Below are 57,671 nucleotides of genomic sequence, written 5' to 3'. Positions count from 1 at the left end.
GATAATAGCCTAGAAACGCCACCAAAATGGAAAAAAGACAAAGGCATCAAAGGTGATTTATGGGCAGTACACGGCGGTGGATTTTACGAAGTTGCTAAATACCAAGTCGGCCCAGAAAAAATGCCCGATAATCTGCACTGGTTTAAATGGGAAGCATATGCCACTTGGATAACTGGATCAGCATTGATGATTTGGATGTATTACCTCAATGCACAAGCGTATCTGATTGACCCAAGAGTGATGCAACTTTCCACTCCTGTGGCGATTAGCTTAGGTATAGGCACAATAGTCGCAGGTGTAATCTGTTACGAAGCGCTATTACGTTCGCCATTAGCTAAAAATCGAACCTTGTTTATAGCCTCTATTGGTATCGCTGGCGCAATCTTCTTTTTTGCATTTTCGCATTTCTTTAGTGGTCGCGGTGCATTTATCCATATGGGCGCATTAATTGGCTCTATTATGGTGAACAACGTTTGGCATAAAATCATTCCAGGCCAACGTAAAATGGTCGCGCAAGTAGCAGCGGGTGAACCGGTAGATCCTGCTCCAGGTTTGGAAGGTAAAAGACGCTCTATTCACAACAACTACTTTACCTTGCCAGTTATCTTTTTGATGATCAGCAATCACTACCCAATGATTTATCAACATGAACTCAGTTGGTTATTGGCGCTAATGATTTGTGTAATCAGTGCATGGATACGACATTATTTTAATCTAAAGCATACTGGCCAAAATAAACCGAGCGTCTTATTTTCTGGTTTAGCCGCAATGTTGTTATTAGCGATTGTCGTAAGCATACCTTCAAATAAACCCAAGCAAACGGTTATTAGTTCAGCCGTAGATTCTCAGCTAGCGAACGTAGAAACAATGACAGCAGAGCAAACCACCGCCAAAGCGATCATTCAACAACGTTGTTCTACTTGCCACAGCAGCAACGCGACCGATGATGTTTTCGTTATCGCCCCATCTGGTGTCATATTTGATGAATGGCAAGATATTCAACGTTGGGCTCCACGTATTATTGCTCGTTCAGTAGAAACCGCTGATATGCCCTTTTTAAACAAAACCGGAATGACGGATCTAGAAAGGCAGCAACTTAAACAAATTCTAAGCCAACAATAGAACAAATTTTAAAAAAGGCTCACATTGATAATAATCGATGTGAGCCTTTCTTTTATGTTTTGTTACACCGTTAATTAATGTCTGAGTGTTTCAACGAGTGTTCTTTCTTCGGCATTGGCGCGAAATAACCAACTAAAACCATCACCACACCAACAAATATAACCGCCACCACCATCACAACAGTATCTCGGTTAGCTAAATCTAAAACAAATAATTTAATTATCGTCAGGGCAAAAACCAGCGCCCCACTGCACCATAATATAAGCATATTGAATCGTGAGCCGATGGCAGTAGCCATTGTCGCTGACAAGCTCCAAAGAATGGCTAAACCTGCCTGAAAGAGAGCCGAATTCCACAAAGAATACAGCTCATAATCAGCCATTGTGTAATAACTCACCCCTCGAGCCAAGGCGGTATGGGTAAACAAAACACCTGAAAATGCTAACCAAATAATCTGTTGCGTCCTGTAGTTTGCTCGCCACTTAAACATTTTGTTTAGAACAATTTGTGCATTGTCATTTTTTAAACTTATTGCAACCAACATAATCGCGGCAATAGAGGTTAATTCAATTGCATTGAAAATAGGTAGCCAAATAACATTCATTATCTGCACATCAAACAACGGTAGGCTATACACGATGAAACAAGCTATCACCAACACCATCGGAGCCACTAGAGTTTGTCGATAAAAAGACAAGTAACGCATTAACGGCCATTTGTCTTTGCAGACAGGCAAATAACACACCGCGATAAACAACGCACATAACCACGGTAGTATTAGGAGTAACTCATCATCAGTTAAAGAGAAAATTCGATATAAATAACCGAGAGTACACAGTGCTAACGCCCAAAAACAAATAGCATGATTACTATATATAACAGTATCTATAAGTGATTTTTTCTTGCTCAAACTGACTAAAACTCGGATTAAATCGAATCTCAAAAACAGATAAAACAGAGCAAAGAAACCTACAATCAAACTTCCGCGTTCCAGCCACTCTATGTCTATTTGATAACTTATCGTCCAGAATGGCAAACTGATTGCCCAAATGGGAGAAAGTAAAAGTAACTGAGTAATCGGAGCCCACTGACTCAATCGATACAAAATCAAACTGAGCAACAGGATCGCCAATAAATAGCTATAAAGGACGACATCAACGCTTGAATGCCAAAAAGCGCGTTCAGCGGCAGTGATAACCACGATACCAAGTAAAAGATGTAAACTTGCCATCACTAGATGGACGATTCGGTTGGAATAGATTGGGAAATGCGTTTTGTATAGCATGCCAATTGCAAGCAAAATAGCCAACAGTGATATGCGCAAGTCGTCTAACTGCGAGTCTAATAAATAAAGGTAAATAATAAGCGGAACCAATAGCATAGCCCAAGTTAGAATTGGCCGAGAAAAGCGCCAATTAACCAACAACAATAAGGCAACAAACAGCATCTGAACTAACATCAACGCCATCGCTTCGCCGGTATTTAACAAAGTCCAACAACTTAAGTTGATAAAACCAAGAACGAACATCGAAACGCTTTTGATTTCTTTTTTGACAATGGAAACATTGATGTTTTTCGATTCAAAGCTAACATGATAATCGAAACGCCATTCGGCTGCATAAAACGCCAAAGCCGTACACACAAACAGCACTGGTGTCATCCACGACCAGAATGACATCGGTTCAAGAAGCACATTCGCATGCAAAAACACGTTATCAAACAATTGAAATAACTGATAAAAACTCGCCAATAACATACCTACGCCAACCAGCGCAAACCGATTCCGCTGCTGTTTATTGCTTACCCACAGCACCGTGACCGATTTTAGTGCATAAATAGCGGCACTAAATGTCGCGCTAAAGAACACAGGAATGGCGATAGCAACAAATAGCAACGCAAAAGTGGTATAAACACTGGTTAACGGATTGTTTTTTTGATCTTTAAAACTCACCCATGCCGCAATTGCATAGCATAAAGATAAGAATAGAGAACAGTACGCCGTATAATCAGCAACGGTCTCTGTGGCGGTATAAAATAATGCATAAGAGCTTAATGGTAGAGAGAAAACCAAACTACTAGAGATAATCTGTTTTTTGTTTAGGAAGTCTTGGCAAGCATGAGAATGAGTTAACAGAAAATACAATAAAAAATAACTGCCTAAAAATGGCAATGTCTCGAACATAATTGCCGTTTGATAAGAGAAGATTAACCAAAACTCAACCAACACAAAAGTAGCAACCGCGCCACATTTCTCTAAAAAATACCATTGTTTCTTATAGGCTAAATATACTAAACCGATATTTAATAGTAAGTAATAACCGAGAAGAATTAGGTGACTTCCCGCACCATCGGTTGATAACAGAACCGGCACGGCAAATCCTGCCAATACCGCAACAATAGCCAATAACTGGCTATTTTGCAGCAAAGCTAGCAATGTAGTGAAAATAACTAACATACTGACAATAAAGAACGTTACTTCAATCGATATAAAGGAAAAATAGCGTCCCGCTGCGATTGCGACTAAATAGAGTACGGCCATTCCCGAACCTTGCAATCCCATACCAATATAATTTGGTTTATTCCTCAACCGCCAACCAAGCGCCACACACGCAATACCAACGAAGGAAATAGCCGACAATTTAGCCCACAAAGGAACACTAAATGCATCATAAGTGAGCTTAATCAAAAACGACAAACCAACAAAAACAATCGCTAAACCAACAAACGCGATAGGACTAATTTTGTCAATAAAAGCCGATACTGAGTCTGGCAATGCATTCCTTATCTTACTAAGGCTAGCCAATAATTTTGTCGATAAATCAGATGTTTTCTTGTCAAAATCAACATTACTGGCCAACTCCACTCGTTGATATTCAACGTGTCGTTCATTGTCATCTTGTTCGGTATATTCGGCTGTATCTGGTGTGAACGCTGATGCTTCAGAACCCGATTTCAAAGGTGATTCTGTAGGTTCAAAATCGTTGACTTCACAATTCGATATCTCAGTCTGAAGTTCAGTTTGGTGCTCATCAGTACTATTCACCTGCTTTTCTAGTATCAAGGCGGCGAGTTTTGCATTGAGCGCCTCAACCATAATTTGTGACTTTTTGGCTTTTGCTAAGGCAATAATAGATAGCACAAGAGGAAGGAATACAGCTCCTATTGTGACGACCATAATGATGGCAAACTCTATATCCATAGTAAGTAGATTCTTTGAGATAATTTAAGCGAAATTTATCACACTAAAAGTAGAAAAAAATTTATTTTTAACTGAACTCAATTTGATAGGATAAACGTCACAAATAACAAGCAAAACATTAGCATATTCATATTGATACGATTACTGCTGTGCTATAACGACAAACGTTCTACTCTCCAGTTAAGTAACCTTATCAATAATTGACAACCTCATAGAATATTAACACCAGATAATAACTTGATGTGATAAAGTACCCTCCTCCATCATTATTTGAACCGACTATGCAAAATCAATCTCAATCAATTATCCCTGCTGGCGTGCGCTTTATGCTGCTTTCCGCGCTTGGTTTTTCGCTAATGTCGGCTTGTGTGAAATACGTAAGCAACCACGGCATCCCATTATTTGAAATAGTAGCGGCAAGAGCTTTAGTTTCTTGGGTGATTAGCTATTTGGATGTGAAACGGAAAAGAATTTCATTATGGGGTCACAATAAAGTACTTTTGCTATCTAGAGGTATCATTGGCACTTCCGCGTTAATGTGTGTCTATTATGCGATAACCACACTCCCATTAGCGGAAGCCACGATTTTACAATATTTAAATCCATTATTTACGGCCTTATTAGGCGTATTATTTTTAAAAGAACGCATCCAAGCTTCAACTATATTATGCATTTCTTTGTGTTTATTCGGTTTATTTCTAATAGTCAAACCAAATATAAACGGCAGCGATCCTACAACGGATTTACCTCTATTTAGTATCTCAATTGCGCTTATGGGAGCTTTATTTAGTTCTATCGCCTACGTAATTGTTAGAAAACTCAGCCAGACCGAAGACAGTTCGGTGATTATATTTTACTTCCCATTGGTTGCTTTACCTATCTCAATGCTGCTGATCGGTGATGATTTTATTGTGCCCAATCTACACATTACCTTGATGTTAGTTTTATTAGGGGTTTTTACTCAAGTGGGACAATTAGGTTTAACTAAAGCGATGCAAACCCAAGCCGCAGGAAAGGCTTCTGCTTATTCATACGTGCAAATATTATTTTCTGCCTTATTAGGAATGATCTTTTTTGCTGAAATACCTTCGATGTGGACGTATATAGGCGGAGCATTTATTGTCGCAGGGGCATTGATCAATGTATTTGGGTCGTACTTAAAGAACCCATTTAAACTTTAGTTATCTAGGGTATTAGTTATCTAGGGTATTAGTTATCTAGGGTATTAGTTATCTAGGGTATTAGTTATCTAGGATATTAATCAGTGAGAATACTAGCCAGTTAAGCCACTAGTCGATTCAAATATCCGTCAATTAAATATTAACTTCTCTCTCATAGTCGTTGGCGTGTACAGAATAGACAGACAGCTCGGCAGGCAACCCGACCTTATTGGTATAAATTCGCGAAAAACTCGTTAAATCGGCAACTTTGACAGAAGCAAAGCGCCCCCATTTACTGGCATCGGCTAATAACCAACTCTGACGTGAATTAGCCAAGATGGCCTTAGTAATGTCCGCTTCTTGTGGTTCATGTTCCATGGCGAAAAAATCCGGTGTGATCGAACCACAGCCAACAATACCAATATCGGCCTCAAAATCACCAAAGAATTTCAAGACACTATGTCCCACCACATCTTGATGTTCACAGCGCATTAAACCCCCACACAAATAGACTTCTACATTAGGGTTTTTCTCAAAAATTCGAGCAACTTGTAAATTATTGGTGATCACGCGCAATGCTTTAACATTGATCAAAAACTCAGCAACATAGGTTACCGAAGTACCGATACCCATAATAATCGTAGAGCCTTCCGGTATTTGTTGCGCGACTTGTCGAGCAATGGCTGCTTTTATATCCGACTCAACCTCTCGTCGAAATTGATAAGTAGTGTTAGTCAAATTGGCCGGTAAACTTAATCCACCATGAACCCTTCGAGCCAATCCTTGCTCGCACAACACATTAACATCCCGACGGATAGTTTGCGTCGTTACTGAAAACATCACCGACAACTCATCTATTTGAACGTCATTGTGCTGTTTTAAATAACTAAGAATTTCCGCTTGTCTATCGGTCAGCTCCATATTCATTTACTCCTACGAAAACAGCAGCGGATTATCAGTGATAATATTCGTCACCTTCATTTGGGTAAAATCATCAACTTTATTTGGCTCATTTAGTGTCCAAATATTAAGGGTATAACCTTTATCAGTAATAGATTTGGCCATTTCACTGGTTAACACTTCTTGATTGACATGAATACTAAACAAGCCAAGATGTTCTAATTCTGGCAAATAATCGCTAGACTTTTGCTCGGTAATATAACCTCTGCGTATTTCAGGCATATGAAGCATGCAAGCTTCTACCGCTTTTATGCAAAAACTCGAAAGCAATAATTTTTCAATAGGAAAACCGGATGAATGAATGACAGAAGCGACATTTTTAACTAGAGGAAAAGCTTGTTCATCATGATGCACTTTTATCTCAAGATTAATCGATAAATCTTCGTTCAAACAAGTTTGCAACGCCTCTTCCAGTGAAGGAATAGATTCTGCAACAAACTCTTCTCCAAACCAACTGCCTGCATCTAACGTTTTAATTTCATCGTATGTATGGGCTGCTAATTTACCGGTCCCATTAGTACAACGCTGTAAGGTTTCATCATGAAATACAACCGGAACACCATCTGCGGTTAACTGAGTATCTATTTCTACCCAATGAATACCTACTTCGGACGCTTTCTTCATTCCAGCGAGTGTATTTTCTGGAGCCAGTGCCGCGGCACCACGATGACCAACAATCATTTACCTTCTCCGAATGTTCATATGAATTTGTTAACGACGAATCGCACTGTTACAAATTCATTGGCTAAATTCAACTTCAAAACACAGAATAAGTAACATATCGCAACATTTTGATAACAAGATCACAATGTTCATATGAATATCAATAAGACGATATGAATTTTCATATGAATATTATATGTTACGAACCCTAACAAAGACAAAACAAACGTGAACAAGAGTAACACCTTACTTAACTACTGAGGGTAACAACGATGAAAAAGCTACTACTGGGAACAGTATTAACAGCAGCCACACTATTTGGATATGGATTAGCTGGAAGTGAAACTGCCATGGCTGCTTCGCAGAAGCCAGTGAACATTAATATGAGCTTAGTGTTTACGCAAAATGAATTGCTGACACAAGAACTCATTAAAGTAACTGACAAAATTCGCACCCGTACTGATGGCGGAGTCAACATTAAAGTTTTCCCTGGTGGCCAGTTACCAGTCTATAAAGATAACCTAGAGCAAGTGGTTAATGGCGCGGATTGGATAGCAGTAGAAGATTTAAGTTACCTCGGTGATTTCGTACCTGATTTTGCTGCATTAGCAGGTCCTGGTCTATACAACTCTTATGATGAGTATCTGGCCATGATGAAAACTGATTTTGTTGCTGACCTAACGGCTCAAGTTGAGAAAAAAGGCATCAAAATTCTAACTGCTGACTATATGTTTGGCTTCCGCCATATGATCACTAATAAAGAGATCAAAAATTCAGCTGACATGAAAGGCATGCGTATTCGCGTACCGGGTAGCCAACTATTTATTAGCACACTAAGCGCAATGGGTGCATCACCAGCCTCTCTACCTTTCCCTGAAACTTATGCTGGTGTTCAACAAGGCGTGGTTGATGGTTTAGAAGGTTCAATCTTAACCATGTACTCGACCAAAATTTATGAAGTAGCCAAAAACATGTCTTTCACTAAGCACTTCTTGGGCACTGTTGGTTTATACATCTCACCTAAAGTATGGGACAAATTAACTGACGAACAACAAGCTATCGTAATGGAAGAGTTAGAAGCAGGTGCCGTTTCAAATACTAATGAGCTGGTTAAATTGGACGCTGAATATATGCAGAAACTGAAAGACTTAGGCGTTACTTTCAATGAAGTTGACAATGCAGAGTTCGGTAGACTAACTGCTGAAGTCTATAACCAATTCCCAACTTGGAGCAAAGATGTACATGCGACAATTAATGGTGAATTAGAGAAAATCCGCGCAAATAAATAATTAATTAAACGAAGCTGGCGTCTTATTTACTCCCCAAATAAGACGCCATTTATTATTCGTTTGCTTAACGATCTGGAGTAAAAATGCGTTTTATAACTAATTTTGAAGAGATTTTCGCTTCAATAGCCATTTCAATCACCGTATTGATGGTAATCATTAACGTTTTCCTGCGCTATGGCTTAGGTTTTGTCATACCGTGGAGTGAAGAGTTATCGGTTATCTGTTTTATCTGGGCTGTGTATTTCGGAATTAGCTCATGTTACAAGCACAGGCTGCACATGGGGGTTGACGTTATCTTGGCAATTCTACCTGACAGCGCCAAGAAAGCCTTTCGTCTAATGATTTCAACGTTTTTATTAATACTCAATGTGATCCTTGCTTACCTTAGTTATGACTACACCATGTTATCAACCAAAGTAACACCAGTAATGGGGATGTCTTACTTTACGATTAATAGCGTACTTGTGGTCTGCTTTTCTTTGATGGCAATTCATACGCTCAAGTTTATTAAAGATGATTTGACCAATTACTCATCATCACATACGCACTAGGTGGTCTAAGTGGATATTTATTTACCAATCATTTTACTTTTTGTCCTGTTCTTGCTGAATATACCTATCGCGTTCTCGTTAATTGCGTCTTCTTTGGTGTACTTTCTTTTTATCAACACATCTATTCCTGTTAGTTTGGTCATGCAACGATTCATTTCGTCTGCATCATCATTTCCATTATTAGCCATTCCATTTTTTATTATGGTCGGTTCGGTAATGAATTATGCCGGTATCAGCCGAAGTCTATTAGCTTTTGCTGATTCACTGATTGGCCATAAAGTGGGTGGCTTAGCGCACGTAAACGTACTACTGAGTACCTTGATGGGTGGGATCTCAGGCTCAGCGAATGCTGATGCAGCAATGCAATCTAAAATCTTGGCCCCTGAAATGACCAAGCGTGGCTACGATCTCCCTTTTACTGCTGCCGTTACTGCTGCGTCTTCAAGTATTGCACCGGTTATTCCACCAGGTATTAACCTGATTATTTTCGCTTTACTGGCCAATGTTTCAGTCCATTCCATGTTTATCGCAGGTTACGTCCCTGCTCTAATGATGGCTGGTTCACTGATTTTTACTATCGCCATTATTTCAAAGAAAAGAAACTACAAGCCTTCTCGTTCGCAACCTGCGTCGGCTAAGGAACGTTTCAGTTTCTTTTCCAAAGCTGTCCCTGCATTATTGATTCCATTTGGCATTATTCTTGGTATGCGATTTGGTTTATTCACCCCAACAGAAGCGGGGGCAATTGCTGTTTTACTCTGCGTAATTATTGGCGCGGCCATTTACCGAGAGCTAAAACCTAAACATATTCCTGTGATCCTTAAAGAAACCATTCAAGGCACAAGTAGTGTCATGTTTATTATCATTGGTGCCATGGTGTTTGGCTATTACATGACATTAGAGCAAATACCACAAAATGTGGCTTCAGCTCTAATTCAACTTACCGATAATAAATTGATACTGTTACTACTGATAAATTTACTGTTACTTGTTGTTGGTATGTTTATCGAAGGTGGCGCGGCAATGATTATTTTAACGCCTTTATTGCTGCCTGCAGTGCTCAATCTTGGAGTCAATCCAGTCCATTTTGGTATCATCGTTATCGTTAATATTATGATTGGAGGCGTAACACCACCATTTGGATCGATGATGTTTACAGTATGTTCCATTCTTAAAGTTCGAGTGGTTGATTTTGTCCGTGAAATTACACCATTACTCATCGCATTATTAACGGTACTCATGATTCTCACTTACTCAGAAAGTTTAGTGATGTTTTTGCCTAACTTACTGTAATTAAATGAGGAATAGACTATGCATTTGGTACCTAATCAACTGGATAAAAATTGGCAAGACATTGGCTGGGTGCTAACCGATGTCGACGATACACTCACGTGGGAAGGTAAACTTCCCCCGGAAACGTTAATCGCTTTGGGTCATTTACAATCGGCAGGCATTAAAGTAATCGCGGTTACTGGTGCTTGCGCCGGTTGGTGCGACCATATCGCCCAACTTTGGCCTGTGGATGCCGTGATCGGAGAAAATGGTGCATTTATCCTAGAAAAAAAACAAGGCCAATTGACTCTACAAGCCGATGTAGATCGACAGCAATTGAAGCAACAACAAGCACGGCTTAAAGCCCAAGTGCTGGATATTTTACAAGATTACCCACAGTTAAATTTAACCTTAGATCAATCTTACCGATTGTGCGAAGTGTCAATTGATATTGGCCAAAACTGCCCACAAGTTGACCGTTCCATCGTTGAAGATATTTTAAATAAAGTTAAAAAACTAGGTGCCAATGCAACGGCAAGTTCAATTCATATCAATGCTTGGTATGGTGAGCACTCCAAAAAAATTACGTCACTTCGCTTCTTACAGCAGAAAGGGCTCAGCGAATCAGAAATATTGACACAATGTTGCTATGTGGGTGATTCACTCAACGATCAACAGATGTTCTCCACCCTTCCAAACAGTGTAGGAGTAGCAAACATACGTCACTATTGGAATCAATTGGTCGCCCACCCTTCGATTCTAATGACAGAACCGGGTGGTTACGGTTTTGCTCAATTTACTAAACAACTTTTACAGCTAAAAAACACCATTAAAACCGCGTAACAATGATTTACACAGCAACAATTTTTTAGGTATTTACTACGTGAAGATCGATCTTGAAGTCCTTGATACCTCGATGGAAATAAGGACAACTGTCAATAAAAATAAGGTTTCAATTCTAGAAATGTACATGTTTTTACCCAATGACATGGGCATTCGTGAGCGTGATATTAACGCAAACATATTATTGGATTTAAAAGCATCGCGTTATCATTACTCGATCTCTAAAGCCAAATTTCCGCTACTCAAACAGACCAAAACACGTTCTGACAGTACAATAGATTTCCCTATCTTTCTAAAAACATTTAAATTAAAACTATCACGACTGCTTCAAGAAGTGAGAAAAAACAAAACCGATTTATCAGACTATTTAAAAGTCGCACGCTCACTACTAAGTGATTTACGTAATACCCCCACAACAGAGGAAACCGTAAAAGACTTTAAAAGTGCCGATGAAATTTGTGCCTATTATGCCGAACAAATCACTTTGGCTTATTGTCATTCGGTTAAAAAAGGCAACCAAAACACTGCCATTTACGATGAATTAATTAAATTTGCCTGTGCAGAACGGGAATACAGACGAGAGCACTACGGTTTGCGTTCAAAAGAAGCGCAGTATATTCGTAGAAAAGAAAACTACTTTTGTAAATCGATCAATATCAACCAAAAAAACAACACGCTAGGCTTAGTTAGACAACAAATTGCTTTTAGTATAAGCGCTTTTTTATCCATGCTCTTAACCACTTTAGTGGTGTTTTACGTCCAATTAGGTTACGGAACGCTGTCGTTAGCGTTATTAATGACCATCTGTTTTAGCTATATATTTAAGGATAGATTTAAAGAACTATTTAGAACTTATATCGCCAAAAAACTAAGCAAAGGTAAATATCGGATAAAAACGATTCTTTATGACATTCATGATAAAGCGGTTGGCCAATGCTACGATTTAGCGGAATTTAAAGCCCCTGATGAAGAGATAATTGCTGTCAGAGGTAAAGGAAAATATACCAAAAAAGAAGCAGGAGAAGCGGTAATATATTATAAAAAGAAATATGAAATGAATGACAAGTTTATGAATGGTTTCACTCAAGTTAGAGACACCATGGACATCAATTTGCATTCGTTATTAGGCTTACTGCCCGACACGACCTTAAGACACACCAGTTATGAGCAGGGAAAACTGATTAAAAATAAATTCTCAATGCTGCATGATATAAATCTTATTTTTCGCCTCAATAATAATAAAATTGAACGCTACAGAATCAAAGTAACTCATTCAAATATTGCTAAATTAGAGCCAGTAAACTGGTCGTAATACGGATTATTAACAGATATAGGATTATCGTAAGATATTGAGTATGGCTAGAAAGTGAATATGACTAGAGAATGATTATTGTTAAGTAGGTGATCATTGCCTATAGGTAACGCGTGGTTATCCTTAAAAATTAAATAAGGATAACCAAATCGCAGTGAAATAACGTTTTTCTATAAGTAGCATCTGTTGTATCAAAATGTATTTACTTACATAAATCAGACAATTACACTATTTTTTCAGCGGTAACAATAACACCATCGGTATCAGCATAAAGATAATCACCACTTTTCACTTCGATACCGGCAAAAGATAATGACACATCTCTTTGGCCTTGAGTTACTGGGATCGATTTTCTCGGGCAAGTACCCAACGCATACAGTACCACTGGAATATCTTTAATTTGAAACGTATCACGAATATAACCATTAACAATAATACCGGCATAATTATTATTGTGTGCAAACTTCATTAAGTTCTCACCTACCACGGCGAAATAATCTTGGTCAACGTCTACCACCACCACTTTACCTGAACCGTCTTCGTCTCTCAGCAAAGTAATAAGGTCGGCGTTATTTTTATCCAACTTAATCGTCACTACTTCGCCTTGGCATTTATCTGAGCCGCCAAAATTTTGAAACCCTGCGCCGAGAACAGTTACTTTTTCTGGGTACTCATCACAGATATCTGCGGTAAAAAATTCCATACATCATCCTTGTTTTCTATTTGTTTTAGGCTTTATAACTGATTTCTCATTCTAGCACTCCAATTAGCGCTTTTTACATCTTTTTTTGTTGTGGTATGCTGCAAGAAACGAGATAAAAAAGATGTCTGGACGCCTAAATTTCAGTAATCTAATCTATGATGAAGTTAACAGTGACGGACAGCTAAACACAGCAATATTAAAAATAAACAGACACACGCGAAAAACAACAATAATAGATGGCGTACTCGCCGTTCGAGTAAACCAACTACCATTTAGACAGACAAAAAACCCTAAATAGGGATATTAGGTAAATATAATTATATGAAAGTAGTGACTGGAGTAGTTGGCAACGATATCCACGTTGTAGCCAATAGGCTCATCGAACTCTCCCTCGATGCCAGAGGGTATGAAGTTTTTAACTTGGGTGTGAACACACACTTAGAAGAATTTTTTGACGCGGTAGTGGAAACCGGTGCCGAAGTACTACTTATCTCTTCACTCAACGGTGAAGCAGAAGGTTGGAGCCGTGAAGTTAGAGCTCTCAAGTCGCAATATAAAGGACTGGATGAAGTAATAATGATGATAGGCGGCAATTTAGTGGTAGGTAGCGGTGATGCAGACGAAATCGTTAAAAAATATAAAAAATATGGTTTTGACATCGTTTGTCATCAAGTCGATTTAAATACAGGCCTCGACCTTTTAGATGAATTAATACAAGAGAGAGGTCTTGCATGAGCCTACTTCAAGAAGAACGAGAAATAATTCTTAGTAACGAATATGTTGATACTTTTGATTTTGATGAAGTAAAAGAATTTGTAACTAACGCCAGTAAAGAACTGTTCATTTCTCATCATTTTAATAAAAAAGACAAGATGTTGGTGCAACCTCGTGGCGGCTTCCCTACTTATAAAAAGCAATTCGCCTTAAACGAATTTTTTGTTAACGCTAACGTTGACGTATTACCGCTCACCATCGACTCGAATACCCGCTTAAACGACTATGGTACGGCGAAGAAAATGCTACGCCTTAGTGAAGAGAACGATGTGGATATGTTAAACGGTTATCCATTGGTTAATCATGGCTACCGAACCACGCGTAAAATGATCACCCATTTCAATAAGCCAGTTAGCTTGCGACATGGTACACCAGATGCACGTTTACTTATCGAAACCGCTATCGCCTCGGGCATTTTTGAAATAGAAGGTGGCCCTATTACTTATCTACTTCCTTACTCTAAAAATTTCCCATTAGATAAGGCATTCATGTATTGGAAGTACGTTGAGCGAGTGTGTGCCAATTATTCCCAGTTGAACGAACCTATTAACCGCGAGTCATTTGGTCCACTTACCGCAACACTGGTTCCACCTTCAATCACTATTGTTATCCAGCTACTTGAAATGCTGCTTTCATTAGAAGAAGGCGTTAAGTCGTTCTCGGTATCATTTTCTCAACAAGGTTCAATGAATCAAGATATCGTTACCGGAGCGGTAATTAAAAAATTAGCCAAACATTATGCCAATGCGATAGGTTGTGGTGATGCAAGTATCCATCTTGTTTACCATCAATGGATGGGAGCCTTCCCGACCAACAAAAGCTATGCAGAACAATTGATTAATATGTCGACCGTTATCGCCTCTATGGTTGGCGCAGACAAAATCATCACTAAAACACGCGAAGAAGCCGCAGGTATTCCAACCAAAGAAGCAAATGCTAAAACAGTCGCGGATACTCAGTACACACTGCGTATTCTTAATGGCTTACCCAGTATTGTTGATGAACAAGAAGAAGAAATTTTAACCGCTGAAGTGATGGCTATTATGGAAGCGGTATTCAATGACCCAGCTGACACACTTTGGCGCAAAGTGTTTAATTGCATTAAGTGCGGTATTATTGATGTGCCATTCTCACCTCATATCATTAACCACAACAAGATGATTACGATTCGTGATGCCAATAAAAATATCCGCATAATTGACCGAGGCGGCGTGCCTATTCCTGATCGCTGTTTTGAATTTGAGCGGTCACAATGTGATCTCAATAAGGACACAACGAGCATCGTTAACGACATAATTCACGATATAGGTATTATGCAATGAGCCAGAATATAACAGAGCCATCAACTAAAAAACCCTTGTTCATCGACATCGGAAGTACCTATTTTAAAGTGTCCGATTTAGAGCATATTGAACAACATTTCAGAGACTTTAATAAAGATATTCTGGATGATTTAATGCACAAATGCGGTTCAAAAGTTAGCCAATATAAAAAGGAAGACATTCATATTTGTTCTTCTGCTAATGGCGGATTAAGCACTTTAATCATCGGTGCCACCAAATCGTTCTCTCTAAAATACGCGACCAATATTGCCTTCAATTCCGGTATTAATATTATCGATACTATCCTATACCAAAATATTGCCGAATATTCGATACCAAGTGATTTGGTCGATGTGGTTATTGTGGTAGGTGGGATTGATAGCAACAGTAAAATGTTTGGCCAGCCGCTACTTAACTACTTAAATCAATTAAACTATTCGAATATTGTTTATGTAGGTAATAAGCCAGATGGAGACTCGTTAGCCCAAGAAATCACTAACCTAGTTAGCTTGCCTAACATTATTGATGGTCGCTTACACATTGTTGAAGATCCGCTTAAAGAGTATCTCACTAATCTGTATCAACTTGATATAGAAGGTAAAGAAGATATAAAAAGTCTTTATGCCATAACCTCTAACCAGATTTTCTCAACGCCCTATGTCGTCAATCAAGCATTACCTTATGTGGATGCCAGTTACTCCGTGGTCGACCCGTTTATTTTACTTGATATTGGTGGTGCAACGACCGATATTCATTACTCCAAAGATCTGGTGTTTGATGGCAATATCGTGACGGAAAATGAATATGATCGTTTGGTATTCAAAAAGCTCGGCGTATATAAATCGAAGCAGTCGTTAATTTTTGCCGCAAAGAATAATGAATTCGTCTACGAATTATTAATGCATTTAAAAGTCACCGAAAACATCTTTGAAGAACAAAGTGAAAAAGCGACAAAAATCTTAATGCAATTATCAATCTTCTTAGTCTTGTGCAAAATATCACACTACCGCAAAGCGTATATTAATCTAAAGTTATTGGCCATTAACTCGATTGTTATTACTGGCGGAATAACAAAGGTACTCTCGAAAGAGGAAGTGGAAGACATCGTCGCTTTCTTTTATAAAAAAATCATGACGTCTGATCATAATCCCGTCACTATCCTCGACAACAACTATGATATTTGGACGCTAGGGGCAAAAGGAAAATTAGAATGTCAATAAACTGTATTCGAAGTCTACTAGAAAATGCTGTTGATACACACGCAGACAAAACTGCAATTGTATTAGACGAAGACAAACTAACCTACGCCGATTTATTTAAAAAAGTCAATCAAGTGGCTTTATATATCAAAGAGTTAGGCTTACCTAAAAATACACGTATTGGTATCTATTCAAACAAACGTATTGAACAAATGGTGGCCGACCTAGCGGTACTTTCAACCGATTGTATTCTGGTTCCTATGAGCAAAATGCTTAAGCCGGATCAGATAAAGTACATCATCAAAGATTGTGATATCAAATGCATCATTACCGATAATTTAAAACTTGAGAATATTGAAGAGATCGATTTTGATGGGCATATTATTTCTTATGATACCGCAAGCAAAGATATCGCCTCATTTGAAGAGATTTATAAATACTATAACAAACCTTATGAATGTGACATAAGTGGCCATGATTCCGCATTAATCACCTACTCTTTTGGTTTATCCGGTACCCCTAAAGGCATCGTGATTTCTCACCGAAACTTGATTGATTCGGCACGAGTGGTCTCTCAGTACCTGAAACTGGACACAGATGATGTTATTTCTGGTGTGTTGTTTTTCAACCTCGATTACGGTCTCAATCAACTATTTTGTACTCTATATAAAAAAGCAACATTAGCGATGCATCGCTTTATTCTTCCAGAAGATTTCTTCAATCATCTAATCGACGATAAAGTAACAGTACTGCCAGTAATGCCTGTTTATATTACACAAATGTTCGATCAAGAAACGTCACGTATTCCAAGTGCTGAACTGTTTGATCGCGTTAAAACCATTACCTCTTCTGGAGGAAATGTAACCGCTAGAATGATAGACGATTGTAAACGAACCTTTCGCAAGGCAGATTTTTACTCGATGCATGGTTTAACAGAAGCTTTTCGTTCTACCTATTTAGACCCGTCCCAAGTTCAAATACGGCCAAACTCTATAGGAAAAGCGATACCGGATGTGGAACTTTATGTCATAAATGAAGACGGCAAAGAATGTGCGCCACGAGAAGTGGGTGAACTTATCCATCGCGGTGGCTACATTTATAAAGGCTACTGGAATGCGCCTGAAGAAACCGCTGAGCGTTTTAAGTCGGTCTCTATTTTAAAAGATGTTATCGACTTAGAAGGTCAACTGGTAGACGAAACGGTTGTGGCAACTGGAGATTATGTCTACAAAGATGAAGAGGGATATTTTTACTTCGTCTCACGTAATGACGACATGATTAAAACACGCGGTTACCGTGTGTCACCTTATGAAGTGGAATCTGTTGTTGAAAAAGCCTTCCCTAGCATCGAACGTTGCGCAGTGTTTGGTCTGGAAAATGAACTGATCGAAGAAGAGATAGTTTTAGTTTATACCTCGGCTACGCCTATTAGTGAAACTGAGATACTATTCGAGCTAAACAAACACCTAGCCTCATATATGATCCCTAGTAAAGTGGTACACAAAAAATTTATGCCGCTTTTGCAGAATGATAAAAATCAAGTCAATAAAGAAATGCTCAAGCAAGAGCTTTCCTCTATTTAACTGAGTGCGGCCTATTACTCAATAGGTCGCGTTTTTATACCTAAGCTAAAATGACTATTCATAGGTGAGCCACGCCGGGTCACTTTCTAGCCTTCAAATAAAATTGATTGTCATGTTTTTTTAATTCTTGTTAAGTGTAATCGACCGCTTACTCACTCCACAATACCACACTATTCCGACCCGAAGACTTGGCTTGATACAGTGCGGAATCGGCTTGTGCAATAAGTTCATTCGGATCACTGGCATTAAAACGGATAGTTGTCACCCCAAAGCTACAAGTAACTGAAACACCGTTATAATTAGTATGTTCGATGCTGCAGCGCATTTTTTCGGCTATTTGAGCAGCTTTTACTGCGTCTAATCCCTGGAGCACAATACAAAATTCCTCGCCACCATAACGAGCAACAATATCTTCTGCACGAACGCAGTGCTGTAGTGTTTCAACCACCTGACATAACACTCTATCTCCAGTTACATGACCATAAGTGTCATTAACTTTCTTAAAGTGATCAATATCTGCCATAATGATGCTGTAGTCACCTATGTCTTCTAAACGCTGGAAATCCATTTCTAAATGATTAAGTAAGGTACGCCTGTTGTAACAGTTCGTTAAGGGATCTCTGGCGGCTAAATAACCTAGTTCCAAATTCCGTTTCTTTGAAGCAATAAACTTAAAGCAAACCATAATGATCAATATTACTGAAGCAACTAAAAGTGAACCTAATGCAATATTAGAATATTTGTTATTCTTCAACTCTAGTTCTGCGATTGTCTTTGCTTGTTTGACCAATTCCATTTCACTACTTTTCTTAGCTAGCTCAAGACGATCACGTTCAGCTTTCTCTTTTAATGACTCCAGCTCCATTTCAATTTTTTGCGAATAAAGTGTCGCCTTTAATTTATCTAGTTGTTTATTTTCTCTTTCTTTCTGTAAGATTCCGCTGTAAATAATTTCTAATTCAGCATAACGTAAAGATTCAGAATAATTTCCGCGCAACTTTTCAGCTTTCCTCAATTCACGATAAGCATATAATTTTTGCGCATTATCGTTTATTTCAGTTGATAACCTAACCGCTTTATTGAGTAAAAGAATAGATTCATCAAGATCAGTACTAAATAACATTGCAGCTAAAGGAGTTTGTGCTTTAGCTTGGTATAGTTTATTGCCAATTTCCGTTGCTATAGATAAAGATTCACGATAATAATCAATTGCTTGAGGGTAACTCACCTTATCACGATAGATGTTGCCTATTATGCGAGCAATAAGAGCTTGATTCTTTCTGTCGCCCGTATCTTGATAAATTTTGGAAGCTTTAAAAGCCAGCACTTTAGCAGTGTTATAATTATGTGCTTTAGTTTCAATCACTGCCATCTCTCTCAATGCTGACGCAAGCGTTGAGGGTTCAACTTTTTCTTCTGGTAAATCAATTGTTAATTGATAAAACGAACGAGCTTGTTCAAATTCTTTAAGACGAGTATATATCAGACCCATTTGGTTAGATGTTTTACCAACATCACTGATCATATTGGCTTTTTTATAAAACTGATGCGCCTCGTACATATAATTCAAAGATTTTTCATAGAGTTCAATATATCGATAAATAATGCCGGCACCAGTCAACGCCTTAGCATGACCAACAGGGTCATTTATTTGTTTGTGCAATTCGATTGATTCCACAGAATAGTCAAGCGAGGATAAATAATTTTCTAGCTTACGTTCAGCCTCTGCTAACGTATTTAATGTACGAGCAATGTATTTTTTATTATCCAGTTGTCGAAAGACTGCCAACGCTTGCTTGTAATACCAAGCTGTTTGAACTCGGCTATTTAAACGTTTATATGACTGAGCAAGACTCGTGTAGGTCACTCCAAGCTGTTTTTTTAAAAAGGGAGCATCTTGTTCAAGTAAGTAATTCACCGCACGAAGATAAAGAACAACCGCTAAATTGTATTGTTTTAATTGATACTGTTCATCTGATTTTGCCGCCAATAGAAGTGCAATATCTGAGGATTTACCTAACTCTTTAGCCAGAGGTAATAATTGATCTATCTTTTTCGTAACTTCGGTCAAGCGGTTATCATCCAATTTTTTGTAGATGACTGACGCTGTGACATAATGCTGAATAGATTGAACAATATCTTGAGATTGGAGTATTAAATCGCCCAATAAAACACTAACCTCTGCGGTAGCAAGTTGCTGGTTATTGTCCATCGACAGCGAAAGTGCTTGTTTCGCTAACTCAATAGTCTTTATTTCATCTATGCTATTGAGGCCTAGGTGTTTATTTAAAAGCTCGTTATAGGACTTATCCTCAGCAATATTGACTGAAACAAGTGAGCTATTTTCTTTTGCGTTAACCGTTGAAATATAACATATTAAAATTAATGTTAATATAAATCTCATCACTCACCAACTAAAAAGTAGTCAAATATTGATGAGGTGGTCAGTGTTTCCGCTTAAATCAAATCGATGTTTAAAATCACATTAATGTTAGCGACTACTGCTCTCAACCCTCATTACAATTACATCTATACTCAGTATTCTTGAAGTGGCGTGTTTATTGACGTTGTTAGTTTTCCATAAGTAGGTTACTTTACTCATGAATTTCACTCGCTTGTTGTTTTAGTGCCACTTCCACCTGAATAGAGTTAACTTACATAAGTCTTAGAAAATATTAATTTTACTTATAAAACCTGAGTTAATTATAATTTTTTATAGCTAATATCAGCTTCACTATAGCAAGCAACTAAACATTAATTAACTGCCAATTTCTCAAAATATGAAATTTTTTACCTATAGGTAGTCATAAGTTAGTAATTTGATGCTCCTAAAACTACAGCTCGATGCAAAAATAATGGGTTATATATAAAAAAACCTCACTGCTTATGCTTGTCTCAGCACAAAATCAGCGAGGTTGAGGAGTTAATCGTCGTTTAACAATAATGAAAACTTACAACTCGTTTATTCACCTTCTTTAAAAGTAGGGATAATAAACTCGCCATATTTAGCGATAATATTTTCTTCGTCACCATTATCTAAATAGATATTAAATTGAGTCACTCCAGCTTCTTCTAATTGCTTAATCTTGGCAATATGTTCATCTGGTGTACCTAATACAGAAAAGCTTTCAATAATATCATCAGAAATGAAATCTAAATATGGGTTATCACTTTGACCATGTTTTGAATAATCATAACCTTTTCTTTGTTCAATATAATCAGTTAAACTTTTTGGAACAAGACCAGAATCAGTACCATATTTTTCAACAATATCAGCCACATGATTACCCACCATAGCTGGGAACCAACGCGTTTTTTCTAAACACTCTTCTTTAGAACCAAAATAGGCTGGAGCAGCGGCTTGAATCTTAAAGTTGCTCATATCTTTGCCTGCTTTCTCACCCGCTATTAATGCTTGGTCAGCAAACCATTTTACTAATTGAGGCTCAGCGATTTGTAATATTAGCCCATCGCCGTGCTCGCCTGCTGTCGCCAATGCTTTAGGTCCATACGCTGCAATCCATACTGGTAAATCATAGCCATCAGCCCAAGGGAATTTAACCGGATTTTCACATTCTCCGTATATCACTTCTTCCCCTTTAACCATCGCTTTAACTTTTTGGGTAAACTCAGCAACTCTCGCTAAAGGTGCCGGTTTTTTACCCATAACACGCATAGACGAATCACCACGCCCTAAACCAATATCAATACGACCTTCACTCTGCGCTGCAAGGCTACCGTACAAACTCGCCGCTAGAGACCAATCACGAATATTAGGGTTGGTTACACAAGGGCCAAAACGCATGTTAGTGGTATGTTCCATACACATTGCCATCGCGACAAACGATTCACGCCATAAGATATGAGAATCGTAGAACCAACAATAAGAGAATCCCGCTTCTTCTGCTTGGCGAACTAAATTTCTTGCTCGATTAGGGCTAACAAACCCTTTAAACGTAATACCAAATTCCATTTCTATTTTCCTTTTATATTGAACTTTTATGTTTAAACTAGTGAACAGGAGGCGCGATAACCACCCCTGCATGACTAAATGGGACGTCTTTAGAAATATTTAATCTAATTAAAATTGGCGTAAGAGCTTCAATACAACGAGCACTTTCCGCCAGGCCGGCGTTATATGCTTTCACGCCCATTTTTTCGATCAAAGACATAACTTTCTTTTTTGCCGCCAATTGATTGCCGCAAACTAATACATCACAGTTAATCGCTTGCTCGAGGTTATTCAAAGTAATGGCAGAAACGTTATGTAACGCACCCACTACTGCAATATCTTCGCCCAGCAGCGCTTGAGCTTCTTCTGTAGCGGAGCCTTCTTCCGGCATAACCACCGCTTTCGGGTTTTTAGGCGCAAGTGGAACCACAATATCGATTAGTATTTTGTCGGCTAATATCGGCTTCAACTCAGTTAACGTCGCGTTATGAGCAGAATAAGGTACCGAAAGAATGACCATTTCAGCCGCAGATTCGCTAGCACTGACGTTATCCATACCTTCAATAACTGCGCTTCCTGCTGGTAATAACGCGCTCATTTCTTTGGCACTTTGTGCTGCTCTTTCGCCATCACGTGACCCGATCACTACAGGGACACCTGCCATAGCAAGCCTCAGTGCTACGCCACGGCCTTGAGGGCCAGTACCGCCTAAAATAGCCACTTTGTTTACGTTACTCATCGGAATAGATCCTCTCTAATTGGTCTTAAAATATCGCTGGCTTTACTAGAACTGGCTGTCCATGCCAACCCTCTAAAAATAATCACTGGGAATTTTCCACTCTTGCTCATCAATAGCCCCGATGCTGCCGCGAGTTCATCAGCAAAAGCAGGAGCCGTCACTTTGAGCTCTCGCCCCCAAGCATCGTCTTCACCTAACATCTGTTGAATTGCAGGAACTCGAGCTAAACCTATCGCTACGTTAGTCTGCCCAAGGCGCCACGGTCTACCGAACGTGTCACTGATCACGACACCTAATTGGCAAGAAAAATGCCCTTCTAATTCAGTACACAATTGATTCGCACTTTTATCTGGGTCATCTGGTAAGGTAATTAACTGTCCAGGTTGATCGGCATTCGATTCATCTACCGCGGCGTTGGCACAGATAAAGCCTAATTTATGTTGGGCAATCAGCACGCCCTCTTCTTGTTCTGGCCGTTTTACGCTACGAACAATTTTTTCCGACTGATCTAATACAACTTGTACTTTTCTCGGATCTTTATTGACAGTTTTTGCTAGTGTAATCGCCTCTTCGCTTGCGGTAACATCTTCAATATTGACAACTGCACCTTCACATTTAGAAACCACTTTATGAGCAACTACTAAAATATCACCTTGCTGTAGTGTTTCACCTTGCAGTTTTAACGCATCAATTAAGCAATTCGCTAAATTCATTCCTGGTTTAAAATCTGGTAACCCGCCCACCGTCAACATCTGCATAGAATCAAAATTAACCGCTTGGCTTTCGCTGTCAGTCAAGGTTACTTCGTCTACTTCAGATTCTGCTGTCGTGGCTATTTTTGTCATATGATTCATAACAACACTCCTTTCGCAGAAAGCTCCGCTTGATAACTTGGCGAAACGAGAAAAAGATCATCGGGTACATCAATATCTTGGCTTAAATTAGCTAGGTTCAAAATTTCTACCGTCAGCTTTTTCTTATGCGCTTCTTGCACATGCGCTAAAGAAGATTGGTTTCCATAACAAAATTCAATCGCATTAGGCGGTGTAGTCAACAACGCATTGGTGCCGTTGTCTTTCGCTCGGGCAATCACAACCGCATTGTTTTTAGCTGCTTCCAATATCGGCTCTATTTCTTCAATCTCTAAATGAGCAATATCAGCCGGAATGACCATTTGTTGATCAAATCCGTTAGCTACACTCCAATTGGTTGCCGACTCAAGCGCACTGTTTAACCCTTTGCTGTGTTGTTCTATTAATACTTGTGCTCCATATATTTTGGCGATTCTTGCTATCTGATCGGAATCGGTAACCACCAAGCGGTTAACCTGAGAGTAATGTTCGGCAAAAAAAGCTAACGTCTTTCGAAACAAAGTGGTTGCCAATGTTTCTCGTTGCGCCAAAGTTAATACACTCATCAGCCTTTGCTTAGATCGCACCGGTGATTTCATAGGTATAACGATATTAAGGTTGTTGCTCATTAGCTTGCCTCCCTCAAAGTTTTGTCCTGTAATGGCAAGTTGGCGCAGGCTTTTACTACCGAATTCATTACCGCTTGCTTCTCTTCATCGTCACGCATCCAAATATTCTGGATTAGTACCTGAATACCCAATGCTTCAATTTGCGCAGTAAATTCGGCATCAACCGGATCAATCACTAAGACATCAATTAACCCTTGATAGTATTGAGCAATCCCGAACACATTGGCAGAGTGCCCTAAGCTTTGCATTAATTGCACCGCAGGCCCTTTAATTGCCTCGCCACCAATAAGCGGTGAAATGGCCACCACAGGGGCGGTCACTTTAGTTAACTTAGCTCGAATTTGCTCAACAGACAGGATTGCGCCAATACTAAGTAACGGGTTACTCGGAGCAATCACAACCATATCAGCTTCTCGAAGGGCATTAATCGCCTCTGGAGTAGCGGTTGCTTTGTTACTATCGATGTATTCAATTTCGTCAATTACAGGTTGGCACTTCAAACGAACAAAATAATCTTGAAAATTTAACCACCTTTTACCCGATTTTAATTTGGTTTGAATAACATCATTCGTTGGTAGCAAAATGGGCACTTCTACCCCATTCGCCTTGGCTATATCTTGGGCGATAACTTGTGCTCTGTGGCCTAATCGTCGGCGTTCCGTTCTATAAATATGGGTTGCAAAATCCATGTCGCCAAGCTGCATCCATGTATCAACTCCAAGATCAGACAAACCTTTCAACACCTTTTGATCGTCACCTTGTAAGCCCCACCCTTGTTGACGATTGATGCGCCCAGAGAGGGTATAAACTAACGTGTCTATATCAGGTGAAATCCATAAGCCATGGAACGCTTGATCGTCGCCGATATTACCAATAATCTTTAACCCTTCAGCATACTCACTCAGCGAAAGCCCTAATGCAGCCTTGGCTCCACCGACTCCACCTGCCAATAAAGTTACATTGATTTTACTCATGCCGTCGCTCCGAAACGGGCGATTTCTTGAGACGGAAGCACCAAGTGTTTTGCGTCTTCACTTTGGAGCGGATAGGCTTTTAATTCAGAATAAAGTGTAGAACGTTGAACCGCGTTTAATCCTGCATCATGAATAAAATTAACCATATCTTGAGGCTCAATCTCTTGGCCATGTTCGCCGCCAGCCGCTCTAGAAATACTTTCATTCATTAACGTGCCGCCTAAATCATTGGCACCTGACCTTAACATTTGCGAGGCAACATCCGAGCCCATTTTCACCCATGAGGCTTGAATATTATTGATCTGCCCTTGCAGCATTAATCGTGCAACAGCATGCATCTTGAAATGTTCTCCTCGAGTTGGTCCAGGACGAACAAGCGTAGGATTATCGTTATATAGTTTGGTTTTGTAATGTACGAAACCTAATGGCACAAATTCAGTAAAACCACCGGTTTCTTTTTGAATGTTTCTTAACGTTTCTAGATGATTTGCCCAATGGTATGGTTGATCAATATGACCATACATAATAGTAGATGTTGTTCTAATACCCACTTCATGCGCGGCTTTGATTATCGTGACCCAATCTTCAGTACTAAGTTTATTTTTAGTTAATTGTTCACGGATCTCTACATCCAAAATTTCGGCTGCAGTCCCCGGCATAGAATCAAGTCCACAAAGTTTCAAATCACGTAGAAACTCTTTAGGTTCCATTTTCGCTTTACGAGATCCATACCATATTTCGAACGGTGAAAAGGCATGAATGTGCATTTTAGGTAAGCGCGATTTAATAGTAAGTAAAATATTTCGGTAGAAATCGGCGCTCATCTGCGGATGTAATCCACCTTGAATACAGACTTCAGTTGCGCCTCTATCCCATGCTTGTTGTGCTCGATTGGCGATTTCATCAAGCGAAAGGAACTCCGCTTCTTCATGTTTTACCGGTTTAGCAAAATTACAGAACTTACAACCCATGTAACAAACATTGGTAAAATTAATATTACGAGTAATAACAAAGCTACCGGTATCGCCACACAGGTTTTGCCTTACTTTGTCGGCTACATTTAATAGAGCTTGGTATTCATTACCTTCTGCAGCGAATAAAGATATCGCTTGTTTCGTTGATATTTCTTTGCCGTCTAGAGCTTGTTTCAATGCCTGTTTCACTTCTGGGTTGAGACGATTCAATGAAATTGGTCTATTTTGATTGGTGTCTGTCCTTGACAACATAATGCTTCTCCTTAAATTCGCCTTAAAGGCACTGCTCTAACGCCAGCCCATCGGTGGACGCTAGCGAGTGTATGCGGCTAACAGCTAATGCAACGGGTGGTTGATCTGGCTGCTGAATTGTTTTTGATTGATCTAAAAAAGTAGGATAAACCGTTAATCGTTCTCTTAATCGATAGCCCATTTCACGGCATCGGTCTGATAAGGTTTCAATTTGTGGCCATGCTCTTTCTGGGTTGATAAAATCTTTTGTTACTGGTGATATTCCGCCCCAATCATTAATTCCGGCGCTTAAGTAATCTTTGTAATCCTGTTCAAGATTCGGTGGAGCTTGAATACTAATACTTGGATCGAGTATCAAACGAGAGATAGCTAAGGTACGCAACATGTCATCTTTACTTGGCTCGGTGAACCCAGCCATGTTGGTGCCTTGTTTAGCACGAAAGTTCTGAATAATAACTTCTTGAATATGCCCAAAGCGTTGATGGATTTCGTTAATCGCAATCAGGCTATCGATACGGTCTTGCCATGATTCACCAATCCCAATCAGTAAACCAGTGGTAAAAGGAATACCTAATTCACCTGCGCAAACCAGTGTATCTAAGCGACGTTCTGGAATTTTATCTGGGCAAGCATAATGTGCCTGTCCCTTTTTGGTTAAGATTGGGCTGGTGCTTTCAAGCATCATTCCCATTGAACCGGCGACTGGCTTGAGGAGTTCTAGTTCTTCTCGTGATAAAGCACCAGCGTTAATGTGTGGAACAAGCATGGTTTTTTGTAAAACTAGCTCTGCCATGTCGCGTAGATAACCTACCGTCGTCGTGTGACCTTGTCTGGCTAACTTCTCTCTAGCAAACTTGTAGCGCTTTTCTGGGCGTTCACCTAAGCTAAATAAGGCTTCTTTACAGCCCATATTCTGCCCTTTTAATGCAACGGTCAGAACTTGGTTGGGTGTCATCAATTGCGCTTCACCAGATTCTGGTGTTTTAACAAACGTACAATAACTGCAACTGTCTCGACACATATTGGTTAAAGGAATAAACACTTTACGTGAATAGGTTACTTCACTACCCCAATACCGGTCTCGTGTATTACTTGCTTGTTGGCATAATGATTGAAGCAAAGTTCCTGAAGCGTTTCCCATTTGTCTTGCAGCATCTTGACTAAGCATATCAACTCCCTGATTTATCGCTTTATCGCCTAATCCGTGGCAATAATTAATAGTTTTACCAATTGGTACAATCTAGAATTAACACAGTTTTTACCAAATGGTAAAGTACTTATGTACATGTTTTTTTTGGTGCAGATACGGTCTAAATTGGTGAATTTATCAGTGAGTTACCAACTTATCTGCGACAATAAAATCCGATAAGACGATAAGTGATTAATCAATAAAAAATGAGTTTTTATAAGGACTTGTTGAAAAAACACACAGGTAAATTAACCAACAAAATTGATTATAGCTAGCGGAAAATAACACAAAAACCTGAAGGGCCAAGGGGGATAAATCCCCCGATAAATTATTTAAATTGCCCCGTTGTGGCGCAACTTATTTTGCAGTCACTCAATGTTCTTTGGCTAATTGAGCGGTAGCAGGCTTTGGTTTAACAATACCGTGAATAACCATTTGAGTGAGAAATTGAGTAGCTCGCTCAAAATCAGCTTGTTGCAGTTTATTCTGATCCAACACCACTTCTATCTGTGCAGCAAAATCTGCGTAAGTTTGTGTCATTGCCCAAATGGAGAAGAATAGATGTTCTGGTTCAATATCGCGCAATCGCCCTTGGTCAACCCAACTTCTTACCAATGCAACATCTCTATCAAACAATGGTTTTAAGTGGTTTTTAAGGTATTCACCAATAATCGGAGCCCCTGAAATCACTTCTTGAGCAAACACTTTCGAAGCTTCTGGAAAATCATGTGAAAGCTGAAGCTTGCCACGAATATAGGTTTCGATAACATCTTCTGGGGAGGCATTACGATCTTCTGCAAACACCATTTTTTCTAGCCAAATATCAACAATGTCTTGTAATGCGGTTCGGTAAAGCAATTCTTTTGAAGGGAAATAATACAGCAAGTTTTGTTTTGACAGACCACATTGCTTAGCAATACGATCCATGGTTGAGCCTTTATAACCAAATTCAGCGAAAACAATTTCTGCTCCTCGCAAAATTTTTGATTCCATTGCCAAGCGAGCAGAGGAAGGGATGGCATTTTTTTTCGCTCGTAGAACAATATCCGACGATACACTACTCATGGTATTTAACCTTGTTATTTTGTTTATATTACTTTTGTTCGCTCTAATGCGTCTAAAAATTCGGTGACTAAACGTGTCGGCTTAGGTGATTTTCGGTGAATTGCGGCAAATTCGCAATGATAAGAGTACTTATCGTTGTCAATTTGCTTCATAGAACCGCCTGCTAACATGATTTTGGCAAAATGTTCAGGCAAAAATCCAATATACTGACCGGATTGTATCAAGGTAGAAATTCCTTCCTGGTTGGTTGCCGCGGCACTTCTATGCAAATTAAGTTCTCGTCCCGTTTCCATATTGGGGCTACTAAAACTTAACCCTGCATACTTCTGAGCCATAATATCTTCATCGGTCACAACGACGGAGTAATCTGTCGTGCGCCGGTTAAAAAACGCATGCCCTTTTCCGCAATACATGTACATTTGCTCGCCGAAAAGTGGTCGGTATTCCAAACTGGCAGAACGCCGATGTGGAGGAATCACCCCCACATGATATTGCCCCTCTAAGACACCTTTTTCAATATCGTTCACTGGCACGACATGAATATCCAGTGCCACATCCGGAGCCTTGGCAATAAAATCGGCAATCGCTTGATGGACTCGACATTCAGGGTTAGTCACTGTGGTATCGAACATCGCAACGACTAAATGGCCTTTTAAACTATGATGGAGATCGTTCACTTCATGACGAAAATCTTCTAAAGATAATATTAAACGCTGCGCCGACTCATAAATATGTTCGCCTTCGCTGGTTAAAGAGAACCCTGCTCGACCTCGGTGACACAATACCAAGCCCAATCTTATTTCTAGATCTTTCAAATGTCGGCTAATGGTTGAACGGCCAATATTCAACTCCATTTCAGCAGCGCTTAACCCGCCACTTTCTACTACCGCCATAAATACACGCAGTAATCGTATATCTAAATCGGACAGTTGTCCTAATAATGCTTTCATTGTTTCATAAACCTGAACCTTTAGTTCGATAACTTGTAATTTATCAAACTAACTTTGCTCTTTAAAGTAAAAATACACTTGGCATCCCAAACCGTATGGGAGCCGCTTAGCAGGAGACAACAGCAATGGGAATGCAATCGAACAAAGAATCCATGAATGCTTATTGGATGCCTTACACATCAAATCGTAAATTTAAAGCCGATCCGAGAATGGTAGCTGGAGCGGAAGGTGCTTATTACATTGATGATAAAGGACGAAAGATATTCGATGGATTGTCAGGATTATGGACCTGTGGAGCAGGCCATAACCGACCAGAAATTGCTCAGGCGGTTGCAAAACAGTTAACCGAACTTGATTACGCGCCAGCGTTTCAATATGGCCACAGTAAAGCTTTTGAACTGGCAGAAAGAATTTCAGATCTTGCTCCAGACGATATTAATAAAGTCTTTTTCGTCAACTCAGGGTCTGAAGCCGCCGACACCGCGACTAAAATTGCGCGTGCATACTGGCGTCAAAAAGGACAGGCAACCAAAACTCGCATTATTGGCCGAGCAAAAGGCTATCACGGAGCCAGTTGGGGTGGCATTAGTTTTGGGGGTATTGGCGCAAACCGTAAATTATGGGGACAGGCAGTAGAAGCCGACCATTTATCTCATACGATGCAAGCAGGAAAAGAGTTCACCCGTGGCATGGCGCAAACAGGCGCAGAAATGGCCGACGAGCTGCTGGACAAAATCGCGCTCCATGACGCTTCTAATATTGCCGCAGTTATAGTTGAACCATTTTCTGGTTCGGCGGGGGTTATTGTGCCACCAGAAGGATATTTGCAACGACTTCGAGCGATCTGCGATCAACACGATATTTTATTAATATTTGATGAGGTTATTACTGGTTTCGGTCGTTGTGGCCAATATTTTGGCTCACAAGCATTTGGTGTCACTCCAGATTTACTTTGTGTCGCCAAACAGATCACTAATGGCGCAATCCCAATGGGAGCGGTATTGGGTAAAGGCTGGATTTACGATGCCTTTATGCAAGCAGGAGGTGCAGAACACAACATTGAACTTCCTCACGGTTATACCTATTCTGGTCATCCAGTATCTTGTGCAGCAGCACTAGCAACATTGGATTTACTGGAAAAAGATCAATTAATTCCTCGTGTGGCAGAAATGGCGCCAATGTTTGAAAAATCAATACATAGCTTAGCCGGATGTAAGCACGTCACCGACATCCGTAACTTTGGCTTTGCTGCCGGTTTAACAATAGAAGCAAGAGATGGCGATGCTGCTATCCGTCCTTATGAAATCGGTAAAACACTATGGGAAAAAGGCGTTTACGTGCGATATGGCGGCGACACTATTCAATTAGGTTTACCATTTATCACCGAAGAACACGAGATAGACCGACTAATTAACGCGATGGGCGAAGCCATCAACGCAACAGAATAAATTAATTAAGGAAACAACCATGTCAGAACAAATCGGCCACCTGATCCACGGCGAAATTCATAACGACAGTAGCGAAACACAAGCGGTATTTAACCCCGCCACAGGGAGCCAATGTGGTGAGCTTGCCATGGCGTCTTCAGCTACCGTTGAACAAGCAATTGCATCAGCAAAAGAAGCGTATCCACAATGGCGCAACACCCCACCTGCTGCTAGAGCACAGGTTATGTTTAAGTTTAAGCAGTTATTAGAAGACAATTCGGACACCATTTGTGAACTGATCACAAAAGAACACGGAAAAGTGCTTAGCGATGCAAAAGGCGAATTAGCACGAGGAATAGAAAATGTTGAGTTTGCTTGCGGCATACCAGAGCTTTTAAAAGGCGAACACAGCCGAAATGTTGGTCGAAATATTGATGCTTGGAGTGAATTTCAACCACTTGGTGTTGTTGCAGGTATCACCCCATTTAACTTCCCAGCCATGGTTCCGCTATGGATGTGGCCAAGTGCAGTAATGTGCGGAAATGCCTTTATCTTAAAACCGTCAGAACGCGATCCAAGTAGCGTTTTATACATGGCTCAACTGGCTCTTGAAGCAGGTTTACCACCTGGCATACTGAATGTAGTTAACGGTGGTGCTGACGTTGTAAATCAACTGATCGATTCGCCAGCGATTGAAGCGGTCAGCTTTGTTGGCTCGACACCTATTGCTGAAGCGATTTATCAACGTTCGGCTAATAATGGCAAACGCTGTCAAGCACTGGGTGGTGCTAAAAACCATGCGGTCATTATGCCAGATGCCGATTTAGAAAACGTCACTAATGCATTAATGGGCGCGGCATTTGGTTCATGTGGACAACGTTGTATGGCTATTTCGGTTGCGGTAACCGTTGGCGACACCATTGCCGATGCATTAGTGGAGAAGTTAGCTCCAAAAGTCAGCACGTTAAAAGTCGGTCCAGGTACAGACAATAGCAATGAAATGGGTCCACTTATTACTGCTGCGCAAAAAGATAAAGTCACCAATTTTGTTAGCGAAGCAGTCGAACAAGGTGCAGAGTTAGTTGTAGATGGACGCACCATCATGGTGCCCGATCATGAGTCAGGTTACTTTTTTGGTGGTACTTTATTCGATAAAGTCACACCAGAAATGACAATTTATCAACAAGAAGTATTCGGCCCAGTGCTAGTAGTAGTAAGAGTTAAAACCCTAGAAGAGGCGGTTGAGCTCATTAACGATCATGAATATGGGAACGGAACATGCATATTCACTAGAGATGGTGAAGCAAGTCGTTATTTTTCAGACAAGGTTATGGTTGGAATGGTCGGTGTGAATGTCCCTCTTCCTGTTCCAGTGTCTTACCACAGTTTCGGTGGATGGAAGCGTTCACTATTTGGTGATTTGCATGCATATGGCCCTGACTCTGTTCGTTTTTACACACGACGAAAAGCTATTACTCAGCGTTGGCCTTCAGGTGGAATAAAAGATGGGACTCTATTTTCATTCCCGAGCTTATAACCGAATTTATAATTTATAGTCGAGTTTATAAAAAATAAAATGAGCAACACCCGAGCTACAGTACGTTAAGTGGCAAGGAAACAATTAGCAGGCTGACTTAAAGCCCATTAAAACGGGTTACCAATTAAGCGCCTGCAAAATTTTACTTATTGTTTTTACCATTTGGTAAATCGCACGGAAAGCGAAACGAGAATGTTATTTGATATTGAATGTGTTTGTTGTAACAAGCGAAACACATTTGAAATCATTAAATAGACAGACCAGAACAACTTAAAAGGATTTTGTATGCAAGATTTACGAGTGAACGGCGACCGTCTCTGGGACAGTTTAATGGAGATGGCGCAATTCGGTTTAACCGAAAAAGGGGGCTGTAAACGATTGGCAGCGACGGAATTAGACGGCAAAGCACGCGATCTTTTCGTTGAATGGTGTAAAGCTTGTGGCTGTACCATCAGTGTTGATCAGATGGGCAACGTTTTTGCTCGCCGTGAAGGTGCGGATAATTCACTTCCTGCGGTTGCAACAGGCAGTCACTTAGATACTCAACCTACCGGGGGCAAATTTGACGGTGTATTTGGTGTTCTTGCAGGCGTTGAAGTATTAAGAACTTTGCATGAAAACAATATTGTTACTCCTACTCCGATGGAGTTTTCAGTTTGGACCAACGAAGAAGGTTCACGCTTCCAACCTGCGATGCAAGGCTCTGGTGTTTATGTCGGTCGCTTTGATCTAGAAACAGAACTAAACAAAACCGACGTTGATGGAATTCGCCTTAAGGACGAATTAGAAAAAATTGGTTATCTCGGCGACGAAAAACCGGGTAGTCGTCACATCGGCGCGTTCTTCGAAACTCATATCGAGCAAGGCCCAATCCTAGAAGATCAAGACAAAACCATTGGTGTCGTTCGCTTAGGCCAAGGTATTCGCTGGTATAACGTTAGTATTACTGGTCGTGAATCCCATTCAGGAACAACGCCGATGTACCTGAGAAATGATGCGATGGTCGCTAGTTCAAAAATCATTACTGAAATCGAAGAAATAGCCAACCGATATGACAATGGACTCGGTACCGTCGGCTTTATGCAGGTATTCCCGAATTCTCGTAACGTTATTCCGGGCCAAATTACCTTTAGCGCCGATTTACGAAATCCTAATGCGGATGTTTTGGCTCAAATGGACAAAGAGTTTACCGATTTTTGCGCCAAAGTAGCAGAAGAGCGCCAAATCAGCATAGAAGTCGATCCTTTCTGGTATTTCGCACCTGTCGAGTTTAATGCATCGGATGACGTTAAATCAGCAGCAGAAGCGTTGGGATATTCACATATGGATATCTACGCTGGCGCAGGACATGACGCTTGTTATATGGCCGACTTAGTACCAACTGGCATGATTTTTACGCCATGCGAAAACGGAATTAGTCACAATGAAATAGAAAACACCGCACCGCATGAATGTGAAGCAGGCGCAAATGTTCTGTTACACACCATGCTAGAAGCTAGCGCACGTATTGCCAAGGAAACGGCAGCGACGCTAAGTGAAACAGTTAGTTAATAGTTAACGCTATTAACCACAAACTGGTCACTACATTAATCTCAATTGGATGAGGAAAATATAATGAAATCTACACTTAAAAAGGTTGGTAATTTTTACGAACTGGATGTTGAGAAAGATTTGTCTGACAGTAAATACTTTAATGACGATCTTGCTCCAACAAAAGTAACGGAGCGTACCTGGGACAAAATGAACATCGCCGCATTATGGGTTGGTATGTCAATTTGTGTCCCTACATATACCCTTGGCGGAGTACTTACCGCTTATTTTGGCTTGTCAGTGGTTGAAGCGCTGTTCACCATATTTTTAGCTAACATTGTGGTGCTACTTCCTCTTACGTTGAATGCGTTTCCGGGCACTAAATATGGCATCCCTTTCCCTATTCTATTGCGTTCATCTTTTGGTATCTTCGGCTCAAACGTCCCTTGCTTAATTCGAGGACTGGTTGCCTGTGGGTGGTTCGGTATCCAAACCATGTTCGGTGGTTTAGCGATACATTTACTGCTATCAGAAATATCAACTGGTTGGGCAAGCCTCGGTAGCGTTGGCGAAGTCATTGGTTTCTTCATTTTCTGGGCGCTTAACATCGGCGTAGTGATCAAGGGATCTGAGTCGATAAAATGGCTTGAAACTCTTTCAGCTCCGCTATTACTGGCTGTTGGCTTTGGTTTAATGTTTTGGGCAAGCGATAAAGTATCGTTTACAGAAATATTAATGACACCAGCCAATCGTCCTGCTGAAGATGGTGTAGCAAGTTATTTCTTTGCTGGGTTAACCGCAATGGTTGGCTTCTGGGCAACGCTGTCACTCAATATTCCTGATTTCAGCCGTTACGCAAAATCTCAGAAAGACCAAATTGTTGGCCAGATTATTGGTTTACCGCTTACTATGTTTTTCTTTGCGGCTCTAGGCGTAGTATTAACTGCAGCATCACAGTCTCTATTTGGTGAAACTATTTCTGACCCAATTACTCTGATTGGAAAAGTGGAAAGTCCGTTTTGGGTTATTGTCGCTATGATTCTTATTATCATTGCAACACTTTCTACCAATACGGCCGCTAACGTAGTATCCCCAACTAACGACTTCCAAAACATCGCTCCAAAACAAATTAACCACACTCGCGGTGTATTGCTCACTGGTTTTGTTGGGATAATTCTGATGAGTTGGGAGCTGCTTAAGAAACTCAATCTAATCGACTCAGATGTCAGTGTTGAAGCCATGTACTCAAATTGGTTATTAGGTTACTCAAGTCTTCTTGGCCCTATTGCAGGGATCATGATTGTGGACTACTTCTTAATCAAAAAACAAACATTGGATATTCCAGCACTATACTCGGATAAAGATCTTTACCCTTCTATTAACTACGCTGGTTTCATTTCATTTTTCGTGCCGGTTATATTCACTATCGTGGCGGTAACGTTCAATGTAATGACTTGGTTTTATAACTACGGCTGGTTTACTGGCGCTTTATCTGGCGCGGTATTGTACTACTTAACATCAACAATGATGGCACAACCGGTCATCACTCGCTCTCCAGAAAAGGCGTAATAAAACGCTAGGCTAATAAGTTAATGGCGGTAGGTCGCTATCGTCATTAACCATCATGAAAAGGATAATTTATGAATCTATTGATTAAGGGTGGCGATGTTGTCACTCATGAGAGAACTATCACTGCTGACGTGTATTGTGTCGATGGAAAAATACAAGCAGTCGGTTCTAACCTCTCCGTTTCAGACGATACCGAAATTGTTGATGCGTCCGGCAAACTTGTTATGCCTGGAGGTATCGACCCACATACGCACATGCAACTGCCGTTCATGGGAACCGTGGCATCAGATGATTTTGCATCAGGTACTGCTGCGGCATTAGCTGGCGGCACAACCACTGTTATCGACTTCGTTATTCCGTCACCACAACAGTCGCTAATAGAAGCCTACCATCAATGGAAAGATTGGGGATCACAATCCCAGTGTAACTATAGTTTTCATGTTGCCATTACCTGGTGGGATGAAAGTGTTAAACAAGATATGAAAACGCTAGTAGACGAACATGGTGTTAACAGCTTCAAGCACTTTATGGCTTACAAAAATGCCATCATGGCAACCGATGATATTCTTGTTTCAAGTTTCAGCCGTTGTTTAGAACTTGGTGCGGTGCCAACGGTCCACGCTGAAAATGGTGAATTGGTTTATCACCTACAACAAAAATTATTAGCCAAAGGCATTACTGGGCCAGAAGCTCATCCACTTTCACGCCCACCGATTGTTGAAGGTGAAGCAGCAAGCCGTGCAATCAATATCGCTGGAACATTAGGTGCGCCGATTTATCTCGTTCACGTTTCAACAGAAGAAGCGGTAGACGCGATTCAATACGCTAAACAGAACGGACAAATTGTTTTTGGTGAATGTTTAGCCGGTCATTTAGTGGTTGACGATAGTGTGTATCAAGATAGCGATTGGGGTAAAGCCGCAGCACATGTCATGAGCCCACCGTTTAGACCGAAAAAACATCAAGACGCGTTATGGAAAGGATTACAAAGTAACGCTATTCAAACAACCGCTACCGACCACTGTGCTTTCTGTGCTGAGCAAAAAGCCATGGGTAAAGACGATTTCACCATGATCCCCAACGGCACTGCTGGTGTAGAAGAACGCATGATGGTTCTGTGGGACAAAGGGGTGAATCAAGGCAAAATAACTGCCAATGAATTCGTTTCAATTACGTCTACTAATGCAGCGAAAATATTCAATCTTTATCCGAGAAAAGGTGCAATTGCGGTAGGTTCAGATGCCGATATTGTTATTTGGGATCCTGCTGGTGAGAAAACCATCTCCGCTGAAACACAATATTCAACTATCGATTTCAGTATCTTTGAAGGCATGAAGATTGTGGGTATACCGGTAACCACGATTTGTAATGGTAAAATCGCGTGGGATAAAGGTGAAATTACAACGCAACCAGGTGATGGCAAATATGTCACTCGCCCACCTTATGCAACCTTCTATCAAAGCCAATTAAAACGTAACGAACTGAGCCAACCTGAGGCGGTTGAACGTTAATTCCTATTTCTTTAAGTGCATGACTATTGCTTTGAGTGAATGAATGGCTAACGTTTTAAGCTAATCACTAGCGCTTTATTAAGTAAATTTGTGTAGATGCGGAAACTTTCGCATCTACACCTAAGCGACTTTATGCCGTTTTTTTCTCGCATTATTCACGCCTTCTAAACCATTTATTTCTTTTCTATTTTCTTTGTCTAATGCCTTTCTGTTGCAACGATTACTTAAGCTCATAGCAATTAACTAGAGTTCATAAACTACCGAGATAAAAAAGATGATTAAACTTAGCCAAATACAATTATTTTGAACAATTGTTCAAAATTAAATTGAACGACTGCTCAAATTAGTCTATATTGTTCAATATCAGTTTCGTTCTCGCTCACGAGCAAGATTTAGAGCAAAACTAACTTACTCCATAATCGTCTAAAAATAGGACCGTACTAATGACTAAATTTACCCTTCACACCTTAGAGTCTGCACCTGAAGCAAGTAAACCTTTTGTAGAAGGTTCAATTAAAGCAAATGGTATGCTTCCTGGCTTACATGCCGTGATGGCAGATGCCCCTGGATTACTAGAAGGTTATCAAGTACTGCATAAGCTGTTTACTGAATCGTCATTTAATGCCGAAGAGTTAACTGTTGTATGGCAAACCATTAATGTTGAGCATGAATGTCACTACTGTGTTCCTGCACACACGGGTATTGCTCACATGATGAACGTTGATCCTGCGTTGACCGACGCTCTGCGTAATAAAGAGAAAATGACAACAGATAAACTTCAAGTGCTGCATGAAACAACATTATTAATGGTTCGTAATCGTGGCGTACTTTCTGATGAAGAAATGGAAACATTTTTTGCCGCCGGTTATAGTCAACGTCAATTGCTTGATATCGTATTAGGCTTGGCGCAAAAAGTAATGAGTAACTATACCAACCATCTAGCTCATACTCCTGTAGATGACGTATTTAAAAAGTTTGAGTGGAAATAAGCCACTTTAGCTTTAAACAGTTACTATAAAATAAACTGTTACTATAAAATCTTAAGCAGCCTCAACTAATTTGATGGCTGCTTTTATTAGGTTAAAATTAACGGAAGTTGATTTGAAAGGTAGGAACAACTCGTAAGATTGAAATGTAAAAGTCCACTGCCTTAGGCTTATTTTCAGCCGATTAAATTTTCTCAATATAAAGAATCAATTCACCCACATCAAAACCCCATTTAGATAATTTGGTTTTGTTGAACAACCTATTTTGATCAATTAGAAACATCCAATCATCTAAACGAATCTTATAAACTTCATCGTCAACCGGTATATTTAAATCATATTGCCAGTAGAGTGCCGATCCTTCTGTCGTACCTTGAGCAATACCAACAACATCACCCGCCGTACCTTGATATTGATTCTCGGCTAACTTTTCTATCCGCCAAGTTCGCGTAGTTTTTTCACCGTCATCGAACTCGAACCACTCTTTTATTTCACCTTTATTGCCTTGCCAACTGGCAAGTAATTTTACTTCGAAACGACGAGTGAGATTGCCAGAGCGATCAAGCAGCATTCCATAAGCCTTAAGTTCGCCGTTAAAAAACTGTTCTAGTTTCAACTCTGGTGAGGTGTTTTTATGCTCGTCTAAACTGGCATTGCCACAAGCAGTCAACAATAGAACAAAAGTAAGCAGTATAAATTTTTTCATGGCGTTAACCCCAGTAATTGTTGACGAAGCTCAGGCTGAGAGGTTTTCTCAGACAACCAAATAGATAAAAATGCGTCGGCAAAATAGCTATCCTGTATGGTGCCAATAACATTATCATTGAAGTAAAATTGACTATGTCCGTCTGCTTGCACAAGCAGTGTCAAGGTATTGCCCGGCTCGACATCGGGCCACATCGCATTTAATGGTTCAACCCATGATGTAATGTTATCTGATGAGTAACCTAGCTGTTGCCATTGTTCTATTGTTGCTTTAACCAGTGCCTGACTATCTATCGATTTTAGATACGTTATCTTCAATGCCTTTTGCGGGTCTTTATCTGTCGCAGTTTGCGTATTCTGTTGCTGGTAATATTCGGCTTGATAAATCGTCCAGAACAGATATTGCATTTCACCCTGCCCGACTTTACTCAAATGAGCGACTGGCGATGCGTGCGCTGTCGCGGTTATTCCATATGCTGTTGCCGTCATAAACAGTAATGCGAATATCCTGATCATGATTTACCTCCATTAGCGGTAAGACCAAAGCTGAAATATCTTTTTTGTAACCAAACTAATGTTGGTAGCAGAACGCCCCACGCCAGCAGTAAAGACACAAACAAAAAACTATCACTCACCAATGACTGCAATGCACCGGCTTTGATTCCTGCCAAATAACTGCTTGCGCCACCAACCGCGCCAATCACCACCAAAACTGGCGACGAACATCGAGTAAGCCAGCGCAAACTGTGGTTTAAGCTGAGTACAAACATTATCCAAAGAAACACAAGCCACAGTGGGAAAGAGTTGGTAATTGGCTCAGAACCAACTGAAGTCGCACTAAAAACACCCAATTGCATTTGCAAAAAATCAATCGATAAGCCTAGAGGAACCAACAACAGTAATTTAGCATCTTGCTTGCGAGTCGGAGTCAGAACAAAGTGACTAATCAATAAAATCGGGTTAACCAAGTTGGCGTATTGGGTAAAAAATGCCCCACATAACCAACTTGATTGAAACAGCAGTACGTTAATAAGCCAAAACGATTTCATCACTCTTGCCTCTATAGCGGGGTTTTCTTGCTACCAAGTGATGAGTACTGATGCTTCTTTCTAAAAATGCGCCTTCGCAATAACACAGATAGAAGATCCACAGGCGCTTAAATTCCTCGCTGTAACCAAGTTCGAGCAATTCATTCCACTGATTTTCGAAGCGGATTCGCCAATCATGCAAAGTTCTAGCGTAATGCAAACCAATATCATGCATCTCATGCACGACCAAATCGGTATTTTTAGCAATCTGTTCTGTCATTACCGCTACCGATGGTAAACACCCTCCAGGGAAGATATATTTTTGGATAAAATCTAAACTATTTCGATACTGGTCATAACGGTTATCAGCAATGGTGATCGATTGAACCAACATTTTTCCGTTTGGCTTTAACAAGGAAGAACATTTGTCGAAAAACGTCGCCAGATACTCATGCCCTACGGCTTCAATCATCTCTATTGAAACCAACTTGTCATACTCACCAGTCAATTTTCGATAATCGGATTTAAGCAACGTAATATTATCTTCTAAGCCCAATTGTTGAATCAAATCGGCTGTATATTGATGTTGAGCATCTGAAATAGTGGTCGTGGTAACATGGCATCCATAATGTTGAGCCATATATATTGCTAGCCCACCCCATCCGGTGCCTATTTCGACAACACGGTCGCTAGCCTGTACCTCCAATCGTTCACATATGGTTTGCATTTTACGCTGCTGAGCCATATCCAACATATCGGTTTGGTCCAACGCAATGGTTTTATGATCATAAATCGCACAAGAATACTGCATTGCAGGGTCGAGAAAACGACTGTACAGTTCATTACCTAAGTCATAATGAGCTAATATATTACGTTTAGAACCTTGTTCCGTATTGGAATTTTTTCTACTAAGCAGCTTGTTTTTTATCTTACTAAACCACTGTACTTTGCTTTCAATTTTATCCAGTTGAGCTTGGTTAATGGCCATAACTTGAATAACGCGAGTAAGGTCGGGACTGGTCCATTTACCATCAATATAAGCCTCTGCCGCGCCAATACTGCCATTGAGTACTACATCTTTAAAAAAACTTGAATCATGCAACACTATCTGGGCGCTTAATGCCGAATTTCGATCACCAAAGACAAAGTGCTGATCGCCTTCTATTACTTCAATCGCCGACTGTTCTAGTTTACTCAGTAACGAAAAAATCAAGTTCCTATATTTACTCATCGAATCTTTGTGTAACGTATCAGTTGAGTACTTTAAGGACTGACTTTGTTTAACTAATTGTTGCATGTAAACCTCTCTTTCGAATATCCATTTTTTCGAATTCTTTCTCTATCAATACCAACATACTCTATCGATACCAAGCTAGCTTCGACCCATTAATTTAACTGTTTGGATGCGCAACAAACGGCACTCGTTTCAAAAACAGTTTTAATGCTTGCCAATAAATTCCAGCGACAATTTTCAGCGTCATCATAGGAATAGAACGCACTGTTTTAGCGATTTCTTTAGCAGTAAACTCACGCTTACTTAGCGCCAACGTGGCATCAAATACTTTATCGTTGTTGTGGTTTTCTATGTGGACTAACACATTTTTTTTAGGCGCGGACACTTTCCAGTGATAGGTCATATCCATCTGCATAAAAGGAGAAACATGAAACGCTTTTTTCACTTTCATATCACCGTTCATATCCACTAAATAGTAATGCCTTTGTCTCCATGGAGTATTACTCACTTCTGCTAACATATATTGACATTTCGCCGAAGCGTCATAGCAAAAATAACAATTAATAGGACTAAAATAGAGACCAAAACACCGAGCTTGAGCCAACATAGTCACTCTGTTTTCAGCAGACCAATCGCCACCTAATGCTTGCACCTTCTCACTTATACGTTGCTTTAGCGTTCCCGGTTCACTTTTTATGTAATCTTTTTCATTAAATCGAATTAAATTGAACCAACGCTCGCCAAACAAGCAACTTTGTTGAGATAAATTGTCCAATTCATCCAGATCGATAGCCAACATATACAACTTATAATTGAATATATGACCTATATCACCAAAGCGACGATGGCGTACATTACCCCAATAAATTCCACTGTTTGTGATCATAACGATTGCCCGAAGCGCTTAGTAACATCTAACGCACTGCGAACCCCATCTTCATGAAAGCCGCTGTACCAATAGGCACCAACAAAATGGCAACCATTTTTACCGCAAATCAGGTCGCGTTTCTTTTGCGCTTTAACGCTCTTATCATCTAAAACTGGATGATGATAAATAAAGCGACGTATCACTTTTTCTGGCGCAATAGCGTCACTTTGGTTCAGGGTTACGCAGAAGGTATCATCACTTTTCAACCCTTGAAGTATGTTCATGTTGTAAGTGACACAAGAAGGGCGAGATAAGTCACCATCCAGCATGTAGTTCCAACTCGCCCAAGCCAGCTTTCTATCCGGTAATAAACGCGTATCGGTATGCAATACCACTTCATTTCGACTATAAGGAATACCTGATAGCACGTCGAATTCGTCCCTCGTCGGGTCGGCTAATAAATTCAACGCTTGGTCGGAATGGCAGGAAAAAATCACATCGTCAAATACTCGCTGTTCACCATTTGTTAAGGTGATGGTTACCCCTAGCTCACCTCTGCTAACATTTAGAATGGAACATCCAGTTTCAATTGGCTTACGCAGTTTGGCTTGAATCGCTTCAACATAAGTTCTAGAGCCACCGGGAATCACAAACCACTGCGGCCTATCAACGATATTCAATAAGCCGTGATGATAGAAAAACTGGACAAAGAACTTAAGCTCAAACTGCTTCATCTCTTTTAAGCTTGTAGACCAAATCGCTGCTCCCATAGGCAAAATATAGTGTTCGCAGAAAAATTCGCTAAAATTATGCTGAGAGAGAAAGTCGCCCAAAGTACTTTTCTGTTCTATGTCATCATTATGAAAAGCTTGTTTACACAACTTATTGAATTTAATTATCTCAATAATGAGTTGCCAAAATTTGGGTCTGAATACATTTCTTCTCTGTGCAAAAAGGGAATTAATTCCGTGACCATTGTATTCAAACTTAGTTTGCTTGTTATGGACACTAAAGCTCATTTCGGTTGCTTGTCTTTCAATGCCTAAGTCTGACAATAAACGATTGAAATTGGGGTATGTGCGGTCATTAAAAACAATAAAACCGGTATCAATAGCGAACTGACTTCCTTGATGTTCAATATCAACCGTTGCAGTGTGGCCACCAACATAATCATTTTTTTCTAGAACGGTTACATCATTGTCTTTGTCGAGTAAATATGCACAGGTTAAGCCCGAAATACCTGATCCAATAATGGCTATTTTTGTTTTTTTAACTGTCATTTTTCGCTCATCCTAGTGGCTAATTTGTTCCAAAGTGACGAAGGTAAAATACTCAAACACTTCATAATAAAAATAAACAGAGCTGGAAAACTAATATCTGAACGTCCTTTTGCAACGCCAGTGATTATTTTCTCGGCCGCCTGTTGGCTTGAAATCATCATCGGCATAGCAAAAGTATTTTTGTTGGTTAACGGCGTTTTTACAAAACCAGGATGGACAACGGTCACGTTTATACTGTTACCACTCAAGGTTGTTGTCAGTGTTTTAGCCAAATAGGTTAACGCCGCTTTAGATGCGCCATACGCCTCCGCTCTTGGTAAAGGTAACAACGCCGCGCTAGAACTGACCAAAACCAAACGTCCTCCGGGTTTAATATGTTTCAACCATGTTTGTAAACTATAGCCCACCGAAACCAAGTTGATATTAATAACACGCTCAAATTTTTCAGCGTCAAAATTTAGTGCATCGTCAATATATTCACAGTCACCCGCATTTAAAATCAGTAAATCCAGTGGGGCAAAATCTTCGCTTACTTGCGGGTAATTTTGATAATCAGTGAGGTCAAAGCAGAGCGGCTCTATCGACGGATAATCGCTACATAGCGTTTGTAATTTAGCCGAACTACGACCACAAGCGGTAACTTTATGCCCTTGCTTTGCATACTGCTTAGCTAAGTCATTGCCAATACCAGAAGTTGCGCCAGTAATTAAGATCTGCATTATTGACCCGCCCTTTGTTTGATGGTTTTAACTAAAAACCCAATCAATGGCACATGCTCATAAATCATCGCACCAACATCCAGATAATCTCGATGAAAAATAATCAGGTCATCTTGTACTTTCAAATGAGAATGCCCTTCAACAGAAACGGGTTTGTGACCATTTAAGTTTTTATGTTGGAAGGTCATTGTCCAATAAACTGCCGCTTCTTCATCAGATTGCATCACATGATCAATCACGAAATCGCAATAACTTATATTGCTGTAACTGCTATCAAAACTATCTAACAGCGCATGGATGCCGTTCACTTGATGCAAAGGGTCAATAAAAGTGACATCAGGATGGTAAATTGTTTGTAATGTGGCGAGATTATCGGTTCTCAATTCACTGTACACATTGATAAATTTTTTAAGCCACAATGAACGCTGCATATAACCTCACCTTTTGTTGGATTCGACACGGTTTTATCCGTTGATATAGTTTTATATACGCATGACATATTAGTATGGATCAGAATTTTTTGATAAATAATAGAATAACTTAGTAAAGATAGGCCAAAATTAGTTAAATAGCATAGTTGGATCTATTGGATGACGTAGGCTTGACATTGTAGGCTTAAAGCTAGTTAAGCGGAAAAACAAAAAATGGACGCAATGTCCATTTTTTATTACTTTAAACTAACCTAATAGCCATAGCGTAAGCGCAAGGCTTTGGGATGTGGGTTGAGGTAAGTTTGATCAGCCAAGTATTGGTTAGGAAATTCCAATAAATAGTGATTAATCAAGGTTAATGGAACCAATAAAGGCGTAACACCATTTCTATAAGCATCAATTTCTTCGCTCAACTCTTTACGCTTCTCTTTAGTCAGTTGCTTTTTAAAGTAACCTTGTAAATGCTGCAACGTATTACTGTGACTACGTCGAGTCGCTTTAATCGTTAGTGCTTGCATTAACATCGAAATGTATTTATCCGCCACCACTTCAATATTGTCTTCTGGATTAGCAAGCAAACGACCCAGTTTTTTATAGCTTTCTATATGGTGGCTCATCACCAAATATTTATGCGTGCTATGGAAAGTAATCAATTTGTGATGAGTAAAGCCACTAGCTTTCAAATCCAACCATTTCTGGTAGGTAAAAATACGCGTGATAAAATTTTCGCGAATAATCGGATCATTTAAGCGGCCATTTTCTTCGCAAGGTAATAACGGATTGTGCGTCATAATCTGTTTGGCAAACATACCAACACCTGTCATTTCTGAGCCTTTACCATCATGTTGGTAAACCTTAACTCGTTCCATACCGCAACTCGGGCTTTTGGCACAAAATATAAATCCGGCTAGATCCTCGGTTTGCTTCGCGTGCGATTGACCAAATTCAGTTAATGCTTGCGTAACATCACCAGAACCATCTGGGCGAGAAACTTTGATTACATCATCAATAGAAATTTGACGTATTGTTGGGCGTGGAGTGGGTAAACCTACGGCGACTTCTGGGCAAACTGGTTTGTATTCCGCAAACTCACTCAATTCTTCCATACAAAAATGAGAACGTTTGTGGCTTTTGTCATATCGAACCTGTTGGCCGGAAACACAAGCACTAATACCTAATTTTAGTTTCTTATCCATTATCCTATCCTCGCCATATTAACTACTACTCAGAGTCAATATGCTGTCAATAAATGAGCTTTCCAAGTGGGTTTAATAGCTTGCTCATACCTTGAGTAAAATGTATTGCGTCACTTGAAACGGTTAAACAAACACACCCTTCTGATGTGATCGGGTTATGTGTATGACTGCCGTCTAACCACATAAAGTCTCCCGTATTGTATGTACCCATATTATCGCTAAAACTCCCTTGAAGCAGTAAGGTTATTTCAAAACCTTTATGAGTATGTTGAGGAACGTTTCCTCCCTTAGCGATATGCAACAAACTCATACGTCGCTCGTCATCATCAAAATTCATCCGAGCTCGTGCAATTTTTCCTAAACCTTGCCACTCTTTTAACGCGATAGATTTGACTGCGTTAGGCAACGAAACCCGTGTTCCATCCACATCAATTTGTGGCACGGTTTTAGGTAACACATCTTCACGCTGCACTGGTAAATCTGTAATGGCATTGATCATATCTATCGATACGTCGTCAGCTTGAGTGTTAACAAATTGATGTGCTTCATCAGCCTGCAACCTTGTAAGCATAGTCGTTTCTGCAGCATCTGCTACCAAATCAAAATCGGTTTCTGAATCGAATCCGTCTGTTGCGCCAAACTCTTGTATTGCTGCCATTTCCGTAAACTGATGGACCAAATTCTGGCATTTTGGGCACATTTCAACATGGCTTGCGACAATAACCGCAACCGAAGGTTGTAAATTTCCCGCCACAAATTCTTCCAATACAGCGTCTGTTGGGTGATGATTAATCATGATCATGGTCTCCCATTTGCTGTCTAATTTTTTCTAACGCCAGTCTTAAGCGCGATTTTATGGTACCAATCGGAACGCCGAGTTGTTGAGAAAGCTGCTCTTGAGAAAGTTCTTGGTAATACACGCCCTGCACCACTACCTTTTGAGCTGTAGGCAAAGTATCAACGAATTGCTGCAGCCTTTTGGTCATCAAGTGGTCTTGGAATGGGCTAACTTGATCGCTGTTCTCATCTAGTGCTTGCTCCAATGGCCAAATATCATCGCCTATATTTTGCTGGGGATGATTTTTTACTTTTCTCAGGTAATCAAAACACGCGTTTCTCATCACTGTGTAAACCCAAGTCGTTGCTGCACCTTTACTGGCATCGTACAAATGGGCTTTTTTCCACACATTAGTCATGGTGTCCTGGACCAACTCCGTTGCTTGGCTTTCGTTATTAAACTGTTTAATACCAAAGCGTTTAATTTTAGGAGCAAAAAAACCAAACAATTTAGTAAAAGCATCTTTATCTTGGTTTTTCGCAACCAAAGATAACCAATGCGACAGCTCAGGATGAGCCGATTGAGTTAATGGCTTTGTAATGGGATGTCCTACCGTTATCAGATCTGTTTGTGCCTCTATCTGCTGCATCGATCCACGCTCAATTGGAATAGTTATAAACCATTACGTTAGCAAAAATAAAAAGGATCACTTTTTATTTATCTTTTTCGCACAGAGAATCAAGGAGTTTTGTAAGTTGCTCTAATTGCAATGGTTTAACAAACTTCTCTTTCTCTGTCAAAGAGAGAGGAATTATCTCCAACAATCGAGCGCATACCCATTCATAGTAGTCGAAATACTGCTGTTTATATAGGTCATTTAGTGGTTTATGACTTTGAAAAATACCTTGTAAAACGGTAGAGAATTGCTGATGCTCTTCGCTGTTATCAAAACTTAGCTTGTCACTAGTTACTTCGGTATTTTGTTGTTTAGACCAATCACTCACTAAAGATGGTTCTACAGACCAATGCGGCAACGTTTCCGCGTGAGCTAATAACAATCCATCTTGCTGATAGCTAAAGTCCGATAAGCTCACTAAGCCGACCGCCAGCACATCAACTTGCAAAATACCATCTTCACCTTGGTCAAAATCGACAATTTTTACGTGAGCTCCCCAGTCTGCAGCGTTGAATGCTCTCTCTTGGTGATAAACAGACATAACAAATCCGTCGGTTTCATTTGCATTCGCCACCATGGCCACGTATTTCGCTTCAAAAATACGCAGCCTTTGCATTCCTCCGGTTAGCAAAAAAATCGGTAATGGAAATACAGGCAAAATATTGACGTTATGGCTCGCTTGAGAGCTTTTTTCCGCTTCGGTATTAGATTCAGTCACAGCTCGTCTCTTTAATTTAATTAACGACAACTGTACGCATTAGTGGTGCAATAGGATCACATTAATATGCTACTTATTTCAATTTAAGCATAAAAAATAACAGCAAACCGCTCCCATCACCTTACGAATTCGATCTCAAGTTTACTTTTTCACTAGACCCAGCCAAGTAGCCACCACCACACGAAATCCAATGGAAATAGTAACAAAACCGTGACCAGCGTTAGTGGTATGGTCACTTTGACCAATTTTACTAACGGCTCTTCCGACAACTGCATGGCAATAATCAAAGGAGCGACTTGATAAGGAAAAATAGCGGTAGAAAAACCGAGTACTTGAGTCATCAATACTGCGGTAGTTGAAAAGCCAGTAGCATTGGCAAAATTTTCAGCCAAAGGCGAAAGAACCGCAGGAACTCCAGGGATAGTCGTCACCAATCCCGTCACAACAGAGGTTAAAGAAAGCGCCATAAAACTGAAGAAAGAACCAGAAGACGATGATGGTAGTAGTTGACTAAATGCTTCTCCCATATAATTACCGATACCTGATTCGTTTACTAGCATTCCTAAACCAAGCGCAGAAGAAACAAATATTACCGTGCCAAAATCGACCGAGCTGTTAAAAGATTTTGGTGGAATAACCCCTACTTTCGGTAGTAACAAAATAATAGCCGTAACCAATCCAACCCAAGCAGGATTAACGCCATGGATCGTATCTGTCACCCAGAACAACAAGGTAATAGCAAGTAAGATAGCCACTTTCTTTTGTAGTTTACTATCGTATTGTTGTTGCTGATTATCAGATTCGACACGCTGATTTGGTAAAATTTCATCAGGAAAAATTTTCAACACTAAGAGTACGATAAACAATGATTTAACCACACCTAATACCGGAAAGTGCAGCAGTAAATATTCGGTATAACTAAACTGAATGTCGTAAAGTGTTTCACTCGCACCAGCAAGAATCATGTTAGGAATATTCGCAGGCAGAACAGCAAAACTTGGCATATTGCATGCCAAAGCTAACGCAACAGCAATGCCTATTCTACCGTTACTCGCTTTTTGAAAACCAACCTGGTCGGCAAGCGCCATTCCTATTGGTATCAATACTACCGCTCGACCCACCGATGATGGCATAACAAAACCGAGCAACATGGCACTAGCAACCAATCCTGTAATCAATCGGCTATAACTTGTCGTTAAATGAGGCGCAATAACCGAAGCTAATTTTTTACCCAGCCCAGAAGTGGAAATCGCCGCTCCGATAACAAAGCCCGAGATAATTAACCATACGGCTGTGGAACCAAACCCAGAAAAAAGTAAGGTGGGATCAAGTAATTTAAACGTAGCAGCCAAGGCAAAAAAGATAAGTGCAACTAAAAATGGGGGCATAATGCTTGTTGACCAAAACGTTAACGTAATCAAAACTAAAGCCGCACTATTTGAAAATTCGCTTGGTTGGCTGTCTATCGGAAAAAAGACTAACCAAGCCGCAATGGCGATTGAAAGCATAATCGCCATCTGCTTTATACTAAATCGACAGTTCATGCCAATGTCCTTTATTAAAAACTAATTAAGTTATTGCTAATGTAGAGCATACTACATTGAGCAAAAATTATTGCAACCTTAGATTTGTCTAAACCTTTTGTTGTTTGCGTAAGATTGTGGCTAGTCAATGAGATCGCATGGCGGGCTTATTTCTGCTACAAAACGAGTTTCAATGATATTGTGTGTTGTGTATAAACACTTAAAACTCAACATGTGTTAGATAAACAATTTAGTCGCTCATGGCATGGTATTACTGAGGCCAGTGGCGGTGCAACATATTGTTCTGCTCGAAAAAATGGCTACCCGCCAGTTCCGGGGCAATTAGCTATTCCGACACCTTATGAATACCGCCCTGATTTTGTCGATAAAGAAGGTAATCTGGATTGGAAAAAGCAACTAGATTACGGTTTTGAAATGGTTGATGCACAATCGGTCGGTAGTTTAGCTGCATGCATTGTTGAACCTATCCTATCTGGTGGCGGTATTCTTGTTCCGCCTCCCGGTTATCTGGCCGCGTTAAAGAAAAAGTGTCATGAACGTGGAATGCTTTTAATATTTGATGAAGCCCAAACTGGTTTTGGTCGCACCGGTTACTGGTATGGCTTTCAGCACGATGACGTCACCCCGGATATTTTAACCCTATCAAAAACGTTAGGAGCAGGACTGCCTCTCGCGGCTCTTGTGACTTCAACAGAAATTGAACAAAAAGCTAAAGACAATGGCTTCGTCTTCTTCACGTCACATGTTAATGATCCTCTGGTAGCAGCAATTGGATGCACTGTAATGAACGTACTTGAACGAGACAACATTATCGAGGAAGTAAGAGAAAAAGGCGATTATTTAGCCGTAGCGCTGAGGAAAATGGTAGAAAAACACCAAGTCGTTGGTGACGCCAGAGGCCGTGGTCTGCTACAGGGAATCGAAATTGTAAAAAACAAAACAGATAAAACACGCTCTGAGGAAATTGGCGACTTAATCACACAAGAATGCTTTAAGTTAGGTTTGCATATGAACATTGTATGCCTACCAGGTATGGGAGGGGTTTTTCGCATAGCTCCACCTCTTACCGTCAGCTACCAAGAGCTGGACGAAGGGATTGCCATTCTTGATAAAGCAATTACTGAAGTTGAAAAGACCCTTTGTCAATAACACTGCATTGATTGTTTACCAGCGGATAAAGCCAATCTAACAGGTTCAACCTCTCACCAGTTAGGTTGGCTTTATGTTCAGCGTAAATTGCGCCAAGTTGGCTGACTCGTCAAGTCGGTGCATATTGTTGCGTGCATTACTACATTGTTTATTAATAACTTTTACATAAAATTACAGGCGATTACGATGATCTGGTCAGAGATTAATAAACAAGCCAATCAGCTACAACAAAGCAATCACCGATTAAGTGCTTACCTTGCTGACAAAATATTTTCATATGATAATTTTGCCGATGCGTTGGTCGGTAATCTAGCGGATACCTTAAAGCAGCATCTCTCTCGACAAGTGTTCGTCGATTGGTTTTCAGAGTTGAACCATCATTACCCAAACATCGTCAAAAGCGCCACCTCAGACATTAATCACTTGGTTATGTCCAATCCAGCTTGCCCAGATCATCTTACTGCATTTTTGTCGTTCCGAGGCCTACTAGCCGTACAGGCATACCGCTTTTCTCATGCGATATGGCACGAAGGTGATATTCAAAGTGCTGTACTTTTGCAAAACTGGATATCAAAAGAATGGGATATAGACATACATCCCGCTGCCAAACTGGGGAAAAATCTATTTATCGACCATGGTATGTGCATTGTCATCGGAGAGACCGCTGTGATCGAAGATAATGTCAGTATTTGGCATGGCGTGACTCTAGGTAGCACCCTAAACGAAGCTGGAGACAGGCACCCTAAAATTCGTCAAGGAGCGCTAATTTGTGCTGGCGCGACCGTATTAGGCAACATTGAAATAGGCAAAGGTGCGATTGTTGCAGCAAATTCCGTGGTACTCAAACCGGTGCACGAGGGCGTCGTGGTTGCGGGGGCTCCCGCAAAACAAGTTGGTAAAGCTCCGGCCAATTTAGTGACATTAACAACTAAGATTTAAGTATTTTAGCTAACAATCAGCGCTGAATATCAATGGTATTAAGAATCAATAGTAGATTGGTCACAGTAATCCTGAGTAGGTACTGTGTCCTGCGAACCTGTTCCATACGAAACTATGTCATCCGAAACTATTTCATACGAACCAAGCGCATTGGTATAAACCTAATGCCATTCAATTCAGACTCATCACCTGATACCACAAATCCGTTCCGTTCATAAAAACTCACAGCATTGACTGAAGAGCGAAGATTAACTTCTATTGCTGCTGTGTTATTCAATAAGTAAGTTAGTAGTGCTTTACCTATTCCATAACCTTGACAAGATTTGGATACAAAAAGATGAGTGAGATAGTTGCCATTGCGAAATGCACCGTAACCAACAATTTGACCATCTATGACGGCTTTAACTGTAGTAAACGTTGATGCATTTAATGTAGTCTCAATATCACTTAACACTCGTGTATTGAATTCACTCCGCCCCTGAGCGTTCAATAATGGTAGAACGTCACGGTCAGCTACATCCTTGACTAAAGCAAGGATGTTAGATAAATCACTTTCTGAAACCGCGTTGATATCCATATTTCCCCTTGATATATAATATCTTTAATAGTCTGCTGGTTTGCCTAAACTCTGCAAGTTTATTGACTGCTTAGCAAGAGATTACTGGTAATGGAATTCACAACAAAGTTCTGCCCAAAGCTTGTTAACGCAAATACTCTATTAAAAAAGAAGCACGCTATGAAAGGCGTGCTTCTCAATTCGAATCCGTTAAGCATCCACGAACAATACTTCGCCGTTGATAAACCCGTCAACGGAACGCTCAAACGCTTTACCAACCAGTTTGCTTGGTACTGGCTCAAAGCCAGGCATCATTTCCCCATAAACTTCCCATGCTTCTTCCAATACTGTTGGGTTCACAACGTTGATACGTGTACCACGTGGCATTTCGTGTGCAACACACTTTACAAAGGTATCGATAGCACCGCTTGTCGTTGCATCAGCAATCGCATAAGGGATAGGTTTTACATTTAAGATGCCACTGATTAGAGTGAATGAGCCGTTATCTGCGATATACTCTTGGCCAATACGAACAAGGTTGATCTGTCCCATCATTTTGCTCATTACCGTGGTCATCCATTGTGATTCACTCATTTCAGCAAATGTTGCATACTCACAAAAACCAACCGTGTTAACAACAGCATCAAAGTGACCGACTTTTTCATATAGTGCTCGAACCGAGCTTTCATTGGTAATATCAACAATATGGTCAACATTACCTGAGCGACCTGCGGTAATCACTTTATGATTCCCTAGACCTGTTAGTGCCGCTTGTCCCATCTTACCCAAAGCGCCAATTAGAATTACTGTTTTCATTACTTACTCCATCTCTATGGTTTGTTTTGACAGGAGCTATGTTAATGATCAAGTAAAACAAATAGAAACAACATTTCTTTGTAAGTGATACAATAAAAATTGGTAACACTTGGCTAGGCAAAAGGTAACTTAAGTGAATAAGCTAGATAGGCTAGATATTAAACAACTCAGAGTCTTTCAGGCGTTGATTAGAGAGCAGAGCGCATCGAAGGCAGCAAATCAACTCGGCTTAACCCAGCAAGCGGTAAGCGAGCAACTTAAAAAACTACGTGAGGTATTTGGAGATCGACTGTTCCTTAGAAAAACCAATGGTTTTTTACCCACGCCTTTAGCCGAAGAACTCTCTCTAGAAATCGATAAACTGCTTCGAGATTTTCAAGCACTCCTCTCTCCAAAAACGTTTGATCCAAACACGATAGAAGGTACCTATGTCATAGCAGCTACAGACTATGCGCAACAAGTTGTGCTGCCATCATTGATTGCAATGTTGAGGGTTCAATCGCCAAACTTAAAAGTCATTGTTAGAGATTTTGAATTAGATAAGTTAAATGACTTAATGGAAAGTGGAAAAGTGAACTTAGCGATAGCATTTCCTGACTATATACCTGAGTCTTATCCAATCATTAAGTTGTTTGAAGAGCATCATGTGTGTATCACATCCAATGATTCAACGATTTCCAAAGTAAACCCATCACTCAAAGAAATCGCAGCCTATCCAGCAATTATTGCTTCGCCTTCTAGACCGAATTTTAAGGGGTCAATAGATGAATGGTTCAAGCAGTTTGGCTTAGAGCGTAATGTTGTTGTGTCAGCACCTTGTTTCTCCGTGGTGCCTCTTTACCTTGAAACAACCGATTCTATTGCTTTTTTGCCTTCGAGAGCAGTAGAAGGATTGAATGTGACGCAAATCGATATGAGCGAGTCACCCGAATCATTTGATGTTATTGCCGCATGGCACCCTAGATTTAGCGATGATCCGCTACAAAAGTGGGTTGTTTCTCTGTTAGAGGAAAAGTACCTCGAATAGGTCGTTTGAGCATTGTTAGCATAACACGAAAATGTCCAGAACCTTCACAGTTGGCACTTCGTAACTCGGAAGTGCCCGTGCGACCTGAAGTCGTATGAAGCGTTGTTCACCGCGATAAGAGTGAACCGTCTGTATCACCAGACGACCCTAGGATCCTGAATAAAGCAGCGGATCTGACAATGTAACGAAACTTGGCCGTCAGGCTTAGTGGGAACAGAATCGTAAGAGGATGCTCCTCCTGAAAACCACAATTCGGGTAAGTGCTAGGGAGTCAATATGATGAACGTATGTGAATCCATTAAAGGTGCGTTATACGATGAAGCAGCGGAAGTGGTTAATACGCTGTGGCCAAAATGGCAATGAGAGTCGGAAAGGAGTTGGGCATTGGCCTTTCGTGATCAGAGTACTCTCCGCACTAGAGTGGGCATCTAAGTTGACATTTTACGTAACATACGGAACAGGGTAAGCCTGTATCACTCCCGATGGGAAAGCCTTTGTGGCCGATAGTGATGCAGGTATAGGAGGTCGGAAAAAGCGAAGGCTGCATTGTAACGATGCAGATACAGACTTGTGTCTGGTCACGAAAGTGAGCCCACTTCCGACTGGTCTCCCGTTGCGAGAGAATTTGAAGAACTTTATTCAAGGAGAAACGCAAATGATGATTTCAAAAGAGATTAGTGCCTCTCCTGACAGCGCTCAATGGCAGTCAATCGACTGGAAAACCGTTGAAACGCATGTATTAAAGCTCCAGATGCGTATCGCAAAGGCAGCTCAAGAAGGTAAACACGGCAAAGTGAAAGCTTTGCAATGGATACTGACTCACTCTCGCTCAGCAAAACTTCTTGCGGTTAAGCGAGTATCTCAAAACAAAGGCAGTAAAACGCCTGGAATAGATGGTGTCATCTGGAATACAGATACACGCTGCATGAAAGCAGTGAATCAATTGAGTCGAAAAGCTTATCAAGCTAGACCACTCAAGCGTATCTATATCCCCAAAAAGAATGGCAAACTTCGACCACTGGGTATCCCTTGCATGATAGATAGAGCGCAACAAGCGCTTCACCTATTGGCATTAGAGCCTGTGTCGGAAAGCCTTGCAGACCCTAACAGTTACGGTTTTCGACCAAAACGCAGTACGGCTGATGCTATCGGGCAGTGTTTTATCTGCTTGAGTCAAAAGCGTTCAGCGCAATGGGTTCTTGAAGGGGACATCAAAGCCTGTTTCGACAAAATCGGGCACCAATGGCTGATGGATAATGTTGCCGTTGATAAGCGTATGTTGGGACAATGGCTAAAGTCTGGCTTTATAGACAAAGGGCTGTTCTATGACACCAATGAAGGCACGCCCCAAGGTGGGATTATATCCCCAACCTTGATGTTAATGACGCTTTCAGGTCTCGAACAGTGTATTAAGTCTACCGCTCTCCAAAAGGGAGCAAGAGCCAACTTTATTGGATACGCCGACGATTTCGTCGTCACTTGCGCTTCAAAGGAAGTGCTTGAGAACGATATCAAACCGTTGATTGCTGACTTCTTAGCTGAACGAGGCTTAACACTCTCCGAAGAGAAAACGCACATCACTCACATCAACGATGGCTTTGATTTCCTAGGTTTTAATCATAGGAAGTACAAAGGAAAATTGCTCATTAAGCCGAGTAAATCCAACACGTTAATGTTCTTAAGTAATCTGCGTGAACTCATCAAAAAGCACGTAAGCCTTCCAGTGAATGATCTTATCAAACTGATAAATCCGAAACTCAGGGGATGGTCGAATTACTATCGACACTGCGTTGCTAAACAGGTATTCGGATATGTAGGCCACAAGCTGTTCCATGCGTTATGGCACTGGGCTAAAAGGCGTCATCCAACAAAGTCTAAAACTTGGATCGCCCTAAAATACTTCGTCAACCGTAAAGGCCAATGGCAGTTTCACGGTTGGCAGAAGATCATGGATATGGATTGCCAGTTTAATCTCTTCCAAATAGCCAAAGTGCCAATAGAAAGGCATGTAAAAATCCGAAGTGCAGCTACACCATTTGACCCTCAATACCAAGAATACTTGGCAAAGAGAAAGCCCAAAAGGTTGGCACGTAACTCTTGGATCGAACCTGCTCCGACTGCTTTATAAGTTGCTGGGTATCAAACGATGCCTTCGTGGAGGCTTGAGCCTAGTGCAGTGAAAGTTGCACGCTGGGTTCTTAGAGGGGCGGCACTTGGTAACAGGTGTCGTCTACTCGACCATTGTGTGTTTCGAATATGTGGCGGCAAACTTCAATAAGCTGAATTTGACTTAGTTTCTTTTATGCTAGTACTGTTTGTAATCGACTGAAATTTATAATAACCCAATAATCGAGGTATTGATGGAAAGTTCCGACTGGATAGCCTTACTAGCAGTATTTATTGCATTGTGTTCAGCATGGTTTGCCTACAAAACTTGGAGAGAGTCCAAACGAGCAAACATTATTAATGAAATTGCTGTCCACCAAAAAGATTATGACCATTTCTTTGAACGTTTTCGTGATGAGTTCACTAATTTCGATAACAATAAAGACTTGGGTGAGAGCTATGCTAAGGCATGTCGAAAGTCAGCCGCTGATTACCAGCAAGGCTACCGTCATGCTGAAGAAAAACTGAAAGAGCTTAGAGCCAAACTTTGAAGAACAAAATTGCCCCAAACTCATTTAGTGCATTTAATCGATATTTTTAGTGTCTTCAAATTTAAGGTAATTTTTCTAGTGTTTGGCAACTACTATATAAGCCTTTTTAACTGATTATGCGTACAGGTTATCGGAACCGGTACGGTAGCTAAGCATTAAAATGGCTTGTTTTTATGTGATGTCTAGCTGTGAAATGCCACAGTTGTACTCTAATTTTTAGAGGCTTATGTTAGATTGAGTGTTAGTCACGCTGGTTGGAAAACGAGCCGACCTATTATTAAAATGTTATACGTTTATCGAGGTTCGTCATGTACTTACATCTGTTGCTAAAGTTTGGAAAGAAAAGTTATCTACCTGACTTTCGGCGTGTTGGTCGTATGCGCCTTGGTCGCTTTGCCTCATTTCGTCAATTCGATAATTGTCAGATTGGTGATAAAAATGAAGGTACACACAAAATTGAAACTGCGAAGAGCGTTAACGTTTTGAGGAAAAATCCAGAGACAAATGAGTTCGAGCAAATACTTGATTCTGCTGAAGCCAATGTCAGGATCAGGCATTACAATGATCTAAACGAATCATCTCGTATTTTCTGCTTTTACTACGCAATAGTTGATCTTACGAAAGAGGTTCGACTTTCCGAAGTAATAGACAAAGACATGTTGCAAGAATTCCAATACGACTATGTGGTTGGTATCTACAACTTGAAAAAATTCTACAAGAAACTTGATGATTGCCTTGATAAAACAGACTTTCCTTATCGTCGTGGTATGGTTGAATACGTCGATTTAAGTCAGGGTAAAGAGCAAGTGTCACCTTTTGAAAAGGATCTTCGTTTTTCCCATCAAAGAGAACTGCGATTGTGTGTTCAAAACGTAGCTGATGATGCTCCTTTATATATCGAAATCGGTGATATAAGTAAATTTAGCTTTGAGTGTTCGGTTGATGAAATTGAATTTTATTCATTTAAAACTATAGAAGCTAGTGTATTGGAAAAAACGTATAACAAATCAATTAAGTAGGATTCATGAATGAGTGCAGACTCGCTTACACTCAAACTTAGCGTATGTTCATTCACTGCTTATTACGGCGTTACTTTTCCCATACGCTAGATAATCCATAATTTACTAAATTAGAAAAGACGCAACTCGGAATTGTCCAAAAGTTACTTAGAATTGTCGGTGTGGTGTACTCTATTTCTGAGGACAATAGGGGGTGTTTTGGTGAGCTTGCTCTCTGTACAAAGAAAAGAGGCTGACGTTCCAG

Annotated in this window: 52 protein-coding genes (1 of these 52 running past the window's edge); 23 read left to right on the top strand and 29 right to left on the bottom strand. The window is 40.3% G+C overall.

Going from position 1 to position 57,671, the window contains the following annotated elements:
* Positions 1-1,122: the 3' portion of a urate hydroxylase PuuD gene (locus R3X26_RS11060; RefSeq protein ID WP_317717373.1), read on the top strand. 102 nt of this gene lie to the left of the window's left edge; 1,122 of the gene's 1,224 nt are visible here — the last part of the coding sequence; the start codon falls outside the window, past its left edge; the stop codon is at positions 1,120-1,122.
* Positions 1,123-1,192: 70 nt separating this feature from the next.
* On the opposite strand, the gene R3X26_RS11055 is transcribed toward R3X26_RS11060, so the two are convergent.
* The gene (locus R3X26_RS11055; protein ID WP_317717372.1) at positions 1,193-4,321 is read right to left on the bottom strand and encodes a DUF2339 domain-containing protein; all 3,129 of its coding nucleotides are present in this window, start codon (positions 4,319-4,321) and stop codon (positions 1,193-1,195) included.
* A 281-nt stretch (positions 4,322-4,602) separates the two neighbouring features.
* Here R3X26_RS11055 and R3X26_RS11050 point away from each other — a divergent pair, with 281 nt between their 5' ends.
* Entirely contained in the window at positions 4,603-5,502 is a 900-nt protein-coding gene (locus R3X26_RS11050) for a DMT family transporter (protein ID WP_317717371.1), read from the top strand.
* Between the two features lie 132 nt (positions 5,503-5,634).
* Here the strand turns inward: R3X26_RS11050 and R3X26_RS11045 are convergent, their stop codons facing one another.
* Together R3X26_RS11045 and R3X26_RS11040 are read right to left on the bottom strand one after the other, a co-directional pair.
* The gene (locus R3X26_RS11045) at positions 5,635-6,402 is read right to left on the bottom strand and encodes a DeoR/GlpR family DNA-binding transcription regulator (RefSeq protein WP_317717413.1); all 768 of its coding nucleotides are present in this window, start codon (positions 6,400-6,402) and stop codon (positions 5,635-5,637) included.
* Between the two features lie 12 nt (positions 6,403-6,414).
* Positions 6,415-7,122: a glycerophosphodiester phosphodiesterase family protein gene (locus R3X26_RS11040; protein WP_317717370.1), complete on the bottom strand. Its 708-nt coding sequence runs from the start codon at positions 7,120-7,122 to the stop codon at positions 6,415-6,417.
* 254 nt (positions 7,123-7,376) lie between these two features.
* On the opposite strand from R3X26_RS11040, the gene R3X26_RS11035 reads away from it, so the two are divergent.
* The 5 genes from R3X26_RS11035 to R3X26_RS11015 all read left to right on the top strand — a co-directional run bounded on the left by R3X26_RS11035 (position 7,377) and on the right by R3X26_RS11015 (position 12,371).
* Positions 7,377-8,393: a C4-dicarboxylate TRAP transporter substrate-binding protein gene (locus R3X26_RS11035; RefSeq protein WP_317717369.1), complete on the top strand. Its 1,017-nt coding sequence runs from the start codon at positions 7,377-7,379 to the stop codon at positions 8,391-8,393.
* An 83-nt stretch (positions 8,394-8,476) separates the two neighbouring features.
* Positions 8,477-8,944 (top strand): TRAP transporter small permease, encoded by a 468-nt coding sequence (locus tag R3X26_RS11030; RefSeq protein ID WP_317717368.1) that lies wholly within the window; start codon positions 8,477-8,479, stop codon positions 8,942-8,944.
* 9 nt (positions 8,945-8,953) lie between these two features.
* Positions 8,954-10,237, top strand: a complete 1,284-nt coding sequence (locus tag R3X26_RS11025) for a TRAP transporter large permease (RefSeq protein ID WP_317717367.1) — start codon at positions 8,954-8,956, stop codon at positions 10,235-10,237.
* 18 nt (positions 10,238-10,255) lie between these two features.
* Positions 10,256-11,059, top strand: a complete 804-nt coding sequence (locus tag R3X26_RS11020; RefSeq protein WP_317717366.1) for an HAD-IIB family hydrolase — start codon at positions 10,256-10,258, stop codon at positions 11,057-11,059.
* A 40-nt stretch (positions 11,060-11,099) separates the two neighbouring features.
* Entirely contained in the window at positions 11,100-12,371 is a 1,272-nt protein-coding gene (locus R3X26_RS11015) for a hypothetical protein (RefSeq protein WP_317717365.1), read from the top strand.
* 223 nt (positions 12,372-12,594) lie between these two features.
* On the opposite strand, the gene rraA is transcribed toward R3X26_RS11015, so the two are convergent.
* A complete protein-coding gene (gene rraA / locus R3X26_RS11010) occupies positions 12,595-13,074 on the bottom strand; it encodes a ribonuclease E activity regulator RraA (protein WP_317717364.1) in 480 nt (159 codons plus the stop codon).
* 321 nt (positions 13,075-13,395) lie between these two features.
* Here rraA and glmS point away from each other — a divergent pair, with 321 nt between their 5' ends.
* The 4 genes from glmS to R3X26_RS10990 are packed head-to-tail and all read left to right on the top strand — an operon-like array spanning position 13,396 to position 17,952.
* Complete coding sequence (gene glmS / locus R3X26_RS11005) at positions 13,396-13,809, top strand: methylaspartate mutase subunit S (protein ID WP_317717363.1); 414 nt, start codon at positions 13,396-13,398, stop codon at positions 13,807-13,809.
* Positions 13,806-15,170 (top strand): hypothetical protein, encoded by a 1,365-nt coding sequence (locus tag R3X26_RS11000; RefSeq protein ID WP_317717362.1) that lies wholly within the window; start codon positions 13,806-13,808, stop codon positions 15,168-15,170. The genes glmS and R3X26_RS11000 overlap by 4 nt, the downstream gene beginning before the upstream one ends.
* A complete protein-coding gene (locus R3X26_RS10995) occupies positions 15,167-16,390 on the top strand; it encodes a glutamate mutase L (RefSeq protein ID WP_317717361.1) in 1,224 nt (407 codons plus the stop codon). The genes R3X26_RS11000 and R3X26_RS10995 overlap by 4 nt, the downstream gene beginning before the upstream one ends.
* Positions 16,381-17,952 carry an AMP-binding protein gene (locus tag R3X26_RS10990; protein WP_317717360.1) on the top strand — a complete coding sequence of 524 codons (1,572 nt, stop codon included), beginning with the start codon at positions 16,381-16,383 and terminating at the stop codon, positions 17,950-17,952. The genes R3X26_RS10995 and R3X26_RS10990 overlap by 10 nt, the downstream gene beginning before the upstream one ends.
* A gap of 148 nt (positions 17,953-18,100) precedes the next feature.
* Here R3X26_RS10990 and R3X26_RS10985 read toward each other — a convergent pair whose 3' ends face one another.
* The 10 genes from R3X26_RS10985 to R3X26_RS10940 all read right to left on the bottom strand — a co-directional run bounded on the left by R3X26_RS10985 (position 18,101) and on the right by R3X26_RS10940 (position 29,527).
* On the bottom strand, positions 18,101-20,356 hold the full coding sequence (locus R3X26_RS10985; RefSeq protein WP_317717359.1) for a tetratricopeptide repeat-containing diguanylate cyclase: 2,256 nt from the start codon (positions 20,354-20,356) through the stop codon (positions 18,101-18,103).
* 558 nt (positions 20,357-20,914) lie between these two features.
* Positions 20,915-21,925, bottom strand: a complete 1,011-nt coding sequence (locus R3X26_RS10980) for a TIGR03842 family LLM class F420-dependent oxidoreductase (RefSeq protein WP_317717358.1) — start codon at positions 21,923-21,925, stop codon at positions 20,915-20,917.
* Between the two features lie 37 nt (positions 21,926-21,962).
* Positions 21,963-22,643, bottom strand: coding sequence for an NADPH-dependent F420 reductase (npdG, locus tag R3X26_RS10975; RefSeq protein ID WP_317717357.1), 681 nt, complete (start codon positions 22,641-22,643; stop codon positions 21,963-21,965).
* The gene (cofE, locus tag R3X26_RS10970; RefSeq protein ID WP_317717356.1) at positions 22,640-23,497 is read right to left on the bottom strand and encodes a coenzyme F420-0:L-glutamate ligase; all 858 of its coding nucleotides are present in this window, start codon (positions 23,495-23,497) and stop codon (positions 22,640-22,642) included. Before cofE ends, npdG begins: the two co-directional genes overlap by 4 nt.
* Complete coding sequence (cofC, locus tag R3X26_RS10965; protein WP_317717355.1) at positions 23,494-24,123, bottom strand: 2-phospho-L-lactate guanylyltransferase; 630 nt, start codon at positions 24,121-24,123, stop codon at positions 23,494-23,496. The genes cofE and cofC overlap by 4 nt, the downstream gene beginning before the upstream one ends.
* On the bottom strand, positions 24,123-25,097 hold the full coding sequence (locus tag R3X26_RS10960) for a 2-phospho-L-lactate transferase CofD family protein (RefSeq protein ID WP_317717354.1): 975 nt from the start codon (positions 25,095-25,097) through the stop codon (positions 24,123-24,125). Before R3X26_RS10960 ends, cofC begins: the two co-directional genes overlap by 1 nt.
* The gene (cofH, locus tag R3X26_RS10955) at positions 25,094-26,323 is read right to left on the bottom strand and encodes a 5-amino-6-(D-ribitylamino)uracil--L-tyrosine 4-hydroxyphenyl transferase CofH (protein WP_317717353.1); all 1,230 of its coding nucleotides are present in this window, start codon (positions 26,321-26,323) and stop codon (positions 25,094-25,096) included. The genes R3X26_RS10960 and cofH overlap by 4 nt, the downstream gene beginning before the upstream one ends.
* Positions 26,324-26,345: 22 nt before the next feature.
* Entirely contained in the window at positions 26,346-27,491 is a 1,146-nt protein-coding gene (gene cofG, locus R3X26_RS10950) for a 7,8-didemethyl-8-hydroxy-5-deazariboflavin synthase CofG (RefSeq protein ID WP_317717352.1), read from the bottom strand.
* 393 nt (positions 27,492-27,884) lie between these two features.
* Complete coding sequence (locus tag R3X26_RS10945; protein ID WP_317717351.1) at positions 27,885-28,577, bottom strand: TetR family transcriptional regulator C-terminal domain-containing protein; 693 nt, start codon at positions 28,575-28,577, stop codon at positions 27,885-27,887.
* Positions 28,578-28,600: 23 nt separating this feature from the next.
* A complete protein-coding gene (locus tag R3X26_RS10940; protein ID WP_317717350.1) occupies positions 28,601-29,527 on the bottom strand; it encodes a LysR family transcriptional regulator in 927 nt (308 codons plus the stop codon).
* Positions 29,528-29,652: 125 nt separating this feature from the next.
* Between R3X26_RS10940 and R3X26_RS10935 the strand changes: the two genes are divergently transcribed.
* The 6 genes from R3X26_RS10935 (at position 29,653) to R3X26_RS10910 (ending at position 38,090) form a co-directional block, all read left to right on the top strand.
* Positions 29,653-30,975: an aspartate aminotransferase family protein gene (locus tag R3X26_RS10935; protein ID WP_317717349.1), complete on the top strand. Its 1,323-nt coding sequence runs from the start codon at positions 29,653-29,655 to the stop codon at positions 30,973-30,975.
* A gap of 19 nt (positions 30,976-30,994) precedes the next feature.
* Positions 30,995-32,491, top strand: a complete 1,497-nt coding sequence (locus R3X26_RS10930; RefSeq protein ID WP_317717348.1) for a CoA-acylating methylmalonate-semialdehyde dehydrogenase — start codon at positions 30,995-30,997, stop codon at positions 32,489-32,491.
* Positions 32,492-32,776: 285 nt separating this feature from the next.
* Complete coding sequence (locus R3X26_RS10925; protein WP_317717347.1) at positions 32,777-34,042, top strand: Zn-dependent hydrolase; 1,266 nt, start codon at positions 32,777-32,779, stop codon at positions 34,040-34,042.
* 63 nt (positions 34,043-34,105) lie between these two features.
* On the top strand, positions 34,106-35,590 hold the full coding sequence (locus tag R3X26_RS10920; protein WP_317717346.1) for an NCS1 family nucleobase:cation symporter-1: 1,485 nt from the start codon (positions 34,106-34,108) through the stop codon (positions 35,588-35,590).
* A gap of 71 nt (positions 35,591-35,661) precedes the next feature.
* The gene (gene hydA, locus R3X26_RS10915) at positions 35,662-37,101 is read left to right on the top strand and encodes a dihydropyrimidinase (RefSeq protein WP_317717345.1); all 1,440 of its coding nucleotides are present in this window, start codon (positions 35,662-35,664) and stop codon (positions 37,099-37,101) included.
* Positions 37,102-37,544: 443 nt separating this feature from the next.
* Positions 37,545-38,090 (top strand): carboxymuconolactone decarboxylase family protein, encoded by a 546-nt coding sequence (locus tag R3X26_RS10910; protein WP_317717344.1) that lies wholly within the window; start codon positions 37,545-37,547, stop codon positions 38,088-38,090.
* A gap of 181 nt (positions 38,091-38,271) precedes the next feature.
* On the opposite strand, the gene R3X26_RS10905 is transcribed toward R3X26_RS10910, so the two are convergent.
* The 13 genes from R3X26_RS10905 to R3X26_RS10845 all read right to left on the bottom strand — a co-directional run bounded on the left by R3X26_RS10905 (position 38,272) and on the right by R3X26_RS10845 (position 49,264).
* The gene (locus R3X26_RS10905) at positions 38,272-38,793 is read right to left on the bottom strand and encodes a DUF3833 domain-containing protein (RefSeq protein WP_317717343.1); all 522 of its coding nucleotides are present in this window, start codon (positions 38,791-38,793) and stop codon (positions 38,272-38,274) included.
* On the bottom strand, positions 38,790-39,308 hold the full coding sequence (locus R3X26_RS10900) for a chalcone isomerase family protein (RefSeq protein WP_317717342.1): 519 nt from the start codon (positions 39,306-39,308) through the stop codon (positions 38,790-38,792). Before R3X26_RS10900 ends, R3X26_RS10905 begins: the two co-directional genes overlap by 4 nt.
* Positions 39,305-39,841, bottom strand: a complete 537-nt coding sequence (locus R3X26_RS10895; RefSeq protein ID WP_317717341.1) for a DUF2878 domain-containing protein — start codon at positions 39,839-39,841, stop codon at positions 39,305-39,307. Before R3X26_RS10895 ends, R3X26_RS10900 begins: the two co-directional genes overlap by 4 nt.
* Positions 39,819-41,117, bottom strand: a complete 1,299-nt coding sequence (locus tag R3X26_RS10890; RefSeq protein WP_317717340.1) for a cyclopropane-fatty-acyl-phospholipid synthase family protein — start codon at positions 41,115-41,117, stop codon at positions 39,819-39,821. The genes R3X26_RS10895 and R3X26_RS10890 overlap by 23 nt, the downstream gene beginning before the upstream one ends.
* Positions 41,118-41,211: 94 nt before the next feature.
* Positions 41,212-41,940, bottom strand: a complete 729-nt coding sequence (locus R3X26_RS10885) for a DUF1365 domain-containing protein (RefSeq protein ID WP_317717339.1) — start codon at positions 41,938-41,940, stop codon at positions 41,212-41,214.
* Positions 41,937-43,202, bottom strand: coding sequence for an NAD(P)/FAD-dependent oxidoreductase (locus tag R3X26_RS10880; RefSeq protein WP_317717338.1), 1,266 nt, complete (start codon positions 43,200-43,202; stop codon positions 41,937-41,939). The genes R3X26_RS10885 and R3X26_RS10880 overlap by 4 nt, the downstream gene beginning before the upstream one ends.
* Entirely contained in the window at positions 43,199-43,921 is a 723-nt protein-coding gene (locus tag R3X26_RS10875) for an SDR family NAD(P)-dependent oxidoreductase (protein WP_317717337.1), read from the bottom strand. The genes R3X26_RS10880 and R3X26_RS10875 overlap by 4 nt, the downstream gene beginning before the upstream one ends.
* On the bottom strand, positions 43,921-44,352 hold the full coding sequence (locus tag R3X26_RS10870; RefSeq protein ID WP_317717336.1) for a nuclear transport factor 2 family protein: 432 nt from the start codon (positions 44,350-44,352) through the stop codon (positions 43,921-43,923). Before R3X26_RS10870 ends, R3X26_RS10875 begins: the two co-directional genes overlap by 1 nt.
* A 251-nt stretch (positions 44,353-44,603) precedes the next feature.
* The gene (locus tag R3X26_RS10865) at positions 44,604-45,548 is read right to left on the bottom strand and encodes a DUF523 and DUF1722 domain-containing protein (RefSeq protein WP_317717335.1); all 945 of its coding nucleotides are present in this window, start codon (positions 45,546-45,548) and stop codon (positions 44,604-44,606) included.
* Positions 45,549-45,594: 46 nt separating this feature from the next.
* Positions 45,595-46,344: a ChrR family anti-sigma-E factor gene (locus tag R3X26_RS10860; RefSeq protein WP_317717334.1), complete on the bottom strand. Its 750-nt coding sequence runs from the start codon at positions 46,342-46,344 to the stop codon at positions 45,595-45,597.
* Positions 46,337-46,975 carry a sigma-70 family RNA polymerase sigma factor gene (locus R3X26_RS10855; protein ID WP_317717333.1) on the bottom strand — a complete coding sequence of 213 codons (639 nt, stop codon included), beginning with the start codon at positions 46,973-46,975 and terminating at the stop codon, positions 46,337-46,339. The genes R3X26_RS10860 and R3X26_RS10855 overlap by 8 nt, the downstream gene beginning before the upstream one ends.
* A gap of 64 nt (positions 46,976-47,039) precedes the next feature.
* Positions 47,040-47,720, bottom strand: a complete 681-nt coding sequence (locus R3X26_RS10850) for an LON peptidase substrate-binding domain-containing protein (protein ID WP_317717332.1) — start codon at positions 47,718-47,720, stop codon at positions 47,040-47,042.
* 152 nt (positions 47,721-47,872) lie between these two features.
* Positions 47,873-49,264 carry an SLC13 family permease gene (locus tag R3X26_RS10845; RefSeq protein ID WP_317717331.1) on the bottom strand — a complete coding sequence of 464 codons (1,392 nt, stop codon included), beginning with the start codon at positions 49,262-49,264 and terminating at the stop codon, positions 47,873-47,875.
* 213 nt (positions 49,265-49,477) lie between these two features.
* Here R3X26_RS10845 and R3X26_RS10840 point away from each other — a divergent pair, with 213 nt between their 5' ends.
* Positions 49,478-50,413, top strand: a complete 936-nt coding sequence (locus tag R3X26_RS10840) for an aspartate aminotransferase family protein (protein ID WP_317717330.1) — start codon at positions 49,478-49,480, stop codon at positions 50,411-50,413.
* A gap of 186 nt (positions 50,414-50,599) precedes the next feature.
* On the top strand, positions 50,600-51,352 hold the full coding sequence (gene epsC / locus R3X26_RS10835) for a serine O-acetyltransferase EpsC (RefSeq protein WP_317717329.1): 753 nt from the start codon (positions 50,600-50,602) through the stop codon (positions 51,350-51,352).
* Positions 51,353-51,479: 127 nt separating this feature from the next.
* Here epsC and R3X26_RS10830 read toward each other — a convergent pair whose 3' ends face one another.
* The gene (locus R3X26_RS10830) at positions 51,480-51,929 is read right to left on the bottom strand and encodes a GNAT family N-acetyltransferase (RefSeq protein ID WP_317717328.1); all 450 of its coding nucleotides are present in this window, start codon (positions 51,927-51,929) and stop codon (positions 51,480-51,482) included.
* Between the two features lie 189 nt (positions 51,930-52,118).
* Positions 52,119-52,724 carry a short chain dehydrogenase gene (locus tag R3X26_RS10825; RefSeq protein WP_317717327.1) on the bottom strand — a complete coding sequence of 202 codons (606 nt, stop codon included), beginning with the start codon at positions 52,722-52,724 and terminating at the stop codon, positions 52,119-52,121.
* Positions 52,725-52,857: 133 nt separating this feature from the next.
* On the opposite strand from R3X26_RS10825, the gene R3X26_RS10820 reads away from it, so the two are divergent.
* The 4 genes from R3X26_RS10820 to R3X26_RS10805 all read left to right on the top strand — a co-directional run bounded on the left by R3X26_RS10820 (position 52,858) and on the right by R3X26_RS10805 (position 57,427).
* Positions 52,858-53,751, top strand: coding sequence for a LysR family transcriptional regulator (locus R3X26_RS10820; RefSeq protein ID WP_317717326.1), 894 nt, complete (start codon positions 52,858-52,860; stop codon positions 53,749-53,751).
* A gap of 655 nt (positions 53,752-54,406) precedes the next feature.
* Positions 54,407-55,879: a group II intron reverse transcriptase/maturase gene (ltrA, locus tag R3X26_RS10815; protein WP_317717412.1), complete on the top strand. Its 1,473-nt coding sequence runs from the start codon at positions 54,407-54,409 to the stop codon at positions 55,877-55,879.
* 232 nt (positions 55,880-56,111) lie between these two features.
* Positions 56,112-56,408 (top strand): hypothetical protein, encoded by a 297-nt coding sequence (locus R3X26_RS10810; RefSeq protein ID WP_317717325.1) that lies wholly within the window; start codon positions 56,112-56,114, stop codon positions 56,406-56,408.
* Between the two features lie 308 nt (positions 56,409-56,716).
* Complete coding sequence (locus R3X26_RS10805; protein ID WP_317717324.1) at positions 56,717-57,427, top strand: hypothetical protein; 711 nt, start codon at positions 56,717-56,719, stop codon at positions 57,425-57,427.
* Positions 57,428-57,671 lie beyond the last annotated feature (244 nt).

The sequence above is a fragment of the Vibrio sp. TH_r3 genome, assembly GCF_033101115.1.
GTDB lineage: Bacteria > Pseudomonadota > Gammaproteobacteria > Enterobacterales > Vibrionaceae > Vibrio.
This window is presented reverse-complemented; position numbering and strand designations above follow the sequence as displayed.

Bases quoted from the DNA above. Each gene is read 5' to 3' on its own strand.
- R3X26_RS11055 (WP_317717372.1), bottom strand. From the start codon at position 4,321: ATGGATATAGAGTTTGCCATCATTATGGTCGTCACAATAGGAGCTGTA.
- ltrA (WP_317717412.1), top strand. From the start codon at position 54,407: ATGATGATTTCAAAAGAGATTAGTGCCTCTCCTGACAGCGCTCAATGG.
- cofH (WP_317717353.1), bottom strand. From the start codon at position 26,323: ATGTTGTCAAGGACAGACACCAATCAAAATAGACCAATTTCATTGAAT.
- R3X26_RS10910 (WP_317717344.1), top strand. From the start codon at position 37,545: ATGACTAAATTTACCCTTCACACCTTAGAGTCTGCACCTGAAGCAAGT.
- R3X26_RS10995 (WP_317717361.1), top strand. From the start codon at position 15,167: ATGAGCCAGAATATAACAGAGCCATCAACTAAAAAACCCTTGTTCATC.
- glmS (WP_317717363.1), top strand. From the start codon at position 13,396: ATGAAAGTAGTGACTGGAGTAGTTGGCAACGATATCCACGTTGTAGCC.
- rraA (WP_317717364.1), bottom strand. From the start codon at position 13,074: ATGGAATTTTTTACCGCAGATATCTGTGATGAGTACCCAGAAAAAGTA.
- R3X26_RS10810 (WP_317717325.1), top strand. From the start codon at position 56,112: ATGGAAAGTTCCGACTGGATAGCCTTACTAGCAGTATTTATTGCATTG.
- R3X26_RS10920 (WP_317717346.1), top strand. From the start codon at position 34,106: ATGAAATCTACACTTAAAAAGGTTGGTAATTTTTACGAACTGGATGTT.
- R3X26_RS10960 (WP_317717354.1), bottom strand. From the start codon at position 25,097: ATGAGTAAAATCAATGTAACTTTATTGGCAGGTGGAGTCGGTGGAGCC.
- R3X26_RS10895 (WP_317717341.1), bottom strand. From the start codon at position 39,841: ATGAAATCGTTTTGGCTTATTAACGTACTGCTGTTTCAATCAAGTTGG.
- R3X26_RS10875 (WP_317717337.1), bottom strand. From the start codon at position 43,921: ATGCAGATCTTAATTACTGGCGCAACTTCTGGTATTGGCAATGACTTA.
- R3X26_RS11035 (WP_317717369.1), top strand. From the start codon at position 7,377: ATGAAAAAGCTACTACTGGGAACAGTATTAACAGCAGCCACACTATTT.
- R3X26_RS11050 (WP_317717371.1), top strand. From the start codon at position 4,603: ATGCAAAATCAATCTCAATCAATTATCCCTGCTGGCGTGCGCTTTATG.
- npdG (WP_317717357.1), bottom strand. From the start codon at position 22,643: ATGAGTAACGTAAACAAAGTGGCTATTTTAGGCGGTACTGGCCCTCAA.
- cofC (WP_317717355.1), bottom strand. From the start codon at position 24,123: ATGAGCAACAACCTTAATATCGTTATACCTATGAAATCACCGGTGCGA.
- R3X26_RS10990 (WP_317717360.1), top strand. From the start codon at position 16,381: ATGTCAATAAACTGTATTCGAAGTCTACTAGAAAATGCTGTTGATACA.
- R3X26_RS10940 (WP_317717350.1), bottom strand. From the start codon at position 29,527: ATGAAAGCATTATTAGGACAACTGTCCGATTTAGATATACGATTACTG.
- R3X26_RS10880 (WP_317717338.1), bottom strand. From the start codon at position 43,202: ATGACAGTTAAAAAAACAAAAATAGCCATTATTGGATCAGGTATTTCG.
- R3X26_RS10905 (WP_317717343.1), bottom strand. From the start codon at position 38,793: ATGAAAAAATTTATACTGCTTACTTTTGTTCTATTGTTGACTGCTTGT.
- R3X26_RS10935 (WP_317717349.1), top strand. From the start codon at position 29,653: ATGGGAATGCAATCGAACAAAGAATCCATGAATGCTTATTGGATGCCT.
- R3X26_RS11020 (WP_317717366.1), top strand. From the start codon at position 10,256: ATGCATTTGGTACCTAATCAACTGGATAAAAATTGGCAAGACATTGGC.
- R3X26_RS10930 (WP_317717348.1), top strand. From the start codon at position 30,995: ATGTCAGAACAAATCGGCCACCTGATCCACGGCGAAATTCATAACGAC.
- R3X26_RS11030 (WP_317717368.1), top strand. From the start codon at position 8,477: ATGCGTTTTATAACTAATTTTGAAGAGATTTTCGCTTCAATAGCCATT.
- R3X26_RS10805 (WP_317717324.1), top strand. From the start codon at position 56,717: ATGTACTTACATCTGTTGCTAAAGTTTGGAAAGAAAAGTTATCTACCT.
- R3X26_RS10825 (WP_317717327.1), bottom strand. From the start codon at position 52,724: ATGAAAACAGTAATTCTAATTGGCGCTTTGGGTAAGATGGGACAAGCG.
- R3X26_RS10945 (WP_317717351.1), bottom strand. From the start codon at position 28,577: ATGAGTAGTGTATCGTCGGATATTGTTCTACGAGCGAAAAAAAATGCC.
- R3X26_RS10870 (WP_317717336.1), bottom strand. From the start codon at position 44,352: ATGCAGCGTTCATTGTGGCTTAAAAAATTTATCAATGTGTACAGTGAA.
- R3X26_RS10855 (WP_317717333.1), bottom strand. From the start codon at position 46,975: ATGCAGCAGATAGAGGCACAAACAGATCTGATAACGGTAGGACATCCC.
- R3X26_RS10830 (WP_317717328.1), bottom strand. From the start codon at position 51,929: ATGGATATCAACGCGGTTTCAGAAAGTGATTTATCTAACATCCTTGCT.
- R3X26_RS10985 (WP_317717359.1), bottom strand. From the start codon at position 20,356: ATGAGATTTATATTAACATTAATTTTAATATGTTATATTTCAACGGTT.
- epsC (WP_317717329.1), top strand. From the start codon at position 50,600: ATGATCTGGTCAGAGATTAATAAACAAGCCAATCAGCTACAACAAAGC.
- R3X26_RS10890 (WP_317717340.1), bottom strand. From the start codon at position 41,117: ATGCAACAATTAGTTAAACAAAGTCAGTCCTTAAAGTACTCAACTGAT.
- R3X26_RS10925 (WP_317717347.1), top strand. From the start codon at position 32,777: ATGCAAGATTTACGAGTGAACGGCGACCGTCTCTGGGACAGTTTAATG.
- R3X26_RS10865 (WP_317717335.1), bottom strand. From the start codon at position 45,548: ATGGATAAGAAACTAAAATTAGGTATTAGTGCTTGTGTTTCCGGCCAA.
- R3X26_RS10885 (WP_317717339.1), bottom strand. From the start codon at position 41,940: ATGATCACAAACAGTGGAATTTATTGGGGTAATGTACGCCATCGTCGC.
- cofE (WP_317717356.1), bottom strand. From the start codon at position 23,497: ATGAATCATATGACAAAAATAGCCACGACAGCAGAATCTGAAGTAGAC.
- R3X26_RS10900 (WP_317717342.1), bottom strand. From the start codon at position 39,308: ATGATCAGGATATTCGCATTACTGTTTATGACGGCAACAGCATATGGA.
- R3X26_RS11040 (WP_317717370.1), bottom strand. From the start codon at position 7,122: ATGATTGTTGGTCATCGTGGTGCCGCGGCACTGGCTCCAGAAAATACA.
- R3X26_RS10980 (WP_317717358.1), bottom strand. From the start codon at position 21,925: ATGGAATTTGGTATTACGTTTAAAGGGTTTGTTAGCCCTAATCGAGCA.
- R3X26_RS11045 (WP_317717413.1), bottom strand. From the start codon at position 6,402: ATGGAGCTGACCGATAGACAAGCGGAAATTCTTAGTTATTTAAAACAG.
- R3X26_RS10860 (WP_317717334.1), bottom strand. From the start codon at position 46,344: ATGATTAATCATCACCCAACAGACGCTGTATTGGAAGAATTTGTGGCG.
- R3X26_RS11000 (WP_317717362.1), top strand. From the start codon at position 13,806: ATGAGCCTACTTCAAGAAGAACGAGAAATAATTCTTAGTAACGAATAT.
- R3X26_RS10845 (WP_317717331.1), bottom strand. From the start codon at position 49,264: ATGAACTGTCGATTTAGTATAAAGCAGATGGCGATTATGCTTTCAATC.
- hydA (WP_317717345.1), top strand. From the start codon at position 35,662: ATGAATCTATTGATTAAGGGTGGCGATGTTGTCACTCATGAGAGAACT.
- cofG (WP_317717352.1), bottom strand. From the start codon at position 27,491: ATGCTTAGTCAAGATGCTGCAAGACAAATGGGAAACGCTTCAGGAACT.